Raw genomic sequence first — 56,201 nt, 5'->3', positions numbered from 1 at the left:
GCCGTGATATCGGACAAAAGGGCCGCCATCTTCCGGGTGACCCGGATAAAGGCCGTCCGCGCCTCGCCCGCCAGATCGCCATAGCGCGTCTCGTCAAACAGGCAGACCAGATCGATATCCGAAGAGTAGTTGAGTTCCCCCGCCCCCATCTTCCCCATGGCAAGCGCCACCATCCCCGCGCCCGTCGCCGCATCCTCCGGCACGGCACCCGGCAACTTGCCGCGCCGGATCTCTTCGGCCACAAAACCCCGGATCGCCAGATCGACCGCCAGATCAGCCAGCCGCGTCAAGGCCCCTGTCACTTCCTCCAGCCCCCAAACCCCTCCGCAATCGCACAATGCCGCAAGCAGTGCCGCCCGCCGCTTCGCCCGCCGCAAGGCGATGCCCAGCGTCTCTGCCCCCTCCGCCGTCTGAGGTTCGGCCAGCACCAAAGCCATGGCCTCTTCCGGCGACTGCGCCAGCGCCGCGCGCAGCCAGTCGCCTTCCCGGCCCATCAACCCCTTCAGATAGGGACTGCACCCCGCCACCGCGCCCAAAAGCCCTGCGACCTCCGGCGGCATGTCCGCAAAGGACGCAGCGATATCGGCAGCGGCATCCCGGTCATGGGCAAGGGGCGAACGGATCAGGCGGGTGGCAAAAAGGGCATGCGTCATGCCCCGCACCCTGCACCCGCCGTCCCGCCCGGTCAACGCATCGCCCCATTGCTCCCCCCCGGCCTTGATGGCTAAACCTCTCGCATCCATTTTCGGAGCCATGCATGAGCAAAAGCCTCGCCCGCGTCACTGCCGCACTCCACTCCGCAGGCCTCGACATCACGCCCCTTGAAATGCCCGGCGAAACCCGCACGGCACAGCAGGCGGCGGATGCGGCAGGCGTCCAACTGGACCAGATCGTAAAATCCATCCTCTTTGCGGGCGCAGAGAGCGGGCGGCTCTATCTCTTCCTCACCGCTGGCGGCAATCAGGTCGCCCCCGACCGCGCCACTTCCCTTGCAGGCGAACCGCTTGCCCGCGCCGGGATCGATCAGGTCCGTGCGGTCACGGGCTTTGCCATCGGCGGCGTGGCACCGGTGGGCCACCTCACCCCTTTGCCGATCTGGGCCGACCCCCGCCTGACCGATTTTCCCGTGGTCTGGGCTGCCGCGGGCACCCCCCGCCACATCTTCCCCATCGCGCCCGCCGATCTGATCCGCATCTCCGGCGCAACCCTCGCCCCTTTCACAGCCTGACGCCCCGCTATTTTCTGGCTGAAAACATCTTCAGGGGATGATTTGGCCGTAGGCCAAAAGGGGGGCGAACGCCCCCTTTTTCTGCCTTCACACCATCGGGTCCGCGATCACCACCTCGCCCCCATCCCGCACCGCCGTATAGAAACAGGACCGCCGATTCGTATGGCAGGCTGGTCCCTCCTGCTCGACCAGTGCCAAAAGCGCATCCCGGTCGCAGTCCACCCGCAACTCCACCAATCGCTGCACGTGGCCAGATGTTTCGCCCTTTACCCAAAAGGCCCCACGCGACCGGCTCCAATAGGTCACCCGCCCTGACGCTACCGTCCGCGCCACGGCTTCGGCGGTCATCCAGGCCATCATCAACACCTCGCCGGTGGCATGGTCCTGCGCGATACAGGGGATCAACCCATTTGCGTCATACTTTAGGCTTGCAGGGTCAAAGGACATCGGCCCTCTCCTTGGCAGGGGCAAAAGACCGGTCTATCTAAGGAGAATGCCGCGAAAGGAAAACCCATGAGCGACAGCGACCTCGTCAAGCTCTACTCGGGCCGCATCCTTGAACTGGCGGCCGATATCCCGCATCTGGGCCGCCTCCCTGCACCCGAGGGCAGCGCCAAGAAACGCTCGCCTCTATGTGGATCGACCGTCACTGTGGACCTTACGCTCGATGGCGACCGTATCGCCAGCTACGGGCAGGACGTAAAGGCCTGCGCCTTGGGGCAAGCCTCGGCCTCTGTCACAGCCCGCGCCATTCTTGGCCGCACAAGGGATGAGGTGGCACAGGCCCGCACCGAACTTGAAGCCATGCTGAAACGCGGCGGCCCCGTCCCCGCCGCCCCTTTCGATGGGCTGGAGGTGCTGCTTCCCGCCCGCGATTATGCCAATCGCCACGCCTCGATTCTTCTGTCCCTCGACGCCACGCTTGCTGCGATGGATGAGGCGCTCAAGGCTCGCGCGGCGGTCTGACCGTCAATCCGGCCTGAACCTAGACATGAAAAAACCGCCGCACGTCCTACGACGGCGGCGGTCAGTGGCGTTTCGTTCGTCGGACAGGCAGGGCCGCCATCCGGGTGCCGCTTGGGGACAGGCACGTGGAACAAAACCGCAGGCAGAACCTCAGGCAGAAAGAATGTGCAGCGTCAGAACCAACAAGGAAAAAAGCGCGACCACCCCGACCAGATCCTCAATCGCCGTGGCACGAGAGCGGGAAAGAATGTCCTTCATATCCGTCAGCATTGTGGCCTCCATGTATCTGTTGCTCTTTTGTTCTCACAATCAATGGCTCGTGTAAAGAACTTTTTAAGAACATTCGGGATCATATAGGGAACACTCCCTCCCCCATCCATGGGGGAGGGTTGGGGAGGGGGTTACCCCCACAACAGGAAAACTCGCGTCAGATGAGATGTTAGGGCCGTCTAGCGCCCCTTATCCGACCCCAATCAACCGGATCGCCCGGTCCTGATCCAGCAACCAAAGCAACATCCGCGCCGCCTTGCCCCTAGGCCCGTCCAACGCCGGGTCATCCGCCAAAAGCCGCCGCGCATCACTTTGCGCCACCGCCATCAACGCCCCCTGCCGCTCCAGATCCGCCACGCGGAAACGCGGCAAACCCGATTGCGCCGTGCCGATCAGATCGCCCGCCCCCCGCATTGCCAGATCCTCTTCCGCGATGCGGAACCCGTCCTCGGTATCGCGCAGCACCTTCAACCGCCGCTCGCCCCCCTCGCTCAACGGGGCCTGATACATCAAAAGGCAGGTCGACTCCGCCGCCCCCCGCCCCACGCGCCCCCGCAACTGATGCAGTTGCGCAAGGCCGAATGTTTCAGCCCGCTCGATCACCATGATCGACGCGTTGGGCACATTGACCCCCACCTCGATCACCGTCGTCGCGACCAGAACCTTCGTATCTCCGGCCACAAACCGCGCCATCGCGGCGTCCTTCTCGGCGGGCGGCATCTGGCCATGCACCATGCCCACCACAGCGTCACCCAATGCAGCGCGCAAGTGGATGAACCGCGCCTCGGCGCTGGCATAGTCCAGCACCTCGGACTCTTCGACCAAGGGACAAACCCAATAGGCCTGCCGCCCCTCGGCCACCGCCTTGGTCAAATGGCCCACGACCTCATCCATCCGCCCCGTGGATACCAAAGCCGTGCGGATCGGCTTCCGTCCGGGCGGCTTTTCATCCAGCACGGACACATCCATATCCCCATAGGTCGCCAGCGCCAGCGACCGCGGGATCGGCGTCGCCGTCATCACCAGCGTATCCGTCGCGGCCCCCTTCGCCCCCAATTCCATCCGCTGCGCCACGCCAAAACGGTGCTGCTCATCCACCACTGCAAGCCGCAGGTCATGGAACAACACATCCTTCTGAAACACGGCATGCGTGCCCACTAGAACCGCAATCCGCCCCTCGGCCAGATCGCGCAACTTGGCCGCTCGCTCCGCCCCCTTGTCGCGGCCCGTCAACAGCTCCAGCCGCACCCCCGCCGCCGCAGCCAAAGGGGCCAGCCCTTCGAAATGCTGCCGGGCCAAAATCTCTGTGGGCGCCATCATCACGCCCTGCCCCCCCGCCTCCACCGCGATCAGCAGGGCAAGAAAGGCGACGAGGGTCTTCCCCGCCCCCACATCCCCCTGCAACAGGCGGTTCATGCGGAACGGCCCTTCCATATCCTGCGCGATCTCTTCCACCGCCCGCGCCTGCGCCCCGGTGAGTGCATAGGGCAACCCGGCAATCACTTTCCCGCGCAAGGACCCATCGCCAACCGTCGGCAGCCCCTTCTGCTTGCGCAATGTCGCCCGCGCCAAAGCCAGCGTCAGCTGATGCGCCAGCAATTCATCATAGGCTAGCCGCTGCCGCGCCGGATGGGTGGGCGCAAGGTCCGCCGCCCCTTGTGGCCCATGCACCGCCAGCAGCGCCTTGTGCCATGAAGGCCAACCCTCGCGCGCCAAAAGCGGCCCGTCGATCCATTCCGGCAGATCGGGCGCCCGCGCCAAGGCCCCGGCCACCGCCTTTGCCACAACCTTCTGCGTCACCCCGGCGGTCAGCGGATAGACCGGCTCATAGACCGGCAACTCCCCCGCTTCCTCTGGCCGCAGCACATGGTCGGGATGCACCATCTGCGCCACGCCATCAAACAGTTCCACCTTGCCGGAAATCAACCGCCTCTGCCCCGTCGGCAGCAGCCGTTGCAGGAAATCCCCCCGCGCATGGAAAAAAACCAGTGTGAATTCCAGTTGCGCATCCCGCACCAGCACACGATAGGGCTTGCCCTTCACACGCGGTGGGAAATGCGCCCCAACCTCCACCTCCACCGTCACGGTGCAGGGCGGCACCACATCCCGAACCGATGCCTTCCGCGCCCGGTCCACCCCGGAATGGGGCAGCAGGAACAGCAGGTCCTTGGGCCTGTCCACCCCCAGCCCGGCAAAGGCCTTGGCCGTCTTCTCGCCCACGCCCTCCAGCGTTTCCAGCCCCGCAAAAAGCGGAAAAAGTTCCGCAGGCCGCGTCATGCATCCCCGATGAGGGCGAGCCATTCGTCCTCGTCGATCATCTTCACGCCCAAACGTTCCGCATCCTTCGCCTTTGACCCCGCGCCGGGACCTGCCACCAGAAGATCGGTCTTGGCCGAGACCGACCCGGCAACCTTGGCCCCCAACGCCTCGGCCCGCGCCTTGGCCTCGGCCCGCGTCATCTTTTCCAAACTCCCGGTGAAGACAACCGTCAGCCCCGCCACCGGCGATTCCGTCGCCCGCGCCTCGGGCGGCAGGACGTCAAGATAAGCCACCAACCGCGCAATCGAGGCGCGTTCTTCAGGGTTGGCCAACGTGTCCGACAAGGACAGCGCCAGCACTGGCCCGATCCCATCCCCGGTGATCAACTCGGTCCATGCAGCCTTCGCCGCCTCTGGCACGGCCAGCGCCGCCACCGCGCGATCCCGCGCGTCCTTCACCCTTGCCCGCCGCCCCTCGACCATGGCGGCGGCACGTTCTTCCAACTCCGCCTCATCCGCCGCGCGATGGGCCAGCGCCGCAGGCCGCGCCAGATCGACGGCTGCCACCAACGCGTCCCAAGTCAGATAGTGCCGCGCGAGGTCCTGCGCCGCCACCTCACCCACATGCCGCATCCCCAAGGCAAAGATCAGCCGCGCCAAGGGAATACGCCGCCGTTCCTCGATTGCAGCCCACAGATTGGCCACCGACTTCTCGCCGAACCCTTCCCGATTGCGCAGCTTTTGCAAAGGGTTGGCGGCATCTCTTGCGGCAAGGGTAAAGATGTCCGCAGGCTCTTTCACCGGCAGCAGATCATCGGCAAAGAACATCTCCACCTGCTTGCGCCCCAGTCCCTCAATATCAAAGGCCGCGCGCGACACGAAATGCACCAATCGCTCCACCGCCTGTGCGGGGCATATCAGCCCGCCCGTGCAGCGGCGCACCGAATCCCCCTCTTCCCGCACAGCCTCGGACCCGCATTCCGGGCAGCGATGCGGAAAGACATAGGGCACCGCCCCTTCAGGCCTGCGGGCAAGGTCCACATCCGCCACCTTCGGGATCACATCGCCTGCGCGATAGACCTGCACCCAATCGCCCACGCGGATATCCTTACCACCGCGGATCGCCTCTCCCTTGCTGTCGCGGCCCGCGATATAATCCTCATTATGCAAGGTGGCGTTCGACACGACCACGCCCCCCACTGTGACGGGTTGAAGCCGCGCCACGGGCGACAGGGCACCGGTGCGGCCCACCTGAATGTCAATTGCCTCCAGCCGCGTCCAGGCCAGTTCGGCAGGGAATTTATGCGCGATGGCCCAGCGTGGCGTCGTGGCCCGGAACCCCAACCGGGCCTGAAGCGACAGGTCATCCACCTTGTAGACCACCCCGTCGATGTCATAGCCAAGCGTTGCGCGCATCACCTCGATCCGCCGATACTGCGCGAGCAGGGCGGCAGGCCCATCACACAGCACCGTCAAGGGATTTGTCTGAAATCCCAAGGCTTTCAGCCGAGCAATTGCCGCGAATTGTGAGCTTGCCAGCGGCTCTGACAGTGCCCCCCAAGCATAGGCAAAAAACCGCAGCGGACGCGCCGCCGTGATCGCGGCATCCAACTGCCGCAGCGACCCCGCCGCCGCATTGCGCGGATTGGCAAAGACCTTCGCCCCCGCCGCCGCCTGCCGCGCGTTCAGAGCCGCAAAATCGGCATGGGCCATATAGACCTCACCCCGCACCTCCATCACCGCAGGCGCGCCCTCCACCCGGCGGGGAATATCCGCGATGGTCAGCGCGTTTTCGGTGACATTCTCGCCCACTTCGCCATCGCCCCGCGTGGCGGCCTGCACCAGAACCCCACCCTCATAGCGCAAGGATAGCGACAGCCCATCGATCTTGGGTTCCGCGACATAGGTGATCGGCGCCTCCATCCCAAGGAAGGATCGGACGCGGTTGTCGAACTCTGCCACTTCCTCCTCGTCAAAGGCGTTGGACAGGGACAGCATCCTGATCTCGTGCCGGATCTCCCCAAAGCCTTCGGCCACCGCACCGCCAACCTGTTCGCTGGGGCTATCGGCACGCTTGAACTGGGGGAAACGCGCCTCGATGGCAGCGTTGCGCCGCTTCAATGCATCATAATCCGCATCCGAAATCTCGGGCGCGTCCAAGCTGTGATAGGCCCGGTTCGCTGCGGCAATCACCTCGGCCAGACGGGCAAGTTCCTGCCGCGCCTCGGCCTCGGAAAGCTGCTCGATGGTCTTTCCGTCGGTCATCAACTCCCCCAAGATCGCCCCCTAAAAGGTTTAGGGGGCGACCCCGGAACAGTCCAGCACCTGCGAAGACCTAGCTCGCCGCCGCGATGGAAACCCGACGATGGGCAATTTCCGGCACCGGATCGCGCATCACATAGCCGCGCCCCCAGACCGTTTCGATATAGTTTTCGCCCCCCGTCGCCTCGGCCAGCTTCTTGCGCAGCTTGCAGATGAAGACGTCGATGATCTTCAGTTCCGGCTCATCCATCCCGCCATAAAGATGGTTGAGGAACATCTCCTTCGTCAGGGTCGTGCCCTTCCGCAGACTGAGAAGTTCAAGGATTTGATACTCCTTGCCTGTCAGATGCACGCTCTTGCCGCCCACATCCACCGATTTGGCGTCAAGGTTCACATTGACCTGACCGGTGCGGATGATCGACTGCGCATGACCTTTGGACCGGCGGATGATCGCGTGGATTCGCGCGATCAATTCCTCGCGGTGGAAGGGTTTGGTCAGATAGTCATCCGCGCCAAAGCCGAATCCCCTGATCTTGCTGTCGGTGTCATCAGACCCGGACAGAATCAGGATGGGGGTTTCGATCTTCGCCAACCGCAATTGGCGCAGAACCTCATGCCCACTCATATCGGGCAGGTTCAGATCCAGAAGGATCAGATCGTAGTCATAGAGTTTCGCCAGATCGATGCCATCTTCCCCAAGATCCGTACAGTACACGTTCAGGTTCGCATGGGTCAGCATCAACTCGATGCTCCGCGAGGTCGCGGGATCGTCTTCAACCAAAAGCACTCGCATGTCACTCTCCGTAAAGCCGCCCTTAGGCGACATTGCAGACCACTCATTAAACAAAGGTTACTATGGCAGATTTTGTATCAAGCTCAATCTAAAATTGTCGATATTGTTGAACCTTGGTGGCCCGCAGCGCCGCCGCACCGTGACGGATCATCGCCGCCTCCCAACTGACCAGTTCCTCATCGGTCAGTGTATAGCGTTCCAAGGCCTCATCCCGCCCGATCAGGCCATGTTGCACCGCTTGCACGACAATCGCCTTGCGCCGCGCGACCCATCGATAGGTATCCGGCGGCGGCAGATCGGCCCGTGTCAGAATCGTGCCATCCGGCAGGGTCACATGACGAGGGCCGGGAACGCGCTTGATATACATGCGGGGTCTCCTTCAATCCTGCCCCGACTATCGCGCCGTTTCCTTAACCGATGCTGAAGGCCGCCCTCTTGTGGCCCGCCCCGTTTTCCCTGTATTTGAACGGCCTTCCCTGTAACGGATACAGCCATGCCGCTTGACCGTCCGCTCAACTCGCTTGGCCTTCCCAAGGCCCCTGCCGATACCCGCGTGGTCGTCGCGATGTCGGGTGGGGTGGATTCCTCGGTCGTGGCCGCCATGCTGGCGGATGAAGGCTATGATGTCGTGGGCGTCACGCTGCAACTTTATGACCATGGCGCGGCGCTTGCGAAAAAAGGCGCATGCTGCGCGGGGCGCGATATCCACGATGCCCGCCGCGTGGCCGAAACCATGGGTTTTCCCCATTACGTCCTCGACTACGAAAACACCTTCCGCGAGGCGGTGATCGAAGAGTTTGCCGACGCCTATCTTGCCGGTGCCACCCCCGTGCCCTGCATCCGCTGCAATGAACGGGTCAAGTTCAAGGACCTGCTCGCCACCGCCAAGGATCTGGACGCCGACTGCATGGCCACAGGCCATTACATTCAGCGCAAAATGGGCGCGCTGGGGCCGGAACTGCACATGGCCGCCGACTCCAACCGCGACCAATCCTATTTCCTCTTTTCCACCACGTCGGAACAACTGTCCTACCTGCGCTTCCCACTTGGCCACCTTGCCTCAAAGGCCGAAACCCGCGCCCTTGCCGCCCGCTATGACCTGCCCGTGGCCGACAAGCCCGACAGTCAGGACATCTGCTTCGTCCCCAATGGCAACTACGCCGCAGTGATCGAAAAGCTCCGCCCCGGTGCCGCCGACCCGGGCGAGATCGTGGACCTTTCTGGTCGCGTCCTTGGCACGCATCGGGGGGTGATCCATTACACGATCGGCCAGCGGAAAGGCCTCGGCATCGGGGGCCTTGGCGATCCGCTTTACGTGGTGAAACTTGACCCAGACACCCGCCGCGTGATCGTCGGGCCGAAAGAGGCGCTCTCTACCCGCACGGTTCCCTTGCGTGAAATCAACTGGCTGGGCGACGCCCCCTTGTCGAGCCGCGAAGAATGGCATGTGAACGTCAAGGTCCGCTCTACGCGCCCCCCACGCCCCGCCGTGATCCGCCCGCTGTCGGAAACAGAGGCAGAGGTCGAGCTTCTCTCGCCCGAAGACGGCGTCAGCCCCGGTCAGGCCTGTGTTTTCTACGCCCCAGAAGGCAGCCGCGTGCTGGGCGGCGGCTGGATTTGGAAGGGCCGGTAAGCCTAAGATTTTTCAATAAAAAATCTTAGGCGGCGACCACCAAAATTCTTCTGGAAGAATTTTGGTGTGCAGGCTCCAAGATTTTTGGACAAAAATCTTGGAGCCCGGACCCCGCCGCTAAAGCACGCCCAGCACCGACCGCGCCGCGCGCAGTCCGGGCGGCTCTCCCCCCGCTCCCAACCGCGACATCGTTAGGGCCATTGCCGCATCCTGCGCCGAAGGCTGCGCCAGCAGCGCCTCGACCGCAGGCGCGATCAGATCGGCCCGGCAGCGATCCCCGATGAATTCCGGCACCACCCGCGTCTCGCTGACCAGATTGACCAGCGTGACCGTATCGATCAGTGCCGCCCGCCGCATCAGCCACAGTGTCAAAGGGTGCATGTCATAGGCGATCACCATCGGGCAGCCCACCGCCGCCAATTCCAGCGACACGGTCCCCGAGGCCGCGATGGCCACATCCGCCGCCGCAAAGGCCCCCCGCTTTGCCCCGGCCTCTTCCACGATCTGCGGGCGCACGGGCCAGCCCGCCGTCACCTCGCGCACCAGCCCCGCCACACCCCGCACCGTGGGCAAGGCGACGCGCAGCCCCGGATGCCGCGCGGCCAGCCGTCCCACCACTTCGCCCAGAACCGGGGCCAGCCGCGCCACCTCGCCCCGCCGCGATCCGGGCAGGGCCAGCACAAGCGGCCCCTCCCCGGCCCATGCCGCCCGCTCCGCGTCAGAGGCCACAGGCTCTGCCACCACAGGATGGCCCACGAAATCGCAGGTCATTCCTGCCGCCTGCATATAGGGCGGCTCGAACGGTAAGAGCGCCAGCACATGATCCACATGCCGCGCCATCTTCGCCGCCCGCCCCGGCCGCCAAGCCCAGACCGAGGGTGCCACATAATGGATCGTCCGCAACCCCGGCCGCGCGGCCTTGACCAAGGCCGCAACCCGCAACCCGAAATCAGGGGAATCGATCGTCACCAAAGCCGCCGCATCCGAGGCGATCACCGCCTCGGCCACGTCGCGGATACGCCGCTTCAGATGGAAGTACTTCGGCAGAACTTCGGCGATCCCCATCACCGACAGCTCTTCCATCGGGAACAGCGACCCCATGCCTTCGGCCTGCATCAATGGCCCCGCGACACCCGCGAACTCCACCCCCGGCGACAGCACCTTCAACCCCGCCATCAAGGCCGCCCCCAGACGGTCGCCCGAAGGCTCCCCGGCGACGAGGAAGATCTTCATGGTTCCCGCGCCCAAAGGAACAGGCCCGCCGACTCGGCCTCGGCCACCATGCCGGGCAGATCAAGGCAGATCACCCCGCCCGCTTCCCAAACGACCCCGCCAAGACCCGCCGCCGCCACACGGCGCACGGTTTCCACCCCCAAGGCTGGCAGGTCGATCCGCCGATCCTGCAATGGCTTTGGCGCTTTGTAGAAGACACCCTTCGCCCCGGCAGGCCGCAATCCCGCCGGAATGGCCGCCACGCCCGCCAGCATCGCATCCGTGCCAGGCAAAGCCTCGACAGCAAGACACAGCCCCTGCTGCACCACCGCGCCCTGCCCCACATCGACGCGCCCCAAGGCCGCAACGATGGCCGCAGCCCGCGCCGCATCGGCCCGGTCCCGATCCGTCACCGTGCCGCACAGCACGGCTGCCCCTGGCACCAGCGCAGGCGCGATCTCAGCCACGCCCATCAGTGCGAAATCCGCCTCTTCGAAAATCGCCAGCACCTCGCGCAAGGTGGCGTCATCCCCCTGCCCCATGGCCGCCAGGAGGCGCGGCACCATCGTCGCCGTATCGGGGTCAAACAGCGCAGGGTCCAGCCGGGGCCGCTGCACTGCGCCCGCGAAACAGACGCGCGTCACCCCCGCATCCGCAAGCGCGCGCAGGAATGGCACCAGCCGCTCCACCCGGAACCACAGGTCCGGCGCCACGCCCGCAGGCGAGAACCCCTCCAGCGCCGCCACGAAAGGCCGCTCTGCCATCGCGGCCATCACCGCCGCAGGCAGGCCGCCCGCCCCCGCAATGATCGCCGTCCGCGTCATTTCGGCGTCAGGAAGGACCGGTCCGAGGCCGACAGGACGAACTCGGTCACCTCGCGCACATAGGCGCTGTCGGTTTCCTCCGAAAGTTTTCGCGCCCGGTCAAGGAACGTCCCCTCCCCCTGCGCCAGCATCTGATAGGCCGCGCGCAAAGCGGTGATCTCACCCCGCTCCACCCCCCGCCGTTTCAGCCCGACAAGGTTCAGCCCGTCCAACTCGCCACGCGGGGCCTGCACAAGGCCATAGGGGATCACATCATTCGTCACCATGGTAACCGCACCGATGATCGCGCCCTGCCCGATCCGCACGAATTGATGCACGCCCGACAAGCCGCCCACGATCACGTCATCGCCCAGCACGCAATGGCCCGCGATGGCCACATGGTTCACAAGGATCACCCGGTTCCCGATCTGCGCGTCATGGCCCACATGCGCGCCTGTCATCACCAGCACATCGTCGCCCAGCCGCGTTACGCCGCCACCGCCCTCGGTGCCGATGTTCAAGGTCGCCGCCTCGCGGATGCGGCAGCGCTTACCGATCACCAACCGCGTCTTTTCGCCCTTGTATTTCAAGTCCTGAGGCACCTCGCCGACTGTCGCAAAGGGGAAGATGACCGACTCCTCCCCCACTTCGGTCCAACCGGTGACAACGGCATGGCTTTTCACCACGACCCGGTCCTTCAGCACAACTTCCGGCCCGATCACCGAAAAAGGGCCCACTTCGCAGCCCGCGCCGATCACCGCGCCCTCTTCGATCACGGCCGAAGGATGGATGCGCGCCTCTGGATGAATGGACATCATCAGGCCTTCGGCACGTCGAACATGGCCATGAACGTGGCCTCGCAAGCCAGTTCCCCGTCCACAATCGCGCGGCCTTCGAATTTCCAGACCCGCCCACCGCCGCGCAGCGCCTTGACATGCAATTCCAGCACATCGCCCGGCACCACCTTGCGGCGGAACTTCACACCATCGACACCCATGAAAAAGACCTTGGCCTGCTTGTCCACCAGATCCATCGACAGGCCGACAAGGATGCCGCTCGTCTGCGCCATCGCCTCGATGATCATCACGCCGGGGAAAATCGGCATCCCCGGAAAATGCCCCGTGAATTGCGGCTCATTGGCTGTGACATTCTTGATGCCGACACAGCTTTCATTGATGACGATATCACGCACCTTATCCACCAGAAGAAAGGGATAGCGGTGCGGGATGATGCGCTGGATCAGGTCCAGATCGGCACTTGTGACGGCACGATCGCCGGTGGCCTCGGTCATCGAGTTCTCCTTCTTCCGTGGCCCAAGGGTGCGGGCCACCGGGTTGTCACTAGCAACTTGGCAGAAGCGAAACAAGCATCCGGCAAAAAGCCTGCTTTCACGGGGTCGGCGCGGCTTCGGCGGGGGGCGATGGCTCTGCGCCCGGTAGCGGCGGTTCTGCCAGGGCTTCTGGGTCGGACGCCTCCGTGCCATCGCCCAGAACCGCATCGATCCGACCAATAGCCTCGTCTGTTATGTCCACGCCGCGCAGCGACAGGATCACCATCTCCTTGTCGAAAATCGCGACTGCCCCGCTTTCGCGCATCAGATCGGCCAAAATGGGAATCGTCGCCTGCAGCAACCGTTGCCGTTCCCCATCCCTGCGCGACGTGATCGCCCGCGACTTCGCATCCTGCGCCGCGCGGATCGCTTCGGTCTTGCTGTCGAACTCTTCGGCCAGTTTGCGGAACTCATCAGCAGGCAGGGTGGCGCGCTGATCCGTCAGCGCGCGTTCCTCTGTCTCCAGCGCCTCTTCCAGACGCAGATTTTCCGAAATCAGAACCTGACTGTCCTTCTGAAACTGCGCCTCGACCGCCTTGCCAAAGCGCGATTCAAGCAGGATGCGTTCGCGGTCAAGCGTCAGGATCGGCGCCCTTGGCACCGCCGCCTCTGGCACCTGCTGCTGTTGCTCTTGCGCCCAAAGCGGGCTCGCAACGCCCAAGGCACAGGCCAAAAGCCCTGCCCGCACCACGCCGCCCTGCGCCAAGCGCACCATCAGAAGCGCGTCGAAACCGTCAGGTCGAAGGTCTGTTCAAGGTCATAGGTTTCCTTGACCAGCGGCTTCGCAAAGTTCAACCGCAGCGGCCCAACAGGCGTATCCCAGAAGATCGACACACCCACGGCCGACCGCAGGTTCATGGAATCGTCCACCGGATTGGCACCCGCCGCCCCGCCATTGATGTTATCAAGGCTCCAGACGGATCCCACGTCAAAGAACACGCCGCCCGTGATGCCATATTCTTCTGGCAGGCCCACCGGGAAATCGGCTTCAAAGCGCGCGACGGCAAACATGTTGCCGCCCAAAGCATCGTTCAGCGCATTGCGATCCCGCGGCCCGATCCCGCCGGGCTCAAAGCCACGAATCTTGCCACCGCCAAAGAAACGCTCGGTGATTTGGCTGTTCGTGCCGCCAAGGCTGTTGATCATGCCGCCTTCAAAGATGGCGCGCAGCGTCACCTCTTCCTGCGCAACCTTCGTCTCGGCAAGCGCAAGGGCCGTCGTCATGATGTATTGCGTATCGCCGCCCAGCCCCGCGAAATCCTGACCAAAGCGCAAAAGCAACCCGCCCTTCGGGTTCAACCCGCTGATCCGCGTGTCATAGCTATAAGTGTAGCCGATCGAACTGGTCACCTGCGCGCCCAGCGCCGCTTCGGTCTTGATGATGTTCGACGCCGCCGCAGGCGCGTCGGAAATCTTCGAATCTTTGTAGGTATAGCGCACTTCCAACCGGCTCAGCTCGCCCAGCGGGAATTCCAACGCAGGCGACAGGCGGCCCACGCGCGTATCATAGGTAGTCGAATTCTCATTGTCCGACTCACGGTAGGACACCGAAAACTTAAGCGCGACGTCCCGGCCAAGGAAGGCAGGCTCCACGAAGGTGAAAGATCCCTCCGACGTGTCCGTCCCGGTCGATAGCGAAAGGCCAAGCCCCTGCCCCCGACCAAGGAAGTTCTGTTCGTTCAGGCCCACGTTGAAGCCGACACCCGATGACACGCCATAGCTTGCGCCAAAGGTGAGCGACCCTGTCGGCTGCTCTTCAACGTCAACATTCACCACCACCTGATCCGCAGTGCTGCCCGGCTCGGCATTCACCTGCGCATCGGCAAAGAAGCCCAGCGCGCGGATGCGTTCAGCCGCTTGCCGGATTTCGCGCGGATTCAGCGGATCGCCTTCCACGGTGCGGAACTGGCGGCGCACCACCTGATCCATGGTCGTGGTATTGCCCTCGATATCGATGCGTTCCACGAAAATGCGCTCGCCACGCACGATGGCGAATTCCACATCCAGCAAACCGCCCCGTTCGTCCCGCGTGATCCGCGGATCGACGCGCACGAAAGTCAGGCCCTTGCGCAGCGCAAGGTTTTCCATCCGGGCAATATTGTTCTCGATCAGGGCGGGCGACCAAACCTCACCGCTGCGGATGCGCTGCGCCGCTGCGAATTCGGCGGCATCCAGCCCCTCGATCTCGGAAACGGTCGAAACCTCACCGATCCGGAACTGCTGGCCTTCGCGGATCGTAAAGGTCACGAAGAACGCATCCCGCTCGCGCGACACATCCGATGTGGCGTCCAGCACCTGAATATCGGCATAGCCACGCGCCAGATAGAAGTCGCGCAGCAGCTGCTTGTCCAGTTCCAGCCTCTCGGCCACGAAGGTATCGCGCTGGATGATCTGCCGCAGCAGACCGGCCTGCTTGGTCTCCAGCACCTGCCGCAAGCGGCGGTCGGTAAAGGCGCGGTTGCCCACAAAGGACAGACGCTCAATCTCTGCCACACGGCCTTCGGTAATCTCGAACACCAGATCAACGCGGTTGCCATCGCGCCGGATGATGCGCGGATCGACCGTCGCCGCGATCCGCCCCCGCACACGATAGGCCTCGGCAATTGCGGCCGCATCCTCTTCGGCTTGCGACGGCGAATAGACCATCCGCCCCTTGGACTTGGCGATTTCGGCCAGTTCCTCATCCTTCAGGCGGGCATTGCCCTCGAAGTTGACGATATTGACCATCGGATATTCGACAACCCGAATGATCAGCGTCCCGCCCTGCGGAATCAGTTCGACGGATTCGAACAGACCCGAATTCACAATGCTCTGATACGCGTCGTTCAGACGCGCCGCGCTGACCGTCTCGCCCCGCCCGATTCCAGCATAGGCAAGGATGGTCTGCGGCTCGATCGCCTGATTGCCTTCAACGCGCACGGTTGAAAAGCTGTAGCTTTGGGCAATCGCCGGAGTGAAGGGTGTCACGGTAACGGCGGCTGTGGAAAGGAAAATCGCCGTCAGAGCCGGGCGGACCATCCCCACGCTCGACCGCACCGACGCATCGAACACGCCTGTCCTCTTCCGCATGGATCCCGCCCCGCCATTAACAAATTCTTGTGTCTTCACTAGCCTGACAAGCGGGGATTGTCAAAAGGCTGTGGTCGGTTTCCCAACCTTAATGACCCAGAAACTGCGCGCCGAGGAAGGCCCCGGCCAGCAAACCGGCCGCCATCGTCGCGACCGAGAAGATCCGGTCCGAATTCACCACCATGATGATGGACAGGCCACGATATCCTTTGGTGATGCTGCTCATGACGAACCCTCCATTCCTTTGGTGCGTTTTGGGATAGGGTCCGATTGTGGCGCGAGTTTGGCCCCCTCTCGGCGCTTTCGCGACGCAAAGGACCGTGCTTGCAGCAATCGCAGGCGCGCGACCTGCGCCTTAGGGGCAGAAAAGATCGTTCGACAGCGCAAAAACCATCAGCGTCAGGATCGCCGTCAGCCCCACCGCCATCAACACCTGCAAGGCCCGCGCCGAGGGCTGTTTCCCCGTCACCGCCTCATAGGCGTAAAACACCAGATGCCCACCATCCAGAACCGGCACCGGAAACAGGTTCATCAGCCCCACCGCCGTCGAAAGCATCGCGATGAACCAGATAAAGCTTGTCGCCCCCGCGCTCGCCGCCGCACCCGAGGTTTCGGCAATCCCGATCGGGCCGCGCAGGTTGCAGGACGAAATCGCCCCCGTCACCATATGCCACAGCCCCGACAGCGACGTGGTTGCAATCTGCCAGCTTTGCGTTGCGCCAAGGCCTAGGCTTTCCACCAGGCCCGGCTGCCGTGTTTCCGGCTCGAAATACAGCGCCCCGGTTAGCCCGATCAACCAGCGCGTCTCAAACCCGCCTTCCGCACGCGGCAGGTCCACCCGCCGTGGGGTCAGCGTCAACTCCATCTCCTTGCCGTCACGCGCCAGAAGAAGGGTCAAGGGCTGGCCATCCGACGCCCCGACAATCTCGCGCAAATGCGGAAAGGTCACGACCGGCTCACCATTCACCGACAGGATCACGTCACCGGGCAAAAGCCCGGCATCGCGCGCCGCCGAATCCGGTTGCACCGTTTCAACCACGGGCGGCAAGGGGTGGCTGTCCCGAAGCGCGACATCCGCCCCGTTACGCTCGACCCGATAGTCCACCACGGCCTCGACCGGCAAATCGCCCGCCGCCGCCATGAAAGACGCGAAATCCGGCGTCTCGATCCCGCCCAGCGCCTCGATCCGGTCGCCGGGCTGCAACGCCACCGTCTGCGCGGGCAAACCGCGCACGCTGCCCACCGTGGGCACATCCGTAGCAATGCCATTCCAAAGGAAAATCCCGGCAAAAATGCCTATGGACAGCACGAAATTAAACACCGGTCCCGCTGCAACCGTCGCCGTCCGCGCCCAAAGCGGCGCCCCCGTCATCGTTGCGCGACGCTGTTCCGCCGTCAGCCCATCCACCGCCGCCGATTGCCCCACGGATGAGGCGTTCGAATCCCCCAAGAAGCGGACATACCCCCCCAAGGGCAGCGCAGCGATCTGCCAGCGCGTCCCGCGCTTGTCAAAACCCGACCAAAGGACTGGCCCGAATCCGATCGAGAACACCTCGGCATGGATGCCGGACCAGCGCCCCACGATGTAATGGCCATATTCATGGACAAAGACGATGATGATCAGTGCCGCGACAAAGGCCAGTACCGTATAGGCCAGACCGCCGAAACTCGGGATCAGATTGATCACTTCCACGCTTAGTCAGCCCTCTTTCAAGCGCGCCGCGCATTCCGCAGCCCGCACCCGTGCCAATCGGTCCATGGCCAGCACGTCTTCCAACCCCGTCGGGGCATTTCCAAGGCCAGTCTCGGCCGAAAGAACGGCAAGCGTCTCCTCTACTACGGCTGCCATAGCAAGGAATCCAATGCGACCCGTCATGAAATTGTCGAGAGCGATCTCTTTGGCCGCATTAAACGCCGCCCCCGCCAAGCCCCGCACCCGCATCACCTCGCGCGCCAGACGCAGCGCCGGGAATCGCTCTGGGTCGGGCGCTTCGAAGCTCAAGGAACCCAGCCGCGCCAGATCAAGCCGCTCCACCGGCACATCGCCCCGATCAGGCCAATGCAGCGCGAATCCGATGGCATGGCGCATGTCCGCAGGCCCCAGATGCGCCATCACGCCGCCATCCCGAAACCCCACAAGCGCATGCACAATGCTTTGCGGATGCACCAAAACCTCGATCATCTCGGGCGGAAAACCAAAGAATTCCCGCGTCTCGATCAATTCCAGCGCCTTGTTGAACATCGACGCGCTGTCGATGCTGATCCGGCTGCCCATCGACCAATTCGGATGCGCCTTCGCCTCGGCCACCGTGGCCCGCGCCAGCTTTTCCATCGGCCAAGTGCGGAACGGCCCGCCCGATGCAGTGATGATCACCCGCTCCACCGCGCCCGCATCCTCACCCGTCAGGGCCTGAAACACCGCCGAATGCTCGCTATCCACAGGCAGGATGGTCGCCCCATGCGCCTTGGCCGTCGACAACAGCAGCGATCCCGCCGTCACAAGGCTTTCTTTATTGGCCAGGGCCAGCATCCGCCCATGGCGAAGCGCCCGCATCCCCGGCACCAGCCCCGCGGCGCCGACGATCCCGCTCATCACCCAATCGGCAGGCCGATCCGCCGCCTCGGCAATCGCGGCCTCTCCCGCCGCAGCCTCGACCCCCGATCCGGCCAAGGCCGCGCGCAAGGCTGGCAATTCCTCTTCATGCGCCACCACCGCCACCTCGGCCCGCAATTCGCGCGCCATCTGGGCCAAAAGCGACACATTCCGCGCCCCGGTCAAAGCCACGGTGCGATAGGCATCTGCCCCACCCGCCCGACGGATCAGGTCGAACGTGCTCTGCCCGATGGACCCAGTGGCCCCAAAGATCGAAATGGACCGCATTCCCTCAGCCAATCGGTAGGTTCTTGAAGAACAACCCCAGCAGCATCACCAGAACCGTCGCCCCAATCAATGCGTCGAACCGATCCAGCAGCCCACCATGACCGGGGATAAGCTGCGAGGAATCCTTGATCCCCGCCCGCCGCTTCATCCAGCTTTCAAGAATGTCGCCCAACTGCCCCGCAAAGGCCACGACCGGCGACAACAGGACCAACAGCCACCCGCCCATGCCCGCCAGCACGAAGCCAAGCCCCACCAATGCCGCCCCGATCCAGCCCGCCACCGTGCCGGACCATGTCTTCTTCGGGCTGACCGCAGGCCAGAATTTCGGCCCCCCGATCATCCGCCCGGCGAAATAGCCCGCCACATCCGACATCACCACCACGATCACCAGCCACAGAATGCCCGTCGTGCCGATCGTGTCGCGCAATTCCACCAGCCCGTAACCCGCGACCATGATCGCCGCCGCATAGACCGCCGCCAGCCGCCTGTCGCGCCGCGGCGACAGGGCCAGCGCCAAGGACGGCACAAGAACCATCGCCGCCGCCAGATCAGACCGCAGCACCAAGGCCGCCGCCAATGCCGCCGCCGCGATCCCCGCCATCAACAGCGGGCGGTTCTTCTGCACCGGCGCGGTCATCACCGCCAATTCCCAGATCATCCCCGCCGTCAAAAGGATCACCAGCACAGCAAAGGACGGCCCACCCAGCCAAATCTCTGCCGCGCCGACAGCGATCATCACGATGGCCGACACCACGCGCGGCCGCAGATCGTTCCACCGCCCCGCCGCTGCGGGACCGCCGCCGCCTTCCCCTCCGGTCATGCCCGGACCACCCCGCCAAAGCGCCGCTCACGATTGCCGAATCGCGCGACAATGGCCCCCAGCTCCGCCGCCGTGAAATCCGGCCACAGGGTCTGGGTGAACTCATATTCCGCATAGGCGGCCTGCCATGGCAGGAAATTCGAGGTGCGGGTCTCCCCACTCGTGCGGATCACCAAATCGGGATCGGGCAGATCAGCCGTATCGAGATGCGCAGCAAAACTCGCCTCCGTCACCGCCTCGGGCGCAAGCCGCCCCTCGGCCACCGCCCGCGCGACGGACCGCGCCGCCCGCGCGATCTCATCCCGCCCGCCGTAATTGATCGCCACAGTCAGGTTCAACCGCGTGCCGGGCGCCGTGCGCGCCTCGATCCCAGCCATCATCGCCTGCAATTTCGGGTCCAACCGCGACCGATCTCCGATGAACCGAAGCCTGACACCTTCCACCGCCAGCCGATCCGCCTCACGCTCGATATATCGGGCAAAGATCGCCATCAGGCCCAGCACCTCTTCGGTGGACCGTTTCCAATTCTCGGTCGAAAAGGCATAGACGGTCAGCCAACGGATACCAAGGTCGGGACAGGCGCGCACAATCTCGCGCACCCGTTCCGCCCCGCGCCGATGCCCCACCAGACGCGGCCAGCCGCGCGATGTGGCCCAGCGCCCATTCCCATCCATGATAATGGCCACATGCTCTGCAGGCCGGGGCGTGCGCGACGGCTCCGTGCTGTCAGCTCTTCGCAATCCCGCTCTCCCCCCAACTGCCCGCGCCCGCACCGGGTACCGGACCCACGCCCCGCGACCTTCAGACCTGCATGATCTCGGCTTGCTTGATCTCAAGCGCCTTGTCGACCGCCGCAATCGCCTTGTCGGTCAGGTCCTGCACTTCATCGGCCCACATCTTCTGGTCATCTTCGGACATGCCCGCCGATTTGGCCTTCTTGATCTGGTCCATCCCGTCGCGCCGGACGTTACGAATGGCGATCTTCGCGCTTTCGGCATATTGCGAAGCAACTTTGGCCAGTTCCTTGCGCCGCTGCTCGTTCAATTCCGGGATCGGCAGGCGGATCAACGGCCCATCGGTCACCGGGTTGATCCCCAGCCCGCTTTCGCGAATGGCCTTTTCGACCTTGCCGATCATGCCCTTGTCCCAGACATTGATCACCACCATCCGCGGCTCAGGCACGTTCACAGTGCCCAGCTGGTTGATCGGCGTCATCTGGCCATAGGCGTCCACCTGAATAGGGTCCAGCATCTGGGCAGATGCCCGCCCGGTCCGCAGCGAAGCAAATTCCTGCTTCAGCGCGGTCATGGCACCCTCCATCCGGCGCTCGATGGCATCAAGGTCGATCTCGAGGTCGTCAGCCGACATATGGTCTTCCTTCATTCTTTCGGCCGCTACCAAGGCCGTTTCCCTGTTCTATAGCAGAGCGTCATAATAACGAAACAGAGAGTAAGGCGGGGCTTCCCCCGCCTGCCACCCGGTCTTACCCCTGAACCCGCGTATAGGTGCCCTCGCCGCGCAAGATGCCCCGGAACCCGCCCGGTTCATCCAGCGAAAAGACGATGATCGGCAGGTTATTGTCCCGCGCCAATGCAATGGCGGAGGCATCCATCACCCCCAGATGCTTGGCCAGACATTCGTCATAGCTCACCGTCTCATAGCGTTTCGCATCGGCGTGCTTCTTGGGGTCCTTGTCATAGACTCCATCCACCTTGGTGCCTTTGAAGATCGCCTGGCAGGCCATCTCATTGGCGCGCAGCGTGGCCGCCGTGTCGGTGGTGAAATACGGGTTCCCGGTTCCGGCGGCAAAGATGCAGACCCGCTTCTTCTCCAGATGCCGCACCGCGCGGCGGCGGATATAAGGCTCACAGACCTGATCCATCGGGATCGCGCTGATCACCCGCGTGAACACCCCAAGCGATTCGAGCGCGGATTGCATCGCCAGCGCGTTCATCACCGTCGCCAGCATCCCCATGTAATCCGCCGTCGTCCGCTCCATCCCCTGCGCCGATCCGGCAAGCCCGCGGAAGATATTGCCCCCGCCGATCACCATGCAGATCTCGACGCCCAGATCATGCACCGACTTCACCTCCTGCGCGATGCGCTGGACAGTGGGGGGATGCAGGCCAAAGCCCTGATCGCCCATCAAGGCCTCGCCGGAAATCTTGAGCATCACGCGACGATAGGTGACCGATGCATCAAGAACCGGTTTGGACATGGGAAACCCCGCTTTTCGTGATATCGATTGGACTGCGCCGCAAAATGTATGAAAACGTCGGCAGGTTCAACCGGGAAGGCCGCCCCTTTCGCCGCAGCAGCAACAGCACGCCAACCGACCGCTTCCCGCCCCTTGCACCCTGTTGCATAGCACTGCCACCACAGCATATCGCCTCCCATGTCCGACCTGCTTTCCTCCCTCTCCCGCGACGCGCCCATCCTGATCGCGGGCCCCACGGCCAGCGGCAAATCGGCCCTCGCGCTTGACCTTGCGGCGCGCGACGGACGTCTCGTCGTCAATGCCGATGCCTTGCAGGTCTATGCCTGCTGGCACCTCCTCACCGCCCGCCCCAGCGCCGAGGACGAGGCCACCGCCCCCCATGCCCTTTATGGCCACATCGCCCGCGATGCGCCCTATTCCGTGGGTCATTGGCTGCGTGAACTCACCCCGCTCCTCGCGCGGCCTGTCGTGATCGTCGGCGGAACAGGTCTTTACTTTACCGCCCTGACCGAAGGGCTGGCGGAAATCCCCCCCACGCCCCCCGCCATCCGCTCTGAGGCCGACCAGATCCGCGCCGCCCAAGGCCCTGCCGCCCTTCTGGCTAACCTCGATCCCGCCACCGCCGCGCGGATCGATCGGCAGAACCCCGCCCGCATCCAGCGCGCATGGGAAGTGCTGCGCGCCACCGGGCGCGGCTTGGCCGATTGGCAAGACGACACCGGCCCGCCGCTCCTGCCGCTGCATCAGGCGCAGGCCCTTGTCCTGACGCCCGATCCGCCCTGGCTCAACGCCCGCATCGACCGCCGATTTGACGCGATGATGGCGGCAGGCGCGCTCGACGAGGTGCGCGCAGAACTCCCATTCTGGGAACCATCACGCCCCTCTGCCCGCGCCATAGGCGCCCCCGAACTTATCGCGCATCTGAAGGGCGAGCTGCCCCTTTCCGATGCCATCGCCGCCGCCAAGATCGCCTCCCACCAATACGCAAAGCGACAGCGGACATGGTTTCGTTCGCGCATGCGGTCATGGCAGCGCATCGCCCTGCCCTGACAACGCCTCGCCCCGATTCACCGCAAAAGCGGCAAAGTTATCAACAGACACGCAATTCGATTGTGGATAACCGCCACAGTCCCGGCGTCTTGCCATCTTTTTGCTTGGGTTGCTTGCGATGTGCCTTGTATGATTCGAACATCTGCTGCCTCGGAAGACCCATGACGCAAGACTTCACCCAGCAAATAGCCGCGCCCGGCGCGCCCGGCGGGCAAGCCCGCCTTGTGGCGATTCCGCGCCTTGCTGCCGCAGGTCGCTGGCGGGTTGAGGCGATGCGCTCCGTATCAGAGCCGCAGCTGCTCTGGTTCACCAAAGGTCAGGGCCGCATCACCATCGCAGGCATCACCCGCGGCTATACCGCGAATAACGCGGTCTTCATCCCCGCGGGCGTCATGCACGGGTTCGAAGTCGGCCCGCAAGTCTTTGGCACCGCCGTCTTCTTCGGCAAGGATTGCACGATCCCCCTGCCCACCACGCCCCAAATGCTCCGCATCCGCGAAGTGCATGCCCAGCAAGAGATCAATGTCATCCTCGACATGATCCTGCGCGAAATGAACTCCGACAGCCCCGCGCATGAACGCGCGACGCGCCATTACCTTGGCCTTCTCGGTGTCTGGCTGGAACGGCAGGCCACCAAGGCCGCTCCCGAACAGACCAAGCCTGACGCCGCCAAGCGGCTTGTCGCCCGCTACACCGCCCTTCTGGAACGTGACTTCCGCACCGGGGCAGGCGTGGGCGAATTCGCCGCCGCTCTTGGGGTCACGCCGACCCACCTGTCGCGCTGCTGCCGTCAGGCCTGCGGGCGCTCGGCCATCTCGCTGCTGCAAGACCGCCGCATCTTCGAAGCCCGTCGCCTTCTTGCCGAAACGGCCATGCCCGTCGGCGAAATCGGGGCCAGCCTCGGCTTCACCTCCGCGGCCTATTTCACCCGGGCCTTCCAGCACTTGACGGGTAAATCGCCCACCGAATTCCGGCGATCGGTTTGACTCCACCCCCGATTGAACGTTAGCGTCAGGGTCATGTCGCAATCTGACCTCCACCCGGCGAATCCAAGCGTTGACGGATGACGGAAAAAGATGCGCTATAACGGAGGCAAGCGCGCGCCCGCCGCTGGCACATCCAGAACCGACCCCGCATCTGCGGGGCGGCAATGGTGTCCGATACGGCAGGCGCCGCGTGACCCGACATAACAACAAATGCAGCCACTGCCTGCCCAGGGAGACATCTGATGAAAGATACGTTCGAGACCGCCAAGCTGCATCCGGCGGCCCTCATGTATGCGCAAGAAACCCGCGACGGCGCCCTGTCGCGCCGCGAGTTTCTGACCCGCACCACCGCGCTCGGCGTTTCCGCCGCCGCCGCCTATGCCCTGATCGGCATGGATGCCCCGGCGATGGCGCAAGACACCCCCGCCATGGGCGGCACGCTGCGCATGTCGATGGAAATCAAGGCGCTGAAAGACCCGCGCACCGCCGACTGGTCGCAGATCGCCAACGTCACCCGCGGCTGGCTCGAATACCTCGTCGAATATAACAACGACGGCTCCATCCGCGGCATGCTGCTCGACAGCTGGGAAGCCAATGGCGACGCCACCGAATACACGCTCAAGGTCCGTTCGGGCGTGAAGTGGAACAATGGCGACGATTTCACCGCCGATGACGTGGCGCACAACTTTGCCCGCTGGGCCGATGGCAGCGTCGAAGGCAACTCGATGCCGGGCCGCATCACCATGCTGGTGGACTCCGAGAAAAAGGCCCTGCGCGATGGTGCCGTCACTGTCGTCGATCCGCTGACCGTGAAGCTCACGCTGTCGGCGCCCGACGTGTCGCTGATGGCGGGTCTTGCCGACTATCCGGCTGCCGTGGTGCACAAGTCCTATGAAAATGGCGACCCGACGCAGACCCCCGGCACCGGCCCCTATCTGCCGGAAACCGTCGAAGTCGGCGTCCGCGCCCATCTGGTCAAGAACGCCAACCATACGTGGTGGGGCACCGCCATTTATGGCGGCCCGTATCTCGACCGGATCGAATATACCGACCTCGGCACCGACCCCTCGGCAGAGGTGAACGCCGCCGCAGCCGGCGAGATCGACGTCACCTACCAGTCCACCGGCGAATTCATCGAACAATTCGATGCGCTGGGCTGGACGAAGTCCGAAGCCGTCACCGCCGCAACCCTCGCCGTCCGCTTCAACCAGCTGGCCGAGGAATATAAGGACGCCAACGTCCGTAACGGCCTGATCAAATGCGTGGACAACAGCATCGTCCTCGAACTGGGCTACTCGAACCTCGGCACCGTGGCGGAAAACCACCATGTTTGCCCGATCCATCCCGAATACTTCGCCCTGCCCCCGCTGACGGTCGATCCGGCTGGCGGCAAGCAAATGGTCGTTGATGCGGGCAAGGGTGACTTCGAGTTCGAACTGATCTCGCTCGACGACAGCTGGCAGGCCGCAACCTGCGACGCCATCGCCGCGCAAATCCGCGACGCTGGTCTCAACATCAAGCGCACCGTGCTGCCGGGTTCGACCTTCTGGAACGACTGGCTGAAATACCCGTTCTCGGCCACCGAATGGAACATGCGTCCGCTCGGCGTCCAGATCCTCGCCCTTGCCTACCGCACCGGCGAAGCCTGGAACGAAGCCGCCTTCTCCAACGCTGAATTCGATGCCGAACTGGCCAAGGCGCTGTCGATCAGCGACGCCAAGGAACGCTCGATGGTGATGAAGCGTCTGGAAGAGATCATGCAAGAGCAAGGCGTCATGGTGCAGCCCTACTGGCGCTCCATCTACCGCCACTTCGACCCCAAGGTGAAGGGCGCCGATATGCACGCGACCTTCGAACACCATCACTACAAGTGGTCGATCTCTGCCTGATCTTCGGGCCATGATCGGATGCGCGGGGGCCTGTCCCCCGCGCATCGCCTCTTTTCGACAGATCGGAACCGCCGCCCTAGGGCGTGCGCCGTCCATGCAGATTTTCCGTCCCCTGACCGGGAAAGGATGAGCCATGCTTTCATTCGTGCTGCGGCGCATTGGCGTCATGATCCTGACAGCCTTCGCCCTGACTTTCGTCGTGTTCTACATGACGAACCTGCCGCCCAACCTCGAGAAACTCGCCAAGTCCGAGGCCTCGGTCAGGATGGACGATGCCGCAGTCGCAAGCTGGCTTGAACGCAATGGCCATACCGGCCCGGTTCTGATGCGCTATGGCCAATGGCTGGGCATCCTGCCTGGCTGGACACTCACCGCCGAAGACGGCACCGTAACCGGCCGCTGCATCGCCAAAGGCCAGGATCCCGCCACCGCCCCCGCCCGCTGCGGCGTGCTTCAGGGCGATTGGGGCCAATCCAGCGTCTTCAAACAGCCCGTCTCCGAAGTGCTGGCCCGCTCGCTCGGCGCGACCGGCTGGCTGATGCTCTGGGTCATGATCGTCATGGTGCCCTCCTCGCTTCTGCTTGGTGTGCTGTCGGGCATGCGCGAAGGCAGCCGCACCGACCGTGTCCTGTCCACCTTCGCCATCACCACCACCGCGACACCAGAATATGTCTCGGGCGTCATCCTGATCGCGCTCCTCGCCTCGGCCACCGCAGGCATCTCGCCCATCCTTGCCGATGCGGGCCTGATCTCCGGAAAGACCCTCTTCCCCGGCACCGCCACCAGCGCGATGGATGACATCACCTTCTGGAACTTTTTCCTGCCCGTGATGACCATCGCCCTTTACGGCATCGGCTATATCGCCCGCATGACCCGCGCCTCGATGACCGAGGTGATGACCCAGCAATATATCCGCACCGCCCGGCTCAAGGGCGTGGCCTTCCGCGATGTGGTGATGAAACACGCGCTCAGGAACGCGCTGATCGCGCCCTTCACCGTCATCATGCTGCAGTTCCCGTGGCTGCTGAACGGCGTCGTGATCGTCGAGACGCTCTTCAACTACAAAGGCTTTGGCTGGACCCTCGTTCAGGCCGCAGGCAACAATGACATCGACACGCTGCTGGCCTGCTCTGTCGTGGCCGTCTTCGTGGTTCTCGTGACGCAGCTGATTTCCGATATCGGCTACGTCTTCCTCAATCCGCGCATCCGCCTCGCCTGAGGGAAAGAGACAGAATGGAAGACGCACTCTCCTGGGGCTCCATCCTCGCCCGCATCGCGGCTCAACTCCTCCCCGTCTGGATCGGCCTTATCGCGGTCTTCGCGCTGTCGATGCGGTTCAAGCGCCGCCTCGGCCTCTATGGCCGCATTTTCGACAGCCCCGTTGGGATGACGGGCTTCGGCCTTGTCATGTTCTGGGTCTTCACCGCCATTTTTGCCGATTGGATCATCACCTTTGATCCTTTGGCGCAGCTGTCGGGGATGAAGAACATCCTGCCCGGCGCGCCGCTCGCCAACCCGGCCGAAGGGGCCTATCCCTACTATCTTCTGGGCGGCGACCATCTCGCCCGCGATGTCTTTTCCCGCGTTGTCATGGGCGCGCGCGAGGTGCTGAAAATCGCCCCCGCCGCCACGGTCGTGGCATTCATGGTAGGGATCACGCTGGGCCTTCCGGCGGGCTATTTCGGCGGCAAGCTCGACAGTTCGATCAGCTTCCTGTCAAACCTCGTCCTCGCCTTCCCGGTGATCCTGCTCTTCTACCTCCTCGTCACGCCCGAAATTCGCGTGACCGGCATCCCGATCTTTCTGGCAGCGCTCCTCTTCATCTTCCCGGTGATCTTCCTCACCATTCTGTTCAATTCTCGCTTCTTCACCACACCCGGCAAGCGCAACCTCTATGTGGGCCTCGTCCTCCTCTTCGGCCTCTGGGCCTATTCCGGCCTTGCCTTCAACGCCGATCCCTTGGGTGTCTGGTCGATGGACCCCAACATGCTCAACGTCTTCGTCTCGGTCGTTTTTGTGAACTCGCCGGGCGTCTTCCGCATCGTTCGCGGCATGGTGATGGACATCAAGACCCGCGACTATGTGGCGGCAGGCCAGACCCGCGGCGAAGGCCCGTGGTATATCATGCTGTGGGAAATCCTGCCAAACGCCCGCGGCCCGCTGATCGTCGATTTCTGCCTGCGCATCGGCTACACGACGATCCTTCTCGGCACACTCGGCTTCTTCGGCCTCGGCGTCACCCCCGAATCCCCCGACTGGGGCTCGACCATCAACTACGGGCGCCGCCTTCTGGCCATTGCCCCCCATCCGGCGGTCGTGCCTGCCATCGCCCTCATGTCGCTTGTCCTCGGCCTCAATCTCCTTGCCGACGGCCTGCGCGAAGAAAGCATGAAGGACTAACGCCGATGCCCGTGCCTGTCATTTTCTGTCTTCAAATATCCCACGGGGGTCCGGGGGTTTGAAACCCCCGGTCCCGCACCCTCCACTAGCGCGAGGCCGCCATGTCTGAACCCTGGGACCCGTCCAAACCCATCCTCGAAATCGAGAATCTCTCGATCTCCTTCTTCACCCGCCTGCGCGAAATCCCCGCCGTTATGGATTTCTCCTGCACCGTCATGGCGGGCGAGGCGATGGGCCTGGTGGGCGAATCCGGCTGCGGTAAATCCACCGTGGCCTTGGCCGTCATGCGTGACCTCGGGAAAAACGGCCGCATCGTCGGCGGCTCGATCAAGTTCAAGGGCCGCGACCTCACGCATATGACCGAGGAAGAGCTGCGCCACATCCGCGGCTCGGAAATCGCGATGATCTATCAGGAACCCATGGCCAGCCTGAACCCGGCCATGAAGGTCGGCGCGCAACTGGCCGAGGTGCCGATCATCCACCAGAACATGGCCAAGGATGCGGCATGGAAGCTTGCCCGCCAGATCGTGGCCGATGTCCGCCTGCCCGATCCGGACCGTATCTTGAACTCCTACCCGCATCAGCTTTCGGGGGGCCAGCAGCAGCGCATCGTCATCGCCATGGCGCTGATGTCAAAGCCTGCGCTTCTGATCCTCGACGAACCCACCACCGCGCTGGATGTGACGGTCGAGGCGGGCATCGTCGACCTCGTCAAGGATCTGGGCGAGAAATACGGCACGTCCATGCTCTTCATCTCGCACAACCTCGGGCTGGTGCTCGATGTCTGCGACCGGCTCTGCGTGATGTATTCCGGCGAAGCGGTGGAAACCGGCAATGTCGAAGAGGTCTTCGACAAGATGCGCCACCCTTACACACAGGCGCTCTTCCGCTCCATCCCGCTGCCCGGGGCCGACAAGAATTCCCGCCCCCTCGTGGCCATTCCCGGCAACTTCCCCCTGCCGCATGAACGTCCCTCCGGCTGCAATTTTGGCCCGCGCTGCAATTACTTCGTCGAGGGCCGCTGCAACGCACAAGACATTCCAATGGCCGAGGTGCCCGATGGCCACCGCCACGAAACCCGCTGCCTGCGCTTCACGGAAATCGACTGGAACAAGCCGCCCGTTGCAGGCAAGATCGCCGAAAAGGCCGAAATCGGCCGTGTCGTTCTGAAACTCGACGACCTGAAGAAATACTATTCCGTCGGCTCCTCCGCTTTTGGCGGCGGCATGACCAAGGTCGTCAAGGCCAACGAAACCCTCACTTTCGAAGCGCGCGAAGGCGAAACGCTTGCCATTGTGGGCGAATCCGGCTGCGGCAAATCCACCTTCGCCAAGGTGCTGATGGGGCTTGAAACCGCCACGTCCGGCCAGATCATGCTGTTTGACGAAAACGTGCAATCGACGCCGATCCAGATGCGCGACACAGGCACGATCTCGAAACTCCAGATGGTGTTTCAGAACCCCTTCGACACGCTCAACCCGTCGATGACCGTGGGCCGCCAGATCATCCGTGCGCTGGAGATCTTCGAATACGGGCAATCCGATGCCGAACGCGAGGCGCGGATGCTTGAACTCCTCGATCTCGTGAAACTCCCCCGCGCCTTCGCCGACCGCATGCCGCGCCAGCTTTCGGGCGGCCAGAAACAGCGCGTCGGTATCGCGCGGGCCTTTGCGGGCGGCGCCAAGGTCGTGGTCGCCGATGAACCGGTCTCGGCGCTTGACGTTTCGGTGCAGGCCGCCGTGACCGACCTTCTTATGGACATCCAAAGAAAGAACAAGACCACGCTCCTCTTCATCAGCCACGACCTGTCGATCGTGCGCTATCTGTCGGATCGGGTCATGGTCATGTATCTGGGTCACGTGGTCGAAATGGGCACGACCGATCAGGTCTTCGCCCCCCCCTACCACCCCTATACCGAGGCGCTTCTCTCCGCCGTCCCCATCGCCGACACGCGCGTGCAAAAACAAAGGATTGTGCTGGAAGGCGATATCCCCTCGGCGGTGAACCCGCCGCCCGGCTGCCCCTTCCAGACCCGCTGCCGCTGGAAGTCCCAAGTCCCCGGCGGCCTTTGCGACCGCGAGGTGCCGCCGGTCCGCACCCTTGCCGGCGGGCATCAGATCAAATGCCACCTGCCCGATGACGTGCTGGCCAAGATGGAACCTGTCATCAAGATCGCGGCCGAATAAGCGAAATCTGGCGCAGATTTCGCGCCGTTTCCTGACGCAGGAAACGGCCCCCTGCGGGGGCAACGAAAGCCCGATGGCTCACCGCACCAAACTGGACTGTGCGTCAAATTCCGCCATGATTTCTGCGACAGTCCAAACCGGACTCCGCGTCAAATCCCGTCGCGATGTCTCCGCCAGTCCAAACCGGACCCTGCGTCAAATTCCGCCGCGATGTCTCCGCCAGTCCAAACCGGACCCAGCGTCAAATCCCGTCGCGATGTCTCCGCTGGTCCAAAACGGAATTTGCGTCAAATTCCGCCGCGATTTCTGCGCCAGAAATCGCCCGCCCCTGCTGCAGCACTACCCCAGGATCGCCTTCACGTAATTCCGCGTCTCGTCATAGGGCGGGATGCCACCATGTTCTTCCACTGCCAACGGTCCGGCATTGTAAGCCGCCAGCGCCAGCCGCCACGAACCAAAGCGGTCATACATCATCCGCAGATAGCGCGCCCCGCCTTCAAGGTTCTCAGCAGGATCGTTGATATCCACCCGCAAGAACCGCGCCGTATCGGGCATCAATTGCGCAAGCCCGGTCGCCCCTTTCGGGCTCACCGCCCCGGCATTCCAGCCGCTTTCCTGCTGGACCAGACGCAGGAACAGATCTTCGGGGATATTGTGCTTCCGTGCCGCCGCCTTCGCGGTTTCCAGAAACTCGCCCTTATAATTGCCACGAAAGGCGGGCAACGGGCCATCTTCCTCGACATCCCGCTTCGGCTTTAGCCGTTCAGACCCGGAATATTGCTTCGACAGACGCCCATCCAGCAGGTCCTTCTGCCGCTCAAAGATCGACAGCCGCGACGCGCTCGATCCTGATAGCGTCAAGCCTTCGGCAAAGGACGCCGTCCCCGGCCCCATCCCGATCAGCGCCAGCAGTGACCCCAAGGCAATCGCCCGCATCGCTTTGTCCCGACCTGCACCTGCCCCCAACCACGGGACCAACCGGAGCGACAGTACACAAACTCCCCCATCCTTGACCAGAGCCTTCACAGCCCCTTCGACCTAAGTCCCCGCCACAGCAGGCTTTGGGACCAAGGGCGCGTTCAGCAAGTCCTCGATCAGCAGGCTGACCAACTGCCCCCGCCCCTGCACCCCCGCCTTGCGGTAAATCGCGTTCAGATGGGTCTTCACCGTGCCCTCCGCCGATCCGCGCAAGGTGGCGATCTCGGCGATGGAATAGCCCTTGATGGTAAAGGCCGCCACATCCGCTTCCGACGGCGTCAGCGCCCATTGGCGGAAATAATCCTCCATCAACTCGGCCAAGGCCCCCGCCGCCACGCCCAGCGATTTCTCCATATGCGCCTGCCGCCGCAAAAGCGACATAAGCGACCGCACCTCAAAGGCGATCCCGACGAACAACCCGATCGTGGCCCCGATTTCAGGGAGCATATGCAGGATCGGAACCTCGCCGCGCCGTAAATCCTCGATCACATCAAAGATGAAAAAGGCCGAACACAGCGCCTGGAACAGGATCAACACCACCAAGGACGATGGTTGGCGCGGCATCGGTCGGGGGGCGTTTCGGGTGGACTCGTCGGACTCAATCTGGGTCAAGGGGGCCTCTCAAATCACATCAACCTAGGGTCTTGTACCCCGTCACCATCGACTTCGGAAGATTGACACCCAGCCGTCGGCTTTCAACCACCACCGCCGCTATATGCACGAAAACCGAAACCTCGGCCCAGATGACCAGCATCTCATGCGCTTCCTGCACCCATTTCACACCAAAGAAAGTCAGCGTGGTCATCGCATAGCCCGATGCCGCAAGTCCCGCCATTGTCAAAAGCAGGTTGAAGATCATCAAGGCACCCAAGGGCGAATGCCCCTCATGCAGCCGCCGCCGCCCCGTCGCCATGTCCTGCATCTGCCCGATCACCGCACCGCGGGATGGCAGGAAATCGGCAAAGCGCGCATGCCGGCTGCCCACAAAGCCCCAGATCACCCGCAGCACGATCAACCCGGCCACAACATAGCCTACCCATTGATGCACCTCCTTGCCGGGGCGCGTCACGAAGGCATTGGCAAGGAACGCCAGAACCAGCCCCCAATGAAACAGACGCACCAGCGGATCCCAGACTTTCACCCGCATCTTGCTCTCCATCTGTCGGAAATAAGGGGGGCCGGGCGCAGCACCCGCCGCGCCCGGCCCTCAGGCACGGATCACTCCTCGCCTTCCTCGTGTTCGACCATCTTCAGCTCGGCCGTGAACCACAGTTCTTCCATCTTGCCGTCCTTGACGACATAGACCTCGATCAGCCCGTCCTCGGCCTTGAACTGGCGGACGTCATAGCCCTCCGCCACCAGTTGCGCGGTCAGCTTTTCCTGCACAGCCGCATCCACTTCGCCTTCCGAGGCAAAGGCCATCGGCGCGGCAAGGGCGGTCAGGGCCACGGCGGCCAGCGTGATCTTGCGGAACATCGTTACAACTCCTGTATGATCTGCATGAACCGGCACGGGGTCTCGCCCGTCGTCGCCGGATGCCGACCGATGTGCCCCGCCGTTCTGGAAAGGGGAACTCAACCGTGGATAGGTGCGCCCCACCCCGCCCCGGCCTGCGCCCCAAGTTGCAGCCCCTGACCCTGCAGGCCGATCCCCACAAGCCGCAGTCTAGACCCGCAGTCATAGACCGCAGCGCGAAAGGGCAGCCCTCAGACCAGACGTTTTTTCCCGGCAATCCTCGACAAGGGCAGGCTCACGGCCAATCGCAGGCGCTTCCCCCCAGCGCCAGCACATGCAACGCGTCCGATGCCCCGGCCCAGACCGACATGCACCGCCTTGCCCGGCCCCGTGACCAGCGGGTTGCCCGGACAGGCCCCCACCACCAGCCCCCAATGAACGGGCCGCACGACCGGGTCCGGCACCACACGGCCCGAAGGCCCCCCTGCTCAGGTCTCCCCCCCAAGGGCGGCAGGCAAACCCCGCGCAAAGGCCCGCCATGCCAAATCGGCCCGCTTCCCCGCCTTTGGGCCATTTCCCCATTCCCCCGATCCCCCTTCATCCGCCACGGCACATTGCGGCGCAAGGCGCAGCGGGCTATAGCGGAACCAAGGGGCCAGAAGCTTCAGGCGTGGCGACGGAAGCAAACCGTTAACCACTTGCCCGCAGTCTGAGCCAATCGTCGAATCAGGGGGATCTTATGGCAGGTTCGGTCAACAAGGTGATCATCATCGGCAATCTTGGGCGCGACCCCGAGGTGCGCAGCTTCCAAAACGGCGGCAAGGTGGTGAACCTGCGCATCGCCACCTCGGAAACTTGGCGTGACCGCAACACGGGCGAACGCAAGGAACGCACCGAATGGCATTCGGTCGCCATCTTCAATGAAAACCTCGCCAAGATCGCCGAGCAATATCTGCGCAAAGGTTCCACCGTCTATATCGAAGGCGCGCTGGAAACCCGCAAATGGCAGGATCAATCCGGGCAGGATCGCTATACGACCGAAATCGTCCTGCGCCCCTATAACGGCAACCTCACGCTGCTGGGTGGGCGTGGCGATGGCGGCGGTTCGGGCGGCGGCGGCGGTGATTACGGCGGCGGCTATGATGATTATCAGGGCGGCGGCGCAGGCGGCGGCTATTCCGGCGGTGGTGCTGGCGCTGGCGGCGGCGGCGCGCGCAGCGGTGGCGGCGGCTTTGGCGGCGGCGCGGGCGGCGGCGGTCGCGCCGATATGGATGACGAAATCCCCTTCTGATCCCGCACCCGGCGGCGGCGGGTTTCGCTTGCATGCCTGCCCCCGCCGTGCTTCCCTCCCCCGCAAAGACCAAAACGACCTGCGCGCCGGGGGGGAAACATGAACATATTCAAAGGGTTCTCTGCAATCCTCACGATAGCGGCGGCCCTCTCCGCCCCCATTCCCGCCATGGCCAGCGACAACCGGGCCGAGGTCTTGGGAACATGGTATCGGCTCATCCTCGAACTCGTGCGCCACACGCCGACCCAGACGCCGCCCGTTGCCAGCCGATCCTTCGCCTATACCGCCCTCATCGCTTATGAGGCCACGGCCAGCGGCAGCGACCGCCTGCAAACCCTGTCAGGCCAAGTCACCGCTCTGCCCACGACGCCCCCCCGCGACGCAGGCGCAGCCTATGATGAGGATGTCGTCCTCAACGCCGCCCTTGGCCGCGCGGTCGAGGCCTATTTCGCCAATACCGGCCCCACCGGCCAACGCGCCAAGGCCGCCCTTGCCGAACAGCTTGACGCGCTTACCGCCGAAGGCGTGGATACAGAAACCCTCGCCCGGTCCGAAGCCTACGGTCTCGCCATCGCGGAGGCGATCATCGCCGCCTCCGCCGATGACGGCGGCGCGGTGGTCGAAAATCTTGGCTTCCCGCAAACCTACACGCTGGGCGGCGAACCGCAGGATTGGGTGCCCACCAACCTCATCCAACTGCAACAGGCCCCCCTCCTGCCGGATTGGAGCAAGAACCGCCCCCTCGTCCTGCCCGATGGCGAGGCCTGCCCCCTGCCCCCGCCCCCCGCCTATTCCGAAGACCCCAGCAGCCAATTCTACGCCGAGGCGATGGAGGTCTACGAGGTTTCCAAAACCCTGACCGAGGAACAGAAGATCATCGCCCGCTTCTGGTCGGATGACCCGATGCTGTCGCCCACGCCGCCCGGCCATTGGGTGTCGATCATCTTCGAAATCGCCGAACGGGACGCCATGGCCGTAGAGGAACAGGTCAACGCCCTTGTCCGCCTTGGCCTTGCCGTCTCGGACGGCTTCATCGTCAACTGGCGCGACAAGTTCCGCTACGATCTTCTGCGTCCCGTCACCTATATCAACCGCGTGATCGACCCGAAATGGGAACCCATCCTCATCACCCCGCCCTTCCCGGAATATCCGTCGGGCCATTCCACCCAATCGGGGGCCGTGGCGCAGGTGCTGACCGCCGTCTTCGGCGACCCCTTCCCCTTTACCGACAGCACGCATGAGGATGACGGTCTCGCCCCCCGCAACTTCCCAGATTTCTGGACGGCAGCGAATGAGGCGGGCATCTCCCGCCTCTATGGCGGCATCCATTTCCGGGCCGCCATCGACCTTGGCCTTGATCAGGGCGCCTGCGTGGGCGATTTCATCAACGCGCTGAAGACGTGGAAGTAACGCAATGCGCGCGACCCTCCTCCTCGCCCTTCTGCCCCTCCCCGCCTTGGCGGAAAATCCTGCCATCGCCCCCTTCACCGAAGAAACCGCCCCCGCAGGCTTCACCCACAGCTTCACCGGCGAATGGGAATTCATGGTGGGCGGCGGCACCGCCGTCTTCGACTGCAACGGCGACGCGCGCCCCGACATCTTCGCCGCAGGCGGCACCTCCGCCGCCGCGCTTTTCATCAATCAAAGCGCCCCGGCAGGCCCGCTCGCTTTCACCCGGACCGAAGCGGGCCTTGAAGACACCGCCGTCTCTGGGGCCTACCCTCTCGACATCGACGGCGACGGCATCCTTGACCTCGCCCTCCTTCGCGTCGGCACCGACAGGCTGATGCGCGGCCGCGGCGATTGCACATTCGAAGACGCCTCCGCCGCATGGGGCTTTGACGGGCTGGATCTTTGGTCCACGGCCTTTGCCGCCACATGGGAACAGGGCGCAACCCGGCCCACCCTCGCCATCGGCACCTATATCGACCGCACGCAAGAGGCCTTCCCTTGGGGCAACTGCACCCCCAACCACCTCTACCGCCCGAACGCCGACGGCACCGGCTACGCCGCCCCCCTGCCGCTTGAACCGGGCTTCTGCGCCCTCTCGATCCTCTTCACTGACTGGAACCGCCAAGGCACCCCCGACCTGCGCGTGTCAAACGACCGCGAATATTACAAGGGCGGGCAGGAACAGCTTTGGCATGTCGAACCCGGCCAAGCGCCCCGCCTCTTTACCGAAGCCGAAGGCTGGCAGCGCCTGCGCATCTGGGGCATGGGCATCGCGCAAGAGGATCTGAATTTCGACGGCTTCCCCGAATTCTTCCTCACCTCCATGGCCGATAACAAGCTGCAAACGCTGGCCGAACTTCCCGCCGAAGGCCCACCGCTCCCCCGCTATCGCGACATCGCCCTGAAATCCGGCGTCACGGCCCACCGCCCCTATACGGGCGGCGACCTGCGCCCCTCTACTGCGTGGCACGCGCAATTCGGCGATGTGAACAATGACGGCCTGTCGGATCTCTACGTGGTCAAGGGCAATGTCTGGGCCATGCCCGACTTCGCCAAGGATGACCCCAACAACCTCCTTCTTGGCCGCGCCGATGGCACCTTCATGGAAAGCGGTGATACCGCCGGCGTCGCCTCCATGGCCCAAGGGCGCGGCGGCGCGCTGGTGGACCTCAACGCCGACGGCCTGCTCGACATGATTGCCATCAACCGCAACCAACCCGCCCAACTCTGGCGCAACACCGCCGCCTCCCCCGGCAACTGGGTCGCGCTCGACCTTGCCATGCCGGGACCCAACCGCAACGCCATCGGCGCATGGATCGAACTCCGCCGCCCCGATGGCCGCATCCAAAGCCGCGAGGTGCAGGTGGGCGGCGGCCATGTCGGGGGCCTTCTCGTCCCTCATCATTTCGGCCTCGGCCCGGCACCCGCGACGGACATTCGCATCCTCTGGCCCGATGGCAGCACAGGCCCATGGCAGACTGTCACCGCCAATGCCATATGGCGCCTGGAACCGGGGAAGGACCCCGTGGCCCTGCCCTCAAACTGATCGGTTCACACCGCTGGACCTTGCCGCCCGTAATCCCTATATATTCACTCAACAACCGACCGGGATTGCCATGACCACTGCGGATAAGATCGAAGGCGCGCCCCTCATCGCCCCTTCCACCACCGACCATCCCCTCTATGACAGCGTCGTTGAGGCCTGCCGCACCGTCTATGACCCGGAAATTCCGGTGAACATCTTCGACCTTGGCCTCGTCTACACCGTCGACATCTCGTCCGAAAATGACGTGGACATCACCATGACCCTCACCGCCCCCGGCTGCCCCGTGGCGGGCGAAATGCCCGGCTGGGTCGCGGATGCGGTGGAACCGCTGGCGGGTGTGAAATCCGTCAACGTCAAGATGACCTTCGATCCGCCATGGGGCATGGACATGATGTCCGACGAAGCCCGCCTCGAACTCGGCTTCATGTAAGGCCCGGCGCGCGGGATCGCTTGGAATTCCTGCCTTTCCGCCTTACCTTAAGGATGACCAAGGAGAACCCCCATGTTCGGCATTCCCGGCAAACAGGCTGTCACCCTTACCCCCGCGGCCATCCGCCAGATCACCCGCCTGATGGAAAAGCAGGGCAGCGCAGGCTTGCGCATCGGCGTGAAAAAGGGCGGCTGCGCGGGCATGGAATACACGATGGACTATGTCTCTGACGTCAACCCGATGGATGAGGTGGTGGAACAGGACGGCGCGCGGGTGATGATCGCCCCCATGGCGCAGATGTTCCTCTTCGGGACCGAGATCGATTATCAGACCTCGCTCCTTGAATCCGGCTTCCGCTTCAACAACCCCAACGTGGCCGAGGCCTGCGGTTGTGGCGAGTCGATCAAGTTCAAGGACCAGCCCGCCGCCTGAGACGGCCCAAATTTCTTCGTAGCTTTTTGTTTGTGCGCCTGCGCACCAATTTGCGCTGTCGGGGACTTCTGTGCGCCAATTTGTATGCACAGTTTGCTGCACAGTTTTCGGCACAAAACAGGGCACACCCCTTTTCCTCCAACCCCTTTCCCCGTAACGCTGTTTGCGCTCACATCACGGGAGGGAACGATGCGCAAACTCGCCGCCGGAAACTGGAAGATGAACGGCACGTCCGCCGCTTTGGCCGAGGTGTCGGCGCTCGCTCAATCCCATCCCGCGCCGCGCTGCGATGTCCTTCTCTGCCCCCCCGCGACCCTGATGTCCCGCATGGCGGATGTCGCCAAGGGCACCGCAATCAAGGTCGGCGGGCAGGACTGCCATGCCAAATCCTCCGGCGCGCATACCGGCGATATTTCCGCCGAAATGCTATTGGATTCAGGGGCTTCGTACGTCATCCTTGGCCATTCCGAACGCCGCAGCGATCATGGCGAAACCGATGCACAGGTCCTTGCCAAGGCCGAGGCCGCGATCAAGGCAGGCCTCACCGCCATCATCTGCATCGGCGAAACCGAGGCCGAGCGGGACGCAGGCCGCACCCTTGATGTGGTGGGCACCCAACTCCACGGCTCCGTCCCCGCCCATGCCACGGCGGAAAATCTGGTGATCGCCTACGAACCGGTCTGGGCCATCGGCACCGGCCGCACCCCCACGCTGGCCGAGATCGCCGAAGTTCACGCCTTCCTCCGCACCCGCCTCACCGCCCGCATCGGCAGCGCGGCGGCAGATGTCCCCCTGCTTTATGGCGGGTCAGTAAAGCCTTCAAATGCAACGGAAATCTTCGCCGTCCCGCATGTCGACGGCGCGCTTGTCGGCGGCGCAAGCCTGAAGGCCGCCGATTTCGGCGCCATCATTTCGGCCCTCTCCGACGCCTGATCGCGCCCTTTCACGTCGCCCCTAGAACAGCCATTCCCTTGCGGTCGGGGGATGGTGCGGGGGTGATGCAGGACATTCCATGACCGCCCTTTCCCCCAGTCGTTCCCCGCTTTCCGCCAATCTGATCTGCACGGCGTCCATGCTGATCTGGGCCGCCGCCCTTCCCGCGGCCGAGGTGCTGATCCGCGCCGACCCACAGCCCCTGCCCCCCCTGCTGCTGAACGCCGCCCGCATGGTGATGGCTGCGGCCTTCCTCCTGCCGCTCTGGTGGCTGATCGAAGGGACCGATTCCCTCCGCCGCGCCAATTGGCTGCGCGGCACCATGGTCGGCTCGCTCTTGGCGCTGGGGGCGCTCTTGCTGGTTTTCGGCCAGACCGGCACCTCGGCGGTCATGGCGGCCGTCGTGTCATCCGCTATGCCCCTGATCGGGATGATCTTGGAAATTGTCTTTGACGGGCGCAAACTTACGACCGGAATCGTCCTAGGCCTTCTGTTATCCGTCATCGGTGGCATCCTTGCCGCCGGCAATTTCGACGGCGGCCTTGGCTTCGGGATCGGGGCGCTGCTCTGCCTCGGCTCCGTCATCACCTTCACCCTCGCCTCACGCTGGACGGTCACCGCCCTGCCCGGCCTTTCCCCCCTCGGTTCCACCAGCCTGACCGTCTGCGGCGCCGCCATCGCAGGCACCGCCTTCGCCGCCATCAGCCTTGCCGCAGGCTTCCCCGGCCCCAACCTTTCCGCCTTCGGCCTGACCGAATTCTCGGCCCTGGCCCTCTACGGCATCGGTGGCCTTGCCATCAGCCAGGTCCTCTGGATCATCGCCGTGGGCCGCCTTGGCATCGCCATGTCGGCGCTGCACATCAACCTGACGCCCTTCTACGTCATGGTCTTCATGCTGGCGCTGGGCGGCAGCTGGAGCTGGGTCCAAGCCCTCGGCGCGGCCCTTGTCGCGGTCGGAGTGCTTGTGGCACAAGGGCTTATCCCCCTCGGCCGCCGCACAAGGATCTGATGCAGACGCTTCATCAATCGCCCACGGACCCGGCTTTCGTCCAGAACCCCTATCCGTTCTACGAAACCGCCCGCGCCACCGGCCCCTTTTTCCACTGGCAGGACTATGGCCTGACCTGCACCCCGTCCGCCGCGGCCGTGAACGCCATCCTGCGCGACCGTCGCTTTGGCCGCGAAGCGCCGCCTGAATGCGCGCCCGCCATCCCCGATCACCTGCGCCCCTTCTACGCGGTCGAGGCGCATTCCATGCTGGAACTGGAACCGCCCCGCCACACCCGCCTGCGCGCCCTCGTCCTGCGGGCCTTCACCTCGCGCCGCATCGCGGCCCTTGCCCCGGAAATCGCGCAACTGTCCCACGATCTGATCGACGCCCTGCCGCAAGGCGATTTCGATCTTCTCCCCCATTTCGCGCAAAAACTGCCCGTCATCATCATCGCCCGCCTTCTCGGCGTGCCGGAATCCATGGCGGATGACCTCTTGCGCTGGTCGAACGCGATGGTCGGCATGTATATGGCGGGCCGCACCCGCGACATGGAGGATCGCGCCACCGCCGCGACCCTTGATTTCACGTCCTTCCTCAGGGGCTATATCGACGCCCGCCGCAGCGATCCACGCGACGACCTCATCACCCATCTTATCGCCGCCGAGATGGAGGGGGATCGCCTCACCACCGACGAACTCATTACCACCTGCATCCTTCTTCTGAATGCCGGACACGAGGCGACGGTTCACACCCTCGGCAACGGGGTCAAGACGTTGCTGGAGTCAAAAACCCCCGCCACCGCCCTCGCCCCCGATCATGTGGAGGCGACGGTGGAAGAAATCCTCCGCTACGACCCCGCGCTGCATCTTTTCACCCGCTGGTGTTATGAAGAGACGGATGTGATGGGCCAGACCTTCCAGCGCGGCGATCAGGTGGGGCTTCTTCTGGCCGCCGCGAACCGTGATCCCGGCGTCTGGGAAAAGCCCGCGCGCTTTATGCCCGACCGCGTGGCAAAGCCGAATGCCACCTTCGGCGCGGGTCTTCATTTCTGTGTGGGCGCCCCCTTGGCGCGGCTGGAATTGCAGATCGCGCTGCCCATCCTCTTCGCGCGCCTGCCGGACCTGCACCTTGCCGAGAAGCCGCGCTATGCGGATGTATATCACTTTCACGGCCTTTCGGCCCTCAGGCTCCGTCGCGCCTGAATAGTCTCCAAAAGGTAGTCGCCGCCCTACTTTGGAACGCCCCTCTGACGTAAGGTCAGATTGCATCCCGTCTCCTGCCCGATGATGCTAGTGGCACGGGTAAGGGGTTGGCAGACATGATGCTTCATTCACTTCTGGCAACCATATTCATCAGCCTTGGGATGGGCGGTTGCCTTGTTCTGCTGCGTCGCATCCTTCGACTGCGCAAAACGCTTACCGCCAATCTGGGTCTGACAAGCCTTGGCGGCGGCACGCTTGTCATGCTCCACCTCATCTCGCAGGATCTTTTCGGTCTGGACCCGTGGTATGGCACCGAGTTCGAGGTCGCAAAGCACGGGCTGGAGCTTTTGGTGATCCTGATGCTTCTGGTGGCCTTCTGACCGTCAGACTGGCAGCATGGTCGTGGCTTTGATCTCTTCCATGCTCAACAGCGCGGTCACATTGTAGATGCGCACCTCGGAAATCAGCGCCTGATAGAAGGTGTCATAGGCCCGCGCATTCTTCACCCGCACCTTGAGGATATAGTCGATATCCCCGGCCAAACGGTGGGCCTCCAGCACCTCGGGCCGTTCGCGCAGGGCCTTTAGGAATTTCCGCTGCCATTCGGCCTCATGTTCGCTGGTGCGGATCAGAACGAAGAAACAGGCCTCAAGCCCCAGCGCCTCGGGGTCCAGAATGGCAGTCTGGCGGGTGATGACCCCCGCCTCTTTCATCCGCCGGATGCGGTTCCAGACGGGCGTCTTCGAAGACCCCACCTTGCGCGCGATTTCATCCAGCGACTGCTCGGCATCCACCTGCAACTCGGCAAGGATTTTCCTGTCCATATCGTCCAGCCGGACTGCCATTCGCCAAATCCCCCGTTTTCGCGGAAACCCGTTTCTCTGCCGCGCAATATCGGAACATTTGTCCTTATCTGCAAGGGCGCATGGCCAAAAAGTGGGAAATTATCCTATATTCCCGGCATCAACAGCGGAATTCAAGCCATGACCGATCTGCCCGCCTTCGCCGCCCCTGCCGCCGCCGTCACCTTTGTCGGCGCAGGCCCCGGCGCGGCTGCCCATCTGACACTGGGCGCGTTCCGGGCCCTGCAAGCTGCCGATGTCGTCATCCATGACCGCTTGGTCGGGGATGAGGTCATGGCCCTCATCCCGCCGCATGTCACCCGCATCGATATGGGCAAGGAAGGTTTCGGCCCCTCTGCCGCGCAGTCCGCGATCAATGCCACCATCGTGGCCCAAGGCCTGACCGGCGCACGCGTAATCCGCCTCAAGGGCGGCGATTGCGGCATCTTCGGGCGTCTCGACGAAGAGATCGAGGCGGTCGAGGCGGCAGGTCTCTCCTACGCCATCCTGCCGGGCCTGACCTCGGCCACCGTCGCCGCTGCTGCCATCGGGCAGGGCCTGACGAAACGCGGTCGCAACCGCGCCCTGCGCATCGTGACCGGTCATGCGATGGACGGCTTTGCCGAACAGGATTGGCGCGGCATGGCCCGCGCGGGCGAAGTGGCCGCGATCTACATGGGCAAAAAGACCGCCCGCTTCCTGCAAGGCCGCCTGATGATGCATGGCGCCTCGCCCGAAACGCCCGTCACCGTCGTGGAAAACGTCTCGCGCCCCGATCAGCGCGTCCATGCCGCCACCCTTGCCACCCTGCCCGACGCCGTAGCCCTGACCGAAGGCCCCGCCGTCCTCCTCTACGGCATCGAACCCCGCCGCGCCGCGATGGCGCTGACCGAACTGAAGGAAGCCACCGCATGAGCCGCCGCTTCACGCCCAAGATCGTCACCGCCAACCGCCTGCGCGAAGGCGATGTGGTCTATCTCACCGCCGATGACCGCTGGTCGCCCTTCCACCACGAGGCCGAACTGATTGAGGATGAGGCCCATGCCCAGATGCGCCTTCTGCACGCCTCGGCGCAGAAACTTCTGGTCGTGGGGGCCTATCTCGCCGATGCACGCCCCGGTCCGAACGGCCCCGAACCCACCCATTTCCGTGAGGAATTCCGCACCCGCGGCCCCTCGAACTACCACCATGGCAAACAGGCCGATTACGCCTGACGGGAGGCGGCGGGGGCAAACCCCGCCTTCCCCCTTTCGCCCATTCCGTAGGGCGGGGTTCACCCCGCCTCCCGCCCAGATAAAGAAGCCAGAGGCCGCAGATGTATAGCTATTCCGAATTCGACGAAGCCTTCGTCCGCGAACGCGTCGCCCAATTCACAAGCCAGGTGGAACGCCGCCTCGACGGGTCGCTGACCGAGGATGAATTCCGCCCCCTGCGCCTGATGAACGGCCTCTATCTGCAACTGCATGCCTACATGCTGCGCGTGGCCATTCCCTATGGCACGATCAATCCGCGCCAGATGCGCCAACTCGCCCATATCGCGCAGACATGGGACAAGGGCTATGGCCACTTCACCACCCGTCAGAACATCCAGTTCAACTGGCCGAAACTGGAAGACGTGCCGAAGATGCTGCAAGCCTTGGCCGATGTCGGGATGCACGCCATCCAAACCTCGGGCAACTGCGTCAGGAACGTCACTGCCGACCATTTCGCCGGCGCCGCCGCGGATGAGATCGAAGATCCCCGCCCCGTGGCCGAACTGCTGCGTCAATGGTCGACCGATCACCCGGAATTCCAATTCCTGCCGCGCAAATTCAAGATCGCCATCACCGGATCGCCCAATGACCGCGCCGTGACCCGCGCCCATGACATCGGCTTGCGCATGGTCAGAAACGCCAAAGGCGAACCGGGGTTCGAGGTGATCGTCGGCGGCGGCCTCGGCCGGACGCCCATGATCGGCCACACAGTGCGAGAGTTCCTGCCAAAGGCCGACCTGTTGCCCTATGTCGAGGCCGTGCTCAGCGTCTACAACACGCTCGGCCGCCGCGACAACAAATACAAGGCGCGGATCAAGATCACCGTGCATGAAACCGGCAAGGAAGAAATCACCCGCTTGATCGAGGACCGCTTCGCCGAGTTGCGCCCCCTCTTCGGCGGCAATGACCAGAAACTTCTGGCCGAAATCGAAGAGGCCTTCGCCCCCCCCGCGTTCCGCAACGCGCCGACCGATGCCTATGATGCCTTCTACAGCGCCGATCCCACCTTCCGCGCTTGGGCCGACACCAACCTCGCACCCCATCGCAACGCCCAATACGCCATCGTCACAATCAGTCTGAAGGCCCATGGCGCCACCCCCGGCGACGCCACTGCCGATCAGATGCGGCTGATCGCGGATCTTGCCGAAACCTATGGCCATTCCGAGATCCGCATCAGCCACGAACAGAACGTCATCCTGCCCCATGTCCACAAATCCGACCTGCCCACGCTGCATGCAGCGCTGGTCAAGGCGGGCTTGGGCACAGCCAATGTCGGCCTCGTCTCTGACATCATTGCCTGCCCCGGCATGGATTACTGCGCGCTGGCCACAGCCCGCTCCATCCCTGTGGCCCAGGAAATCGCCACCCGCTTCGATGACCTGAAGCTGGAACATGAAATCGGCCCGCTGAAGATCAAGATCTCCGGCTGCATCAACGCTTGCGGTCACCACCATGTCGGCCATATCGGCATTCTCGGCCTCGACCGGGCAGGGGTCGAAAATTACCAGATCACGCTGGGCGGCGACGGCACCGAAACCGCGACCATCGGCGAAAAGACGGGCCCCGGCTTCGCCTATGACGAAATCGTGCCCGCCATCGAACGCATCCTCCGCGCCTATCTGGAGGTGCGGCAGTCGCCCGAGGAAACCTTCCTCGAAACATTCCGCCGCACAGGCATCGCCCCTTTCAAGGCCGCGCTTTATGGCGAGGAAGGCGAAAAGGATGCCGCGTGACACCTCCACCCCGGATGGCAACGTCGCGAACCGCGTCGCCCTTCTGAACGCACGCTACAAACACCACGGCGCGACCGCGGTCTTGGAACATGCGCTCAAGGATGCCGATCTGGGGAAAGTGGCGCTCGTCTCCTCCTTCGGGGCGGAATCGGTGGTGCTTCTGCACCTCGTTTCGGTGATCGCGCCGGAAACGCCTGTCCTCTTCATCGACACCCGGATGCTCTTTCAGGAAACCCTCGATTACCAGCGTGAACTGGCCGAGAAACTCGCGCTCTGCGACATCCGCACGATCCGCGCCCATCCCGGCAAGGTCGCCTTCGAAGACCCCGACGGTACGCTGCATCAGTTCAACACCGATGCCTGCTGTGCTGTGCGCAAGATCGAACCCCTCGAACGCGCGCTGGCCGATTTCGACGGATGGATCACGGGCCGCAAACGCTATCAAGGTGCGACCCGCGATCAGGTGGAATTCTTCGAAGCAGAAGGCGAAACCCGCATCAAGGTGAACCCCCTCGCCCATTGGGGGCGCGAGGATCTTGAGGAATACATGGTCGAAAACCGCCTGCCCCGCCATCCGCTGGTGGCCAAGGGCTATCCGTCCATCGGCTGCGCCCCCTGCACCAGCCCTGTGAAACCGGGCGAAGACCCCCGCGCGGGCCGCTGGCGCGGCAGCCAGAAAACCGAATGCGGCATCCATTTCATCGACGGCAGACCCGTCCGCACCACGACAAAGGAGAACGCGGCATGACCGTGATCGTCACCGATACGGGCTTTGCCCCCGAAGACTGGACCGCACCCTTTGTGGCGCTGGCCGAGATCGCCACCCATCAGGGCGCGCTGGACCTGTCCAACACCGATGACCCGACCGTGCTGCAACCCCATCTGGCAGACCTGCACCTGATCCGCGTGGCCTTCCCCGCCTTCAACGATGGCCGCGCCTTCACCATCGCCCGCCGCCTGCGGATGATGGGCTATACAGGTCGCCTGCGCGCCGTGGGCCATGTGATCGCCGATCAATATGCCATGATCCGCCGCGTGGGTTTCGATGAGGTGGAAATCTCCGATGACCTCGCCAACCGCCAGCCCAGCCCTCAATGGGCCTTCCGCGCCAACTGGCAGGACCACCACTATCAGGCCCGCCTGCGCGCCTGATCGGCCACACCTCCGCCCCTGCGACGCCCCGCGCCCTAGCCGCGCGGTCGATCCTGCTTTATTCCCGAAGAGACCCAGATGACCGAACAAGGTGCCACGATGGACGCCCCCGCCAGAACCGAAACGGCCAAGCCGCACCTGCCCGACGCCCAGACCGTGACCCATGTCACGCATTGGACGGACAGGCTCTTTTCCTTCCGCGTCACGCGGCCCCGCTCGCTCCGCTTCCGCTCGGGCGAATTCGTGATGATCGGCCTTCTAGGCGACAACGGAAAACCCCTGCTCCGGGCCTATTCCATCGCCTCGCCGGCATGGGATGAAGAGTTGGAATTCTACTCAATCAAGGTGCCAAACGGCCCCCTGACCTCGAAACTGCAGCATATCCAGCCGGGCGACGAAATCATCCTGCGCCCCAAACCCGTTGGCACGCTGGTGCATGATGCGCTCTTGCCCGGCAAAAGGCTCTGGTTCCTTGCCACCGGAACGGGCATCGCCCCCTTCGCCTCGCTCATGCGCGAACCCGAGACTTACGAAAAATACGATCAGGTCATCATGATGCACACCTGCCGCGAGGTGGCCGAACTTGAATACGGCCGCCAGTTGGTCGAAAGCCTGAAGGACGATCCGCTGATCGGCGATTTGGTGGGCGACAAGCTTCTCTACTACCCCACCACCACGCGCGAAACCTTTCACCACATGGGCCGCGTCACGGACAACCTCACCTCGGGCAAGGTCTTCACTGATCTGGGCCTGCCCCCGATGAACCGAGAAGAAGACCGCGCCATGGTCTGCGGCTCGCTCGCCTTCAACATCGACGTGAAGAAAATCCTCGAAGATTTCGGCCTCACCGAAGGTGCGAATTCCGACCCGCAGCAATTCGTGGTCGAAAAGGCCTTCGTGGGCGACGGCATCTGATACGCGGTTAGGATTCCAAAGCAAAAGGCCGCGCCGGACCCTCTCCGCGCGGCCTTTTTGCTTCATCTTGGCCCAAATACTCAAAAAAGACCGCGCCCCCCCCCGCGCGACGCCTCAATAAAAAGGGCACGGGGGGGTCCGGGGGGCCAAGGCCCCCCGGCCATCGCATCACAGACCCAGCGCCGCGCGGACCTGATCCACCGCCGCCTGCACCAGCGCCGGGTTCGACGCCGCAGCCTCGACCGCCGCCTTCAAGGTGGTCTTGCTCAGATCATCAAGTTGCGAGGCATCGATCAGGGCCGAGATGCGCGCCACGTCGAAATTCGCCGCATCCAGCGCGGCAGCTGCCTCTGCCTGCACATCCGTCGCGGCCCCCGCGGCTGTATCGGCCACGGCCGCCGCCGCCTCGCCCGCCGCCTCTGCCGTTGCGTCAACGGCAGCGCCTGCTGCCTCACCCGCCGCCTCTGCCGCGCTTTCCAAGGCCTGCGCCGCCTCTGCCGCCGCAGCCGCCGCCGCCGCTTCGGCTTCAGCCGCCGCAGCCGCCGCCGCTTCTGCCTCTGCTTGGGCCGCCGCCTCGGCTGCTGCCGCTGCCGCCGCCTCTTCGGCCGCCCGCTGTGCGGGCACATAGCTGAACTGGTAATAGCCCAGCCCCGCCAAGGCCAAGACGGCCACACCGATGAGTAGGTTCTTGTTCATGCAACTTCTCCTGCTTCCGGCAATCGCGCCGGTTGTGCCGCCGATATGGGACCGAACGCAGCGGAATTGAACCCCGCATAGAACATGCCTTCTGCGACGGGCGGCTTTCCGCCCCGCGGGAAAAGGGACTTCCGCCGCGCTTTCCCCCCGCTTTCCCCTTGCACAGCAAGCGATTCCCGTTGAAACCGCCCCCATGGCCGACTAGATTGCCCGCGCCAATCCGAAACCGCAGAAGGACCACCACCATAGCCCGCAGACCCCACAATGCCCCTCCGCAGCGCGAGACGGGCCCCCGTGTGAACGATCGCATCCGCTCTCCTGAAATCCGCCTGATCGGCGCCGACGGGGAAAATATCGGGGTGGTGACACCCGCCCGTGCCATGGCGCTGGCCGAAGAGGCAGGCCTCGACCTTGTCGAGATCAGCCCGAACGCGGAACCCCCGGTCTGCAAGATCATGGACTTCGGCAAGTTCAAATACGAACAGCAAAAGCGCGAGGCCGAGGCGCGGAAGAAACAAAAGATCATCGAGATCAAGGAAATCAAATTCCGCCCCGGCACGGACAAGCACGATTACGAAGTGAAGATGCGTTCGGTGCTGAAGTTCCTTGAGGAGGGCGACAAGGTGAAGGTCACGCTTCGCTTCCGTGGCCGCGAAATGGCGCACCAGGAACTCGGGCTTGATCTTCTCAACCGCGTGGCTGCCGATGTGGGCGACAATGGCAAGGTGGAATCCATGCCCAAGCTCGAAGGCCGCCAGATGGTGATGATGATCGCGCCGAAGTAAATCGGGCAAGATCACAGCAGCAGGGCCGCTCGGAACGAGCGGCCCTTTCTCATGGCACAGAAAAATTTTCGTCAGAAAATTTTTCACCCCCCGCCGCACCCGAAAAATTTTCGTCCGAAAATTTTTCCCTAACCGCCCCTCGGGGCGGTCCAAAGATTTTTCGAGAAAAATCTTCTACTCAGGTTCCCGCAACTGGGGCCGCAAGGGGATTTCCTTCAACAGCCCCCCCACACCCATCGCGGCAATCTCTGCATCCCCAACCGTCAAGCCGCAGGCCAGCCGCTCCAGCACCCAATCCGCACCGTTCAGGGCCGGGCTGCGGGCGCAACCGGGCAGGCCAATCACGGGCCGCCCCTCAAGATCGCCCAGAAACAACAGATTCCCCGGATCGACCGGCATCCCAAAGCGCGCAACCCGCCCCCCCGCAGCCCGCAGCGCCGCCGGGGCCGTGTCCTCCAGATCGGATGTGGCACTCCCCGTCAGGATCAGCACCATGTCCCCCGGCGCGCGGGCCAGCGCCTCCGTCAGGGCGCTTGCCTCATGCGGGACGCTCTCCACCCCCTCCAATTGCATGCCCAAGGCGCGCAACCGCCCTTCGATCGCCCGCCGCCCCTTGGCGGCGATCTTCGCTTCCAATCCCGGCGCATCGGTCATGACCAGCCCCGCCGAATGCAGGACCACAGGACGCACCCGGATCGCCGCCCGCGCCGCGGCACAGGCCGCCGCCAGCGCCGCCTCCTCGACCCCATAGGCGATGATCTTCACCGTTCCGACCAGCGTGCCTGCCACCACCCGCTGATACGGGGCCAGCGTCGCCAATGTGATCGCCGGATGGACAAGGTTCAGCCGATGGATCGCCGCCGCATCCAGCTCTACAATCCCCGGCCCTACCGCGTTCAGGTTTACCCGCCCCGTAAAGGCCTCTCCCGGCCGCAGCGCCTGCGCCACCGGATCGGGCACCAGCGCCGCCGCCAACCGCGCCGCGGCCTGATCCTCGCCCACATCTCCCGGACCCAGCCGCGCCACCGTCACCCGCGCCAGCCCCGCCGCCCGGAGCGCGGCGATCTCGGCCCTGCCCAGCACCAACCCCTTGCGCAATCGCCCCGCCGGCACAGCCTCGGAATGGGCAAGGATCGCCCCCTCCGCCGCCTCCAGCGCCACCTCGCCGAAGAACACGGGCCTACCCTTTCCGCAAGACTGCGGTGATCTGCGCCATCACCGATACCGCGATCTCGGCCGGGGTCTTGGCCCCGATATCCATCCCAACCGGGGCATGGATGCGGGCAATCTCGGCGTCAGAAAAGCCTTCCGCCCGCAGCCGATCCACCCGCTTGGCATGGGTGCGCGTCGATCCCAGACAGCCAAGATAGAACCCACCCGACCGCAAGGCCACACGGATCGCCGGATCATCCAGCTTTGGGTCATGGGTCAGCGTGACAATGGCCGTCCGCCCATCCGGGGCCAGCGCCTCCAGCGCCTCATCTGGCCAATCCTCCACGATCACCTCGCCGGGAAACCGCGCCGCCGATCCAAAGGCCGATCGCGGGTCGATCAGCGTCCCGTCGTAACCGCAAAGCCGCGCCATCTGCAAAAGCGGCTGGGCAATATGCACAGCACCCACCACAATCAGGCGCAAGGGCGGGTTGTGGATGGCGATGAAGCGGCCATCCTCCTCCATGCCCGATTTGTCGGACCGGAAGCGCGTATCCACCGCCGCCTCTGCCCCCGGCGCAACCAGCGCGCGCTGCCACCCCTCCGGCGTCACCGCCATGGCCACGGGCTGCCGCGCCGCCCGCGCCGCCACCAAGTCGGCCAGCATCGCCTCGGGCAGCGCCTCCGCCCCCTCGCCCACAGGCTCCACCAGCACCCGGATCGTGCCACCACAGGCCAGCCCCACGGCAAAGGCCGTCTCGTCGCTGACGCCAAAGGTCAGGATGCGCGACCGCCGATCCTCCAGCGCCGCCAGCGCCTCGGTCACCACCGCGCCCTCGACGCAGCCGCCCGAGACCGATCCCATGATCTCCCCCTCGCCAGAGATTGCCAATTGGCTTCCCGCCTGCCGGGGGGCCGATCCCCATGTCTCGATCACCGTCGCCAGTGCCGCGCCGCGCCCGGCCCGGTGCCAGTCCAGCGCGATCTCGGGCAGGCTGTCATGTGCCGCGCGTTCGGTCATGTCCTGCACCCTTCCCCTGTTTCGGCCCCGATCATGCGTCGGCGGCCCGCCAGATGCCACTGCCAAAAAGTGCAACCCTTCAGGGAAGCAACCAAAGAAAACGCCGCGGGTTGGGGACCCGCGGCGCACAAGCAGTGTCGAACAGGGAGGAGCGACACGCATTCGGGCAGTGCAAGGGAGTTGGGCCACCCGATAAGTCAGAAACTAACCGCGACTCACCCTTCCCGCCTTGACCTAGGTCAAGTCACCGCAAACTCGCCTGCCGCATCAGCGGCGTGATGATCCGCACCGCCACGCGGCGATTCTGCCGCTCGGCCTCTTGCGTGTTCACCCGCAGGTCCGACTCGCCATAGCCCTGCACCACCATATTCTCCGGCGGCACCCCGAAATATTCGGTCAGCGCCAGCGCCACGCTTTCCGCCCGCCGATCCGACAGGGTCAGGTTCAACGAGGCCGCCCCCACCGCATCGGTATGCCCCTCGATCAGGAACATCTCATTGGGGTTTGCATCGATCATCGACGTCATCAGCCGCCCCAGCGCCGCCAGCGATTCCGCCTGTGTGGCCTTGATCGCCGCCGAACCGGAATCGAAGGTGACGTTGTTCACATCCACCGTCGCCGCCAAACGCCGCACCTGCGGGATTTCGCGGATCTGGCGCAGGCTGAAGGTCCGGCCCAGTTCCTCGGCATCCAGTGCCGCCAGACGGGCGCGCAGCAACGCATCCTCTTCGGATGTGGACAGGCTGATCACCCGCTCCCGTGGCTTGGGCAGGCGCGTCACGTCGATCCGCTCTTCGGGGTAAAGATCATCGATCAGCACGATCTCGCGTCCCAGACTGTCATAGGTTGCGCGGCGCAGAACCCGGCCCGTCGCATCGCGGATGGTGACAACCTGCGTGCCATCGCCACGTTCGACAATCGTGCGGGTCGATCCGTCACGGAAGCTTTCGGTCCTGACCGTGCTGCCCGGACGGCGCAACAGCGTGTCGTCATCCTTGTAGATGTAGTAATCGCCATTGCCGCGCTGCACGACCACCCGGTCGCCCGTGTTCGATACAACCTGATCGCGGTTGGCGTTGATGATCGCCCCCACGGCCAACGCGCCCAACGCGACAAGGCCGAATTTCTGCAAATCGGTCAGCCCGCCATCATCATTCGATGCCGCCGCCGCCGAGGCGAGCGAGGCTGACGCTGGTGCCGTGAAATCCTGCGCCGAAGACCGCGCTGTCGCATCGGTGATCTCTTGCACCACAACCTCGGTCGCCGCCGCCGCGGGGGCGAACTCCACCGGTTGACCTTCCGTCGTTTCGATCGGGGCCGAGGTCACCACGGCTTCAAGCGCGGCAGGGGCCACGTCTTCAGGCTGTGCCAAAAGTTCGCTCAGGGTCTCCACAGCTTCGGCAGGCGGGGCTTCGGGTGCAGCAGGATCGACAAGGATCGCCGGGTCCGTCACCGCCTCAACCGCCTCAAGGATCGGCTGTTCCACCGGGGTCTCGGCAACGGCTTCGCCTGCGCCTGCCTCTGCCGGGGCCTCCTCGGTCAGGGTCGGCTCGGCCGTCGCCTCGGCGGTGGCAGGCGCGTCCAAGGGCGCGGCCTGATCCACGACCGTCTCTTCCACAGGGGCCTCTGCCGGGGCCTCGACAACCGCAGGCGCTTCGGCCGGGGCCTCTTCCGTCAGAATCTCATCCAAAGCTTCGGCAAGGCCGGGGTCCTGCGTCGCCCCCGCCTCTGCCTCAGCCGCTGCCGCAGCCTCCGCCTCAGCCTGTGCCTGTGCCGCTGCTGCCGCTACTGGCTCAGCCTGCGCCTGTGCCGCCGCCGCCGCTTCCGCCTCAGCCTGCGCCTGCGCCGCTGCTGCCGCTTCTGCCTCAGCTTGCGCCTGTGCCGCCGCCGCCGCCTCCGCCTCAGCCTGTGCCTGTGCCGCTGCCGCAGCCTCCGCCTCAGCTTGCGCCTGTGCCGCCGCCTCCGCCTCAGCTTGCGCCTGTGCCGCCGCCGCCGCTTCCGCCTCAGCTTGCGCCTGTGCCGCCGCCGCCGCCTCCGCCTCAGCCTGTGCCTGTGCCGCTGCTGCCGCTTCTGCCGCCGCCGCTTCTGCCGCCGCCGCTTCTGCCGCCGCCGCTTCTGCCGCCGCCGCTTCTGCCGCCGCCGCTTCTGCCGCCGCCGCTTCTGCCGCCGCCGCTTCTGCCGCGAGCTGTTCCATCACCGCATCCAGATCGCAAGGCGCCTCTGCCGTGCCTTCGCACAGCACGCGCCCATCCTCTGCGATCACGCTGCCCTCTTCGGTCAGCGTCTGCGCCATCAGGGGCATCGGTGCCACCTGCGTCAACGCCACCGACAATGCCGTGGTCGAGATCAGAAGCCGTCTCATCCGAAACATCCTTTCCTTGCCACGCGACCAGACCAAGGCCGCGCCTTGCTGCCAGATGACCAGCATCTTCCCTGATATGCGATATCATGGCCCCGTTTGCCCATATCATCGGCAAAGCGGCGCTTAATTTGGGTTATGCCCAGCGCCTCACCCTGCGGGATCGTCCCCGATCATCGCCATCAGCCGCGCCTTTTCGCCCGTATCCCGCGCCTCGGAAATCGCGCGTCCCAAAGCTTCCAGCGAGGCGATGGAATGGCCCGCGCGGAAACTGTCCACATGCGGCAGCATGGCGCGAATCCCCGTGGCCTTGGGCGCGAACCCATCCCAGCGCAACAGCGGGTTCAGCCAGATCAGACGACGACAAGACAGATGCAGCCGCTCCATCTCACAGGCCAAGGCCCCCGTATCGTCACGGTCCAGCCCGTCGGTGATCAGCAAGACCACCGCCCCCTGCCCCAGCACGCGCCGCGACCAATCGCGGTTGAAGGCGCGCAAACAGGTGCCGATCCGCGTCCCCCCCGACCAATCCTGTGCCTCCGCCCCCGCCGCCTTCAAGGCGGCATCCACATCGCGATTGCGCAGATGCCGGGTGATATTCGTCAGCCGCGTGCCAAAGGTGAAGGCATGCACCTTCGCCCAGCCCTGCCCTTTGCGGTTCGCCACCGCATGGACGAAATGCAGCACCAGCCGGGAATATTGGCTCATCGATCCCGAGATATCGCAGAGCACAACCAGATTGGGCCATCGCTCCCCCGGCGCGCGCCGCATCAGGCGCGTGACCTCGCCCCCTTGCCGCAAGGCCGCACGCAGGGTGCGACGCGCGTCGATCCGCCGCCCCGCCAGATCGGCAACCATCCGCCGCGTGACCAGTGGCCGCACCGGCAGCGCCAGCCGCGCCAGCATGCGCTTGGCCTCCGCCACTTCGGCCATGCTCATCTGTTCAAAGTCGAGCGTCTTGAGACGCTCTTCATGCGACATGGTGGCCGAGGCATCGATCTCAATCTGCGCCTCTTCCTCCCCCCCTTCGGACTCCCGTTCCGGCAGGTCGATCCCATTGCCATCCAAGAGCGCCTCTGCCGCCCGCTTTTCCGCCGCATCGGCCAGCCGTTCCTCCTGCACGCCCCGCACGGCGGGAAGAAGAAGCGTCATCATATGTTCAAGGAATTGCGGATCGCGCCAATAAAGGCGGAAGACCTGTTCAAACACCGCGCGCTGTTCCGGGCGGCTGACGAAACAGGCATGCAAGGTCCAGAAGAAATCCACCTTCTCGGTAAACCCCGCCGCCTCGACCGCCCTTATCGCATCGATCACCCGCCCCGGCCCAATGGGCAACCCCGCCCGCCGCAACGCACGGGCGAAATGCGCGATATTGTGGGAAAGCTTGCCATCCTCGGGCAGGGCCAGATCGTCCATCCTTCCGCCCTATCTTGGCCGAGGCAGGGGGGCATCCGCCCCCCCGCACCCCCCGGTTCCCCGAATTGCAGCCAAGGCGCGGCGGGCCAAGGTCGCAAGATGAGTATTTGGGCCAAGATGAAGGGGCGGGCTCACGTGAAGACCAAGCCTTTCTTCACCTCGTCAAGCAGCTTCTTCGCCTCAGACCCCTGCATCTTTTGGATATCGTCCTGATATTTCAGGATCGCACCCAGCGTATCGGCGATCACCTCGGGCGACAGCTGGATCACGTCCAGCGCAAGCAGGCATTTGCACCAGTCGATGGTTTCGGCCACGCCCGGTTTCTTGAACAGATCTTCCGACCGCAGGCGTTGGACAAAGGCCACCACTTCGCGGCTGAGTGCCTCTTGTGCCTCAGGCGCGCGTGCCCGCAGGATTTCCAACTCGCGGTCAAAGCCCGGATAATCGACCCAATGATAAAGGCAGCGCCGTTTCAGCGCGTCATGCACCTCGCGCGTGCGGTTCGAGGTCAGGATGACGATGGGCGGCTCAGGCGCCTTGACCGTGCCAAGTTCGGGAATCGTGACCTGAAAATCCGACAGCGCCTCCAGCAGGAAGGCCTCAAAGGGTTCATCCGTCCGGTCCAGCTCATCGATCAAAAGGACCGGCGCCCCCCCCGGTTGCGGCCGCATCGCCGCCAAGAGGGGCCGTTCCACCAGATAATCCTCGGTAAACAGTTCCGCCCGCAGCGCATCGCGATCGGCACCGCCGCCCGCCTCGGCGGTGCGGATGGCGATCATCTGCGCCGCGAAATTCCACTCATAAACCGCCGAGGCCGCATCCAGCCCTTCATGACATTGCAGCCGGATCAGCCGCCGCCCCAAGGCCGCCGCCAAAACCTTGGCGATCTCGGTCTTTCCGACGCCCGCCTCGCCCTCAAGGAACAAGGGCCGCCCCAGACGCAGCGACAGGAACACCACCGTGGCGAGCGCGCGCGAGGCGACATATCCCTCGGACGCCAGCAGCGTCACCACCTCGTCGATCGATGCAGGCACCGGATGCATGGCTCCCCCTTCCCCGCGATTGTCCCCCATGCTTGGCCCCGCCTCGACAAGGGGTCAAGTCGCCAAGGCCGCGCATGCGACCAATGGAGGGGGCCGCGCAACCCTTGCAACGCGCGCGGCCCCATGCCAACCCTTCGCCATGCGTGTGTTGGCGATCATGACGGTGCGAAACGAAGGCAGCTTCCTTCTGGAATGGCTGGCCCATCATCGCGCGGCAGGCATCACCGACGTTCTTGTGTTTTCCAATGATTGCACCGATGGCACCGATCTGATGCTGGATCGGTTGGCGCAGATGGGATGGCTGACGCATATCCGCAATGACGGCCCGCATGAAAAGGGGCCGCAATGGCACGCCCTGAAAACCGCCGCGGCCCATCCGCTGACCAAATCCGCCGATTGGATCCTTGTTTGCGATATCGACGAATTCGTGAATATCCATGTTGGCAACCGCACCATTCCGGCGCTGCTCGATGCCCTGCCCGAGGCCGACGCCATCACCCTGACATGGCGGATGTTCGGCAATGCGGGTGTCGTGGGCCTGACCGATGCCCCCGTGACCGAAACCTTCCTGCAGGCGGCACCCGACCCGTTGGAATGGCCGTGGCGCGCGGTGATGTTCAAGACGCTTTACCGCAACGATGGTCGCTTTGGACAACCGGGCGTGCATCGTCCCAAGGGGCAGGCCACAGACCGCCAACGCTGGTTCGACAGCGCAGGCCGCCCCCTGCCGGGCGGGCCGCAGCGCATCTTTTCGCCCCTTGGCCAACCGCAGTATCGCCTTGCACAGTTGAACCATTACGCGCTGGGCAGCATGGAAGGCTATCTCGTCAAGGCCGACCGGGGCCGTGCAAACCGCGATGCTTCGGCCTT

56 protein-coding genes (2 of these 56 only partly in view) are annotated in these 56,201 nt (G+C 64.2%); 26 read left to right on the top strand and 30 right to left on the bottom strand.

What is annotated here, in order from left to right:
• Window positions 1-653: the 5' portion of a [protein-PII] uridylyltransferase family protein gene (locus QF092_RS02495; protein ID WP_281467318.1), read on the bottom strand. It extends 2,164 nt beyond the left edge of the window; only the first 653 of its 2,817 coding nucleotides appear in the window; its start codon is at window positions 651-653; its stop codon lies off the left edge, out of view.
• A 104-nt stretch (window positions 654-757) separates the two neighbouring features.
• Here QF092_RS02495 and QF092_RS02490 point away from each other — a divergent pair, with 104 nt between their 5' ends.
• Window positions 758-1,228, top strand: a complete 471-nt coding sequence (locus QF092_RS02490) for a YbaK/EbsC family protein (protein WP_281467316.1) — start codon at window positions 758-760, stop codon at window positions 1,226-1,228.
• Window positions 1,229-1,315: 87 nt separating this feature from the next.
• On the opposite strand, the gene hisI is transcribed toward QF092_RS02490, so the two are convergent.
• Window positions 1,316-1,675 (bottom strand): phosphoribosyl-AMP cyclohydrolase, encoded by a 360-nt coding sequence (gene hisI / locus QF092_RS02485; RefSeq protein WP_281467314.1) that lies wholly within the window; start codon window positions 1,673-1,675, stop codon window positions 1,316-1,318.
• A gap of 66 nt (window positions 1,676-1,741) precedes the next feature.
• Here hisI and QF092_RS02480 point away from each other — a divergent pair, with 66 nt between their 5' ends.
• Complete coding sequence (locus tag QF092_RS02480) at window positions 1,742-2,194, top strand: iron-sulfur cluster assembly scaffold protein (RefSeq protein ID WP_281467313.1); 453 nt, start codon at window positions 1,742-1,744, stop codon at window positions 2,192-2,194.
• 459 nt (window positions 2,195-2,653) lie between these two features.
• Here the strand turns inward: QF092_RS02480 and recG are convergent, their stop codons facing one another.
• The 4 genes from recG to sciP form a co-directional block, all read right to left on the bottom strand.
• Window positions 2,654-4,741, bottom strand: coding sequence for an ATP-dependent DNA helicase RecG (gene recG, locus QF092_RS02475; protein WP_281467311.1), 2,088 nt, complete (start codon window positions 4,739-4,741; stop codon window positions 2,654-2,656).
• A complete protein-coding gene (ligA, locus tag QF092_RS02470; RefSeq protein WP_281467309.1) occupies window positions 4,738-6,987 on the bottom strand; it encodes an NAD-dependent DNA ligase LigA in 2,250 nt (749 codons plus the stop codon). The genes recG and ligA overlap by 4 nt, the downstream gene beginning before the upstream one ends.
• Window positions 6,988-7,057: 70 nt before the next feature.
• Window positions 7,058-7,777 (bottom strand): response regulator transcription factor CtrA, encoded by a 720-nt coding sequence (ctrA, locus tag QF092_RS02465; protein ID WP_281467307.1) that lies wholly within the window; start codon window positions 7,775-7,777, stop codon window positions 7,058-7,060.
• 88 nt (window positions 7,778-7,865) lie between these two features.
• Window positions 7,866-8,144 carry a CtrA inhibitor SciP gene (gene sciP / locus QF092_RS02460; protein ID WP_281467305.1) on the bottom strand — a complete coding sequence of 93 codons (279 nt, stop codon included), beginning with the start codon at window positions 8,142-8,144 and terminating at the stop codon, window positions 7,866-7,868.
• A gap of 126 nt (window positions 8,145-8,270) precedes the next feature.
• Here sciP and mnmA point away from each other — a divergent pair, with 126 nt between their 5' ends.
• Window positions 8,271-9,410 (top strand): tRNA 2-thiouridine(34) synthase MnmA, encoded by a 1,140-nt coding sequence (gene mnmA, locus QF092_RS02455; protein ID WP_281467303.1) that lies wholly within the window; start codon window positions 8,271-8,273, stop codon window positions 9,408-9,410.
• Between the two features lie 117 nt (window positions 9,411-9,527).
• Here mnmA and lpxB read toward each other — a convergent pair whose 3' ends face one another.
• The 13 genes from lpxB to pyrH all read right to left on the bottom strand — a co-directional run bounded on the left by lpxB (window position 9,528) and on the right by pyrH (window position 21,743).
• Entirely contained in the window at window positions 9,528-10,643 is a 1,116-nt protein-coding gene (gene lpxB / locus QF092_RS02450) for a lipid-A-disaccharide synthase (protein WP_281467301.1), read from the bottom strand.
• Window positions 10,640-11,446 carry an LpxI family protein gene (locus QF092_RS02445; RefSeq protein WP_281467299.1) on the bottom strand — a complete coding sequence of 269 codons (807 nt, stop codon included), beginning with the start codon at window positions 11,444-11,446 and terminating at the stop codon, window positions 10,640-10,642. The genes lpxB and QF092_RS02445 overlap by 4 nt, the downstream gene beginning before the upstream one ends.
• Window positions 11,443-12,243 carry an acyl-ACP--UDP-N-acetylglucosamine O-acyltransferase gene (gene lpxA / locus QF092_RS02440; protein WP_281467297.1) on the bottom strand — a complete coding sequence of 267 codons (801 nt, stop codon included), beginning with the start codon at window positions 12,241-12,243 and terminating at the stop codon, window positions 11,443-11,445. Before lpxA ends, QF092_RS02445 begins: the two co-directional genes overlap by 4 nt.
• Window positions 12,243-12,716: a 3-hydroxyacyl-ACP dehydratase FabZ gene (gene fabZ, locus QF092_RS02435; RefSeq protein ID WP_281467295.1), complete on the bottom strand. Its 474-nt coding sequence runs from the start codon at window positions 12,714-12,716 to the stop codon at window positions 12,243-12,245. The genes lpxA and fabZ overlap by 1 nt, the downstream gene beginning before the upstream one ends.
• Before the next feature lie 97 nt (window positions 12,717-12,813).
• The gene (locus QF092_RS02430) at window positions 12,814-13,470 is read right to left on the bottom strand and encodes an OmpH/Skp family outer membrane protein (protein WP_281467293.1); all 657 of its coding nucleotides are present in this window, start codon (window positions 13,468-13,470) and stop codon (window positions 12,814-12,816) included.
• Complete coding sequence (gene bamA / locus QF092_RS02425; RefSeq protein WP_420026488.1) at window positions 13,470-15,824, bottom strand: outer membrane protein assembly factor BamA; 2,355 nt, start codon at window positions 15,822-15,824, stop codon at window positions 13,470-13,472. The genes QF092_RS02430 and bamA overlap by 1 nt, the downstream gene beginning before the upstream one ends.
• Before the next feature lie 88 nt (window positions 15,825-15,912).
• Window positions 15,913-16,050 carry a hypothetical protein gene (locus tag QF092_RS02420; RefSeq protein ID WP_281467291.1) on the bottom strand — a complete coding sequence of 46 codons (138 nt, stop codon included), beginning with the start codon at window positions 16,048-16,050 and terminating at the stop codon, window positions 15,913-15,915.
• Between the two features lie 129 nt (window positions 16,051-16,179).
• On the bottom strand, window positions 16,180-17,517 hold the full coding sequence (rseP, locus tag QF092_RS02415; RefSeq protein ID WP_281467289.1) for an RIP metalloprotease RseP: 1,338 nt from the start codon (window positions 17,515-17,517) through the stop codon (window positions 16,180-16,182).
• 6 nt (window positions 17,518-17,523) lie between these two features.
• Entirely contained in the window at window positions 17,524-18,705 is a 1,182-nt protein-coding gene (gene dxr / locus QF092_RS02410) for a 1-deoxy-D-xylulose-5-phosphate reductoisomerase (RefSeq protein WP_281467287.1), read from the bottom strand.
• Window positions 18,706-18,709: 4 nt separating this feature from the next.
• Window positions 18,710-19,525, bottom strand: coding sequence for a phosphatidate cytidylyltransferase (locus tag QF092_RS02405; RefSeq protein ID WP_281467285.1), 816 nt, complete (start codon window positions 19,523-19,525; stop codon window positions 18,710-18,712).
• Entirely contained in the window at window positions 19,522-20,265 is a 744-nt protein-coding gene (uppS, locus tag QF092_RS02400) for a polyprenyl diphosphate synthase (RefSeq protein WP_420026487.1), read from the bottom strand. Before uppS ends, QF092_RS02405 begins: the two co-directional genes overlap by 4 nt.
• 61 nt (window positions 20,266-20,326) lie before the next feature.
• Window positions 20,327-20,893: a ribosome recycling factor gene (gene frr / locus QF092_RS02395; protein WP_281467283.1), complete on the bottom strand. Its 567-nt coding sequence runs from the start codon at window positions 20,891-20,893 to the stop codon at window positions 20,327-20,329.
• 115 nt (window positions 20,894-21,008) lie between these two features.
• Window positions 21,009-21,743 carry a UMP kinase gene (gene pyrH / locus QF092_RS02390; RefSeq protein ID WP_281467281.1) on the bottom strand — a complete coding sequence of 245 codons (735 nt, stop codon included), beginning with the start codon at window positions 21,741-21,743 and terminating at the stop codon, window positions 21,009-21,011.
• 177 nt (window positions 21,744-21,920) lie between these two features.
• On the opposite strand from pyrH, the gene miaA reads away from it, so the two are divergent.
• From miaA to QF092_RS02360, 6 genes are all read left to right on the top strand, one after another.
• Window positions 21,921-22,793, top strand: coding sequence for a tRNA (adenosine(37)-N6)-dimethylallyltransferase MiaA (gene miaA / locus QF092_RS02385; RefSeq protein WP_281467279.1), 873 nt, complete (start codon window positions 21,921-21,923; stop codon window positions 22,791-22,793).
• A 161-nt stretch (window positions 22,794-22,954) separates the two neighbouring features.
• On the top strand, window positions 22,955-23,779 hold the full coding sequence (locus tag QF092_RS02380; protein WP_281467278.1) for an AraC family transcriptional regulator: 825 nt from the start codon (window positions 22,955-22,957) through the stop codon (window positions 23,777-23,779).
• 242 nt (window positions 23,780-24,021) lie between these two features.
• Complete coding sequence (locus QF092_RS02375) at window positions 24,022-25,668, top strand: ABC transporter substrate-binding protein (protein ID WP_281467276.1); 1,647 nt, start codon at window positions 24,022-24,024, stop codon at window positions 25,666-25,668.
• Between the two features lie 133 nt (window positions 25,669-25,801).
• Entirely contained in the window at window positions 25,802-26,887 is a 1,086-nt protein-coding gene (locus QF092_RS02370) for an ABC transporter permease (protein ID WP_281467274.1), read from the top strand.
• A gap of 14 nt (window positions 26,888-26,901) precedes the next feature.
• Window positions 26,902-28,068: an ABC transporter permease gene (locus tag QF092_RS02365; protein ID WP_281467272.1), complete on the top strand. Its 1,167-nt coding sequence runs from the start codon at window positions 26,902-26,904 to the stop codon at window positions 28,066-28,068.
• A 101-nt stretch (window positions 28,069-28,169) separates the two neighbouring features.
• Window positions 28,170-30,254 carry a dipeptide ABC transporter ATP-binding protein gene (locus QF092_RS02360; RefSeq protein ID WP_281467271.1) on the top strand — a complete coding sequence of 695 codons (2,085 nt, stop codon included), beginning with the start codon at window positions 28,170-28,172 and terminating at the stop codon, window positions 30,252-30,254.
• 339 nt (window positions 30,255-30,593) lie between these two features.
• Here the strand turns inward: QF092_RS02360 and QF092_RS02355 are convergent, their stop codons facing one another.
• The 4 genes from QF092_RS02355 to QF092_RS02340 all read right to left on the bottom strand — a co-directional run bounded on the left by QF092_RS02355 (window position 30,594) and on the right by QF092_RS02340 (window position 32,708).
• Window positions 30,594-31,190, bottom strand: coding sequence for a lytic transglycosylase domain-containing protein (locus QF092_RS02355; RefSeq protein WP_281467269.1), 597 nt, complete (start codon window positions 31,188-31,190; stop codon window positions 30,594-30,596).
• Window positions 31,191-31,292: 102 nt separating this feature from the next.
• Complete coding sequence (locus QF092_RS02350) at window positions 31,293-31,796, bottom strand: helix-turn-helix transcriptional regulator (protein WP_281467267.1); 504 nt, start codon at window positions 31,794-31,796, stop codon at window positions 31,293-31,295.
• A 67-nt stretch (window positions 31,797-31,863) separates the two neighbouring features.
• Window positions 31,864-32,379: a cytochrome b/b6 domain-containing protein gene (locus QF092_RS02345; protein ID WP_281467265.1), complete on the bottom strand. Its 516-nt coding sequence runs from the start codon at window positions 32,377-32,379 to the stop codon at window positions 31,864-31,866.
• A gap of 71 nt (window positions 32,380-32,450) precedes the next feature.
• Window positions 32,451-32,708 (bottom strand): PepSY domain-containing protein, encoded by a 258-nt coding sequence (locus QF092_RS02340; protein ID WP_281467263.1) that lies wholly within the window; start codon window positions 32,706-32,708, stop codon window positions 32,451-32,453.
• 718 nt (window positions 32,709-33,426) lie between these two features.
• Between QF092_RS02340 and ssb the strand changes: the two genes are divergently transcribed.
• The 9 genes from ssb to QF092_RS02295 all read left to right on the top strand — a co-directional run bounded on the left by ssb (window position 33,427) and on the right by QF092_RS02295 (window position 41,344).
• Window positions 33,427-33,978, top strand: coding sequence for a single-stranded DNA-binding protein (gene ssb / locus QF092_RS02335; protein ID WP_281467261.1), 552 nt, complete (start codon window positions 33,427-33,429; stop codon window positions 33,976-33,978).
• A gap of 99 nt (window positions 33,979-34,077) precedes the next feature.
• On the top strand, window positions 34,078-35,388 hold the full coding sequence (locus QF092_RS02330) for a vanadium-dependent haloperoxidase (protein ID WP_281467259.1): 1,311 nt from the start codon (window positions 34,078-34,080) through the stop codon (window positions 35,386-35,388).
• A 4-nt stretch (window positions 35,389-35,392) separates the two neighbouring features.
• On the top strand, window positions 35,393-36,976 hold the full coding sequence (locus tag QF092_RS02325; RefSeq protein WP_281467257.1) for a CRTAC1 family protein: 1,584 nt from the start codon (window positions 35,393-35,395) through the stop codon (window positions 36,974-36,976).
• A gap of 70 nt (window positions 36,977-37,046) precedes the next feature.
• Window positions 37,047-37,406, top strand: a complete 360-nt coding sequence (locus QF092_RS02320; protein WP_281467255.1) for an SUF system Fe-S cluster assembly protein — start codon at window positions 37,047-37,049, stop codon at window positions 37,404-37,406.
• A 72-nt stretch (window positions 37,407-37,478) separates the two neighbouring features.
• Complete coding sequence (locus tag QF092_RS02315) at window positions 37,479-37,838, top strand: HesB/IscA family protein (RefSeq protein ID WP_281467253.1); 360 nt, start codon at window positions 37,479-37,481, stop codon at window positions 37,836-37,838.
• Window positions 37,839-38,027: 189 nt separating this feature from the next.
• A complete protein-coding gene (gene tpiA, locus QF092_RS02310; protein ID WP_281467251.1) occupies window positions 38,028-38,771 on the top strand; it encodes a triose-phosphate isomerase in 744 nt (247 codons plus the stop codon).
• Window positions 38,772-38,850: 79 nt separating this feature from the next.
• Window positions 38,851-39,780 carry a DMT family transporter gene (locus tag QF092_RS02305; protein ID WP_281467249.1) on the top strand — a complete coding sequence of 310 codons (930 nt, stop codon included), beginning with the start codon at window positions 38,851-38,853 and terminating at the stop codon, window positions 39,778-39,780.
• Window positions 39,780-40,964, top strand: a complete 1,185-nt coding sequence (locus tag QF092_RS02300) for a cytochrome P450 (protein ID WP_281467247.1) — start codon at window positions 39,780-39,782, stop codon at window positions 40,962-40,964. Before QF092_RS02305 ends, QF092_RS02300 begins: the two co-directional genes overlap by 1 nt.
• 116 nt (window positions 40,965-41,080) lie before the next feature.
• Window positions 41,081-41,344, top strand: coding sequence for a hypothetical protein (locus tag QF092_RS02295; protein ID WP_281467244.1), 264 nt, complete (start codon window positions 41,081-41,083; stop codon window positions 41,342-41,344).
• A 3-nt stretch (window positions 41,345-41,347) separates the two neighbouring features.
• Here the strand turns inward: QF092_RS02295 and QF092_RS02290 are convergent, their stop codons facing one another.
• Window positions 41,348-41,809: an Lrp/AsnC family transcriptional regulator gene (locus tag QF092_RS02290; RefSeq protein WP_101920587.1), complete on the bottom strand. Its 462-nt coding sequence runs from the start codon at window positions 41,807-41,809 to the stop codon at window positions 41,348-41,350.
• Between the two features lie 138 nt (window positions 41,810-41,947).
• Between QF092_RS02290 and cobA the strand changes: the two genes are divergently transcribed.
• The 6 genes from cobA (at window position 41,948) to QF092_RS02260 (ending at window position 46,859) form a co-directional block, all read left to right on the top strand.
• Entirely contained in the window at window positions 41,948-42,721 is a 774-nt protein-coding gene (gene cobA / locus QF092_RS02285; protein ID WP_281467240.1) for a uroporphyrinogen-III C-methyltransferase, read from the top strand.
• Complete coding sequence (locus QF092_RS02280; RefSeq protein WP_281467238.1) at window positions 42,718-43,020, top strand: DUF2849 domain-containing protein; 303 nt, start codon at window positions 42,718-42,720, stop codon at window positions 43,018-43,020. Before cobA ends, QF092_RS02280 begins: the two co-directional genes overlap by 4 nt.
• A gap of 101 nt (window positions 43,021-43,121) precedes the next feature.
• On the top strand, window positions 43,122-44,792 hold the full coding sequence (locus QF092_RS02275; RefSeq protein WP_281467236.1) for a nitrite/sulfite reductase: 1,671 nt from the start codon (window positions 43,122-43,124) through the stop codon (window positions 44,790-44,792).
• Entirely contained in the window at window positions 44,782-45,540 is a 759-nt protein-coding gene (locus tag QF092_RS02270; RefSeq protein ID WP_281467234.1) for a phosphoadenylyl-sulfate reductase, read from the top strand. The genes QF092_RS02275 and QF092_RS02270 overlap by 11 nt, the downstream gene beginning before the upstream one ends.
• The gene (locus tag QF092_RS02265; protein ID WP_281467233.1) at window positions 45,537-45,944 is read left to right on the top strand and encodes a DUF934 domain-containing protein; all 408 of its coding nucleotides are present in this window, start codon (window positions 45,537-45,539) and stop codon (window positions 45,942-45,944) included. The genes QF092_RS02270 and QF092_RS02265 overlap by 4 nt, the downstream gene beginning before the upstream one ends.
• 78 nt (window positions 45,945-46,022) lie before the next feature.
• A complete protein-coding gene (locus QF092_RS02260; protein ID WP_281467231.1) occupies window positions 46,023-46,859 on the top strand; it encodes a ferredoxin--NADP reductase in 837 nt (278 codons plus the stop codon).
• Window positions 46,860-47,027: 168 nt separating this feature from the next.
• Here QF092_RS02260 and QF092_RS02255 read toward each other — a convergent pair whose 3' ends face one another.
• The gene (locus tag QF092_RS02255) at window positions 47,028-47,555 is read right to left on the bottom strand and encodes a hypothetical protein (RefSeq protein ID WP_281467229.1); all 528 of its coding nucleotides are present in this window, start codon (window positions 47,553-47,555) and stop codon (window positions 47,028-47,030) included.
• Window positions 47,556-47,851: 296 nt separating this feature from the next.
• Here QF092_RS02255 and infC point away from each other — a divergent pair, with 296 nt between their 5' ends.
• Window positions 47,852-48,340 carry a translation initiation factor IF-3 gene (infC, locus tag QF092_RS02250; RefSeq protein ID WP_281467227.1) on the top strand — a complete coding sequence of 163 codons (489 nt, stop codon included), beginning with the start codon at window positions 47,852-47,854 and terminating at the stop codon, window positions 48,338-48,340.
• A gap of 174 nt (window positions 48,341-48,514) precedes the next feature.
• Here infC and QF092_RS02245 read toward each other — a convergent pair whose 3' ends face one another.
• The 5 genes from QF092_RS02245 to QF092_RS02225 form a co-directional block, all read right to left on the bottom strand.
• Window positions 48,515-49,516, bottom strand: a complete 1,002-nt coding sequence (locus QF092_RS02245) for a molybdopterin-binding protein (RefSeq protein WP_281467225.1) — start codon at window positions 49,514-49,516, stop codon at window positions 48,515-48,517.
• A gap of 4 nt (window positions 49,517-49,520) precedes the next feature.
• Entirely contained in the window at window positions 49,521-50,513 is a 993-nt protein-coding gene (locus tag QF092_RS02240) for an XdhC family protein (RefSeq protein WP_281467223.1), read from the bottom strand.
• A 244-nt stretch (window positions 50,514-50,757) separates the two neighbouring features.
• The gene (locus tag QF092_RS02235) at window positions 50,758-52,875 is read right to left on the bottom strand and encodes an OmpA family protein (protein WP_281467221.1); all 2,118 of its coding nucleotides are present in this window, start codon (window positions 52,873-52,875) and stop codon (window positions 50,758-50,760) included.
• A 147-nt stretch (window positions 52,876-53,022) separates the two neighbouring features.
• Complete coding sequence (locus QF092_RS02230; protein ID WP_281467219.1) at window positions 53,023-54,288, bottom strand: vWA domain-containing protein; 1,266 nt, start codon at window positions 54,286-54,288, stop codon at window positions 53,023-53,025.
• Window positions 54,289-54,419: 131 nt separating this feature from the next.
• Window positions 54,420-55,331, bottom strand: coding sequence for an AAA family ATPase (locus QF092_RS02225; RefSeq protein WP_281467217.1), 912 nt, complete (start codon window positions 55,329-55,331; stop codon window positions 54,420-54,422).
• Window positions 55,332-55,470: 139 nt separating this feature from the next.
• Here QF092_RS02225 and QF092_RS02220 point away from each other — a divergent pair, with 139 nt between their 5' ends.
• A protein-coding gene (locus QF092_RS02220) for a glycosyltransferase family 2 protein (RefSeq protein WP_281467216.1) crosses the window boundary here: on the top strand, window positions 55,471-56,201 show its 5' portion. 295 nt of this gene lie beyond the right edge of the window; 731 of the gene's 1,026 nt are visible here — the first part of the coding sequence; the start codon lies at window positions 55,471-55,473; its stop codon lies off the right edge, out of view.

Origin of the sequence: Fuscovulum ytuae, assembly GCF_029953595.1 — a bacterium.
GTDB classification, from domain to species: domain Bacteria; phylum Pseudomonadota; class Alphaproteobacteria; order Rhodobacterales; family Rhodobacteraceae; genus Paragemmobacter; species Paragemmobacter ytuae.
Note: the sequence above shows the minus strand (reverse complement) of the source record. Positions and strands in the feature narration are given on the sequence as shown.

What these genes read in the sequence shown, in the direction of transcription:
- QF092_RS02490 (WP_281467316.1), top strand. Translation starts at nt 758, where the DNA reads ATGAGCAAAAGCCTCGCCCGCGTCACTGCCGCACTCCACTCCGCAGGC.
- hisI (WP_281467314.1), bottom strand. Translation starts at nt 1,675, where the DNA reads ATGTCCTTTGACCCTGCAAGCCTAAAGTATGACGCAAATGGGTTGATC.
- QF092_RS02480 (WP_281467313.1), top strand. Translation starts at nt 1,742, where the DNA reads ATGAGCGACAGCGACCTCGTCAAGCTCTACTCGGGCCGCATCCTTGAA.
- recG (WP_281467311.1), bottom strand. Translation starts at nt 4,741, where the DNA reads ATGACGCGGCCTGCGGAACTTTTTCCGCTTTTTGCGGGGCTGGAAACG.
- ligA (WP_281467309.1), bottom strand. Translation starts at nt 6,987, where the DNA reads ATGACCGACGGAAAGACCATCGAGCAGCTTTCCGAGGCCGAGGCGCGG.
- ctrA (WP_281467307.1), bottom strand. Translation starts at nt 7,777, where the DNA reads ATGCGAGTGCTTTTGGTTGAAGACGATCCCGCGACCTCGCGGAGCATC.
- sciP (WP_281467305.1), bottom strand. Translation starts at nt 8,144, where the DNA reads ATGTATATCAAGCGCGTTCCCGGCCCTCGTCATGTGACCCTGCCGGAT.
- mnmA (WP_281467303.1), top strand. Translation starts at nt 8,271, where the DNA reads ATGCCGCTTGACCGTCCGCTCAACTCGCTTGGCCTTCCCAAGGCCCCT.
- lpxB (WP_281467301.1), bottom strand. Translation starts at nt 10,643, where the DNA reads ATGAAGATCTTCCTCGTCGCCGGGGAGCCTTCGGGCGACCGTCTGGGG.
- QF092_RS02445 (WP_281467299.1), bottom strand. Translation starts at nt 11,446, where the DNA reads ATGACGCGGACGGCGATCATTGCGGGGGCGGGCGGCCTGCCTGCGGCG.
- lpxA (WP_281467297.1), bottom strand. Translation starts at nt 12,243, where the DNA reads ATGATGTCCATTCATCCAGAGGCGCGCATCCATCCTTCGGCCGTGATC.
- fabZ (WP_281467295.1), bottom strand. Translation starts at nt 12,716, where the DNA reads ATGACCGAGGCCACCGGCGATCGTGCCGTCACAAGTGCCGATCTGGAC.
- QF092_RS02430 (WP_281467293.1), bottom strand. Translation starts at nt 13,470, where the DNA reads ATGGTGCGCTTGGCGCAGGGCGGCGTGGTGCGGGCAGGGCTTTTGGCC.
- bamA (WP_420026488.1), bottom strand. Translation starts at nt 15,824, where the DNA reads ATGCGGAAGAGGACAGGCGTGTTCGATGCGTCGGTGCGGTCGAGCGTG.
- QF092_RS02420 (WP_281467291.1), bottom strand. Translation starts at nt 16,050, where the DNA reads ATGAGCAGCATCACCAAAGGATATCGTGGCCTGTCCATCATCATGGTG.
- dxr (WP_281467287.1), bottom strand. Translation starts at nt 18,705, where the DNA reads ATGCGGTCCATTTCGATCTTTGGGGCCACTGGGTCCATCGGGCAGAGC.
- QF092_RS02405 (WP_281467285.1), bottom strand. Translation starts at nt 19,525, where the DNA reads ATGACCGGAGGGGAAGGCGGCGGCGGTCCCGCAGCGGCGGGGCGGTGG.
- frr (WP_281467283.1), bottom strand. Translation starts at nt 20,893, where the DNA reads ATGTCGGCTGACGACCTCGAGATCGACCTTGATGCCATCGAGCGCCGG.
- pyrH (WP_281467281.1), bottom strand. Translation starts at nt 21,743, where the DNA reads ATGTCCAAACCGGTTCTTGATGCATCGGTCACCTATCGTCGCGTGATG.
- miaA (WP_281467279.1), top strand. Translation starts at nt 21,921, where the DNA reads ATGTCCGACCTGCTTTCCTCCCTCTCCCGCGACGCGCCCATCCTGATC.
- QF092_RS02380 (WP_281467278.1), top strand. Translation starts at nt 22,955, where the DNA reads ATGACGCAAGACTTCACCCAGCAAATAGCCGCGCCCGGCGCGCCCGGC.
- QF092_RS02375 (WP_281467276.1), top strand. Translation starts at nt 24,022, where the DNA reads ATGAAAGATACGTTCGAGACCGCCAAGCTGCATCCGGCGGCCCTCATG.
- QF092_RS02370 (WP_281467274.1), top strand. Translation starts at nt 25,802, where the DNA reads ATGCTTTCATTCGTGCTGCGGCGCATTGGCGTCATGATCCTGACAGCC.
- QF092_RS02365 (WP_281467272.1), top strand. Translation starts at nt 26,902, where the DNA reads ATGGAAGACGCACTCTCCTGGGGCTCCATCCTCGCCCGCATCGCGGCT.
- QF092_RS02360 (WP_281467271.1), top strand. Translation starts at nt 28,170, where the DNA reads ATGTCTGAACCCTGGGACCCGTCCAAACCCATCCTCGAAATCGAGAAT.
- QF092_RS02355 (WP_281467269.1), bottom strand. Translation starts at nt 31,190, where the DNA reads ATGCGGGCGATTGCCTTGGGGTCACTGCTGGCGCTGATCGGGATGGGG.
- QF092_RS02350 (WP_281467267.1), bottom strand. Translation starts at nt 31,796, where the DNA reads ATGCCGCGCCAACCATCGTCCTTGGTGGTGTTGATCCTGTTCCAGGCG.
- QF092_RS02345 (WP_281467265.1), bottom strand. Translation starts at nt 32,379, where the DNA reads ATGCGGGTGAAAGTCTGGGATCCGCTGGTGCGTCTGTTTCATTGGGGG.
- QF092_RS02340 (WP_281467263.1), bottom strand. Translation starts at nt 32,708, where the DNA reads ATGTTCCGCAAGATCACGCTGGCCGCCGTGGCCCTGACCGCCCTTGCC.
- ssb (WP_281467261.1), top strand. Translation starts at nt 33,427, where the DNA reads ATGGCAGGTTCGGTCAACAAGGTGATCATCATCGGCAATCTTGGGCGC.
- QF092_RS02330 (WP_281467259.1), top strand. Translation starts at nt 34,078, where the DNA reads ATGAACATATTCAAAGGGTTCTCTGCAATCCTCACGATAGCGGCGGCC.
- QF092_RS02325 (WP_281467257.1), top strand. Translation starts at nt 35,393, where the DNA reads ATGCGCGCGACCCTCCTCCTCGCCCTTCTGCCCCTCCCCGCCTTGGCG.
- QF092_RS02320 (WP_281467255.1), top strand. Translation starts at nt 37,047, where the DNA reads ATGACCACTGCGGATAAGATCGAAGGCGCGCCCCTCATCGCCCCTTCC.
- QF092_RS02315 (WP_281467253.1), top strand. Translation starts at nt 37,479, where the DNA reads ATGTTCGGCATTCCCGGCAAACAGGCTGTCACCCTTACCCCCGCGGCC.
- tpiA (WP_281467251.1), top strand. Translation starts at nt 38,028, where the DNA reads ATGCGCAAACTCGCCGCCGGAAACTGGAAGATGAACGGCACGTCCGCC.
- QF092_RS02305 (WP_281467249.1), top strand. Translation starts at nt 38,851, where the DNA reads ATGACCGCCCTTTCCCCCAGTCGTTCCCCGCTTTCCGCCAATCTGATC.
- QF092_RS02300 (WP_281467247.1), top strand. Translation starts at nt 39,780, where the DNA reads ATGCAGACGCTTCATCAATCGCCCACGGACCCGGCTTTCGTCCAGAAC.
- QF092_RS02295 (WP_281467244.1), top strand. Translation starts at nt 41,081, where the DNA reads ATGATGCTTCATTCACTTCTGGCAACCATATTCATCAGCCTTGGGATG.
- QF092_RS02290 (WP_101920587.1), bottom strand. Translation starts at nt 41,809, where the DNA reads ATGGCAGTCCGGCTGGACGATATGGACAGGAAAATCCTTGCCGAGTTG.
- cobA (WP_281467240.1), top strand. Translation starts at nt 41,948, where the DNA reads ATGACCGATCTGCCCGCCTTCGCCGCCCCTGCCGCCGCCGTCACCTTT.
- QF092_RS02280 (WP_281467238.1), top strand. Translation starts at nt 42,718, where the DNA reads ATGAGCCGCCGCTTCACGCCCAAGATCGTCACCGCCAACCGCCTGCGC.
- QF092_RS02275 (WP_281467236.1), top strand. Translation starts at nt 43,122, where the DNA reads ATGTATAGCTATTCCGAATTCGACGAAGCCTTCGTCCGCGAACGCGTC.
- QF092_RS02270 (WP_281467234.1), top strand. Translation starts at nt 44,782, where the DNA reads ATGCCGCGTGACACCTCCACCCCGGATGGCAACGTCGCGAACCGCGTC.
- QF092_RS02265 (WP_281467233.1), top strand. Translation starts at nt 45,537, where the DNA reads ATGACCGTGATCGTCACCGATACGGGCTTTGCCCCCGAAGACTGGACC.
- QF092_RS02260 (WP_281467231.1), top strand. Translation starts at nt 46,023, where the DNA reads ATGACCGAACAAGGTGCCACGATGGACGCCCCCGCCAGAACCGAAACG.
- QF092_RS02255 (WP_281467229.1), bottom strand. Translation starts at nt 47,555, where the DNA reads ATGAACAAGAACCTACTCATCGGTGTGGCCGTCTTGGCCTTGGCGGGG.
- QF092_RS02240 (WP_281467223.1), bottom strand. Translation starts at nt 50,513, where the DNA reads ATGACCGAACGCGCGGCACATGACAGCCTGCCCGAGATCGCGCTGGAC.
- QF092_RS02235 (WP_281467221.1), bottom strand. Translation starts at nt 52,875, where the DNA reads ATGAGACGGCTTCTGATCTCGACCACGGCATTGTCGGTGGCGTTGACG.
- QF092_RS02230 (WP_281467219.1), bottom strand. Translation starts at nt 54,288, where the DNA reads ATGGACGATCTGGCCCTGCCCGAGGATGGCAAGCTTTCCCACAATATC.
- QF092_RS02225 (WP_281467217.1), bottom strand. Translation starts at nt 55,331, where the DNA reads ATGCATCCGGTGCCTGCATCGATCGACGAGGTGGTGACGCTGCTGGCG.